General features: G+C 41.8%; 57 protein-coding genes, 4 tRNA genes and 1 other annotated feature (1 of these 62 running past the window's edge). Of the genes, 45 read left to right on the top strand and 16 right to left on the bottom strand.

The genetic code is table 11. The features are described 5' to 3' along the window. From mnmG to MKY11_RS19695, 6 genes are all read left to right on the top strand, one after another. Positions 1-1,833 carry the 3' portion of a tRNA uridine-5-carboxymethylaminomethyl(34) synthesis enzyme MnmG gene (gene mnmG / locus MKY11_RS19720; protein WP_039169033.1) on the top strand. Its footprint begins 54 nt before the window's first position, so the window shows 1,833 of its 1,887 coding nt (coding positions 55-1,887); its start codon lies off the left edge, out of view; its stop codon occupies positions 1,831-1,833. Between the two features lie 13 nt (positions 1,834-1,846). Beyond that, positions 1,847-2,566, top strand: coding sequence for a 16S rRNA (guanine(527)-N(7))-methyltransferase RsmG (gene rsmG, locus MKY11_RS19715; RefSeq protein ID WP_007497477.1), 720 nt, complete (start codon positions 1,847-1,849; stop codon positions 2,564-2,566). Positions 2,567-2,671: 105 nt separating this feature from the next. Next, a complete protein-coding gene (gene noc, locus MKY11_RS19710; RefSeq protein ID WP_024718432.1) occupies positions 2,672-3,547 on the top strand; it encodes a nucleoid occlusion protein in 876 nt (291 codons plus the stop codon). A 128-nt stretch (positions 3,548-3,675) separates the two neighbouring features. After that, on the top strand, positions 3,676-4,509 hold the full coding sequence (locus tag MKY11_RS19705) for a YiiX/YebB-like N1pC/P60 family cysteine hydrolase (protein ID WP_061420824.1): 834 nt from the start codon (positions 3,676-3,678) through the stop codon (positions 4,507-4,509). 235 nt (positions 4,510-4,744) lie between these two features. Further along, on the top strand, positions 4,745-5,506 hold the full coding sequence (gene soj, locus MKY11_RS19700) for a sporulation initiation inhibitor protein Soj (protein WP_008360890.1): 762 nt from the start codon (positions 4,745-4,747) through the stop codon (positions 5,504-5,506). Continuing rightward, positions 5,499-6,353, top strand: a complete 855-nt coding sequence (locus tag MKY11_RS19695; protein ID WP_017359871.1) for a ParB/RepB/Spo0J family partition protein — start codon at positions 5,499-5,501, stop codon at positions 6,351-6,353. Before soj ends, MKY11_RS19695 begins: the two co-directional genes overlap by 8 nt. Positions 6,354-6,378: 25 nt before the next feature. On the opposite strand, the gene yyaC is transcribed toward MKY11_RS19695, so the two are convergent. Beyond that, a complete protein-coding gene (gene yyaC, locus MKY11_RS19690; RefSeq protein WP_135009457.1) occupies positions 6,379-7,005 on the bottom strand; it encodes a spore protease YyaC in 627 nt (208 codons plus the stop codon). A 72-nt stretch (positions 7,006-7,077) separates the two neighbouring features. Here yyaC and MKY11_RS19685 point away from each other — a divergent pair, with 72 nt between their 5' ends. Continuing rightward, complete coding sequence (locus tag MKY11_RS19685; RefSeq protein WP_342501729.1) at positions 7,078-8,133, top strand: hypothetical protein; 1,056 nt, start codon at positions 7,078-7,080, stop codon at positions 8,131-8,133. Positions 8,134-8,158: 25 nt separating this feature from the next. Here MKY11_RS19685 and MKY11_RS19680 read toward each other — a convergent pair whose 3' ends face one another. Both MKY11_RS19680 and MKY11_RS19675 read right to left on the bottom strand, forming a co-directional pair. Next, a complete protein-coding gene (locus tag MKY11_RS19680) occupies positions 8,159-8,569 on the bottom strand; it encodes a hypothetical protein (RefSeq protein ID WP_007497462.1) in 411 nt (136 codons plus the stop codon). A 15-nt stretch (positions 8,570-8,584) separates the two neighbouring features. Continuing rightward, the gene (locus MKY11_RS19675) at positions 8,585-9,904 is read right to left on the bottom strand and encodes a hydrolase (protein WP_342501728.1); all 1,320 of its coding nucleotides are present in this window, start codon (positions 9,902-9,904) and stop codon (positions 8,585-8,587) included. A 294-nt stretch (positions 9,905-10,198) separates the two neighbouring features. On the opposite strand from MKY11_RS19675, the gene MKY11_RS19670 reads away from it, so the two are divergent. The 10 genes from MKY11_RS19670 to wrbA all read left to right on the top strand — a co-directional run bounded on the left by MKY11_RS19670 (position 10,199) and on the right by wrbA (position 18,105). Next, positions 10,199-10,405, top strand: coding sequence for a DUF951 domain-containing protein (locus MKY11_RS19670; protein ID WP_008347561.1), 207 nt, complete (start codon positions 10,199-10,201; stop codon positions 10,403-10,405). 215 nt (positions 10,406-10,620) lie between these two features. Then, complete coding sequence (ychF, locus tag MKY11_RS19665; protein WP_007497458.1) at positions 10,621-11,721, top strand: redox-regulated ATPase YchF; 1,101 nt, start codon at positions 10,621-10,623, stop codon at positions 11,719-11,721. Positions 11,722-11,829: 108 nt separating this feature from the next. Further along, on the top strand, positions 11,830-12,117 hold the full coding sequence (rpsF, locus tag MKY11_RS19660; protein ID WP_008347557.1) for a 30S ribosomal protein S6: 288 nt from the start codon (positions 11,830-11,832) through the stop codon (positions 12,115-12,117). Between the two features lie 36 nt (positions 12,118-12,153). Then, positions 12,154-12,696: a single-stranded DNA-binding protein SsbA gene (gene ssbA / locus MKY11_RS19655; RefSeq protein WP_007497456.1), complete on the top strand. Its 543-nt coding sequence runs from the start codon at positions 12,154-12,156 to the stop codon at positions 12,694-12,696. Between the two features lie 41 nt (positions 12,697-12,737). Further along, positions 12,738-12,977 carry a 30S ribosomal protein S18 gene (gene rpsR / locus MKY11_RS19650; protein ID WP_008347556.1) on the top strand — a complete coding sequence of 80 codons (240 nt, stop codon included), beginning with the start codon at positions 12,738-12,740 and terminating at the stop codon, positions 12,975-12,977. Positions 12,978-13,176: 199 nt separating this feature from the next. Beyond that, positions 13,177-14,142 (top strand): ABC transporter ATP-binding protein, encoded by a 966-nt coding sequence (locus MKY11_RS19645; RefSeq protein WP_342501727.1) that lies wholly within the window; start codon positions 13,177-13,179, stop codon positions 14,140-14,142. Beyond that, complete coding sequence (locus tag MKY11_RS19640) at positions 14,135-15,652, top strand: ABC transporter permease/substrate-binding protein (protein ID WP_144668235.1); 1,518 nt, start codon at positions 14,135-14,137, stop codon at positions 15,650-15,652. Before MKY11_RS19645 ends, MKY11_RS19640 begins: the two co-directional genes overlap by 8 nt. Positions 15,653-15,842: 190 nt before the next feature. Then, positions 15,843-16,814, top strand: coding sequence for a ring-cleaving dioxygenase (locus tag MKY11_RS19635; protein ID WP_172793269.1), 972 nt, complete (start codon positions 15,843-15,845; stop codon positions 16,812-16,814). Continuing rightward, the gene (locus MKY11_RS19630; protein ID WP_024718443.1) at positions 16,811-17,422 is read left to right on the top strand and encodes an alpha/beta hydrolase; all 612 of its coding nucleotides are present in this window, start codon (positions 16,811-16,813) and stop codon (positions 17,420-17,422) included. The genes MKY11_RS19635 and MKY11_RS19630 overlap by 4 nt, the downstream gene beginning before the upstream one ends. Before the next feature lie 59 nt (positions 17,423-17,481). After that, positions 17,482-18,105, top strand: a complete 624-nt coding sequence (gene wrbA, locus MKY11_RS19625; RefSeq protein WP_045034926.1) for an NAD(P)H:quinone oxidoreductase — start codon at positions 17,482-17,484, stop codon at positions 18,103-18,105. A gap of 48 nt (positions 18,106-18,153) precedes the next feature. On the opposite strand, the gene katX is transcribed toward wrbA, so the two are convergent. Further along, on the bottom strand, positions 18,154-19,743 hold the full coding sequence (gene katX, locus MKY11_RS19620) for a catalase KatX (protein WP_342501726.1): 1,590 nt from the start codon (positions 19,741-19,743) through the stop codon (positions 18,154-18,156). Between the two features lie 106 nt (positions 19,744-19,849). Between katX and MKY11_RS19615 the strand changes: the two genes are divergently transcribed. The 3 genes from MKY11_RS19615 (at position 19,850) to MKY11_RS19605 (ending at position 22,011) form a co-directional block, all read left to right on the top strand. Beyond that, positions 19,850-20,509, top strand: coding sequence for a hypothetical protein (locus MKY11_RS19615; protein WP_268382564.1), 660 nt, complete (start codon positions 19,850-19,852; stop codon positions 20,507-20,509). A gap of 149 nt (positions 20,510-20,658) precedes the next feature. Next, positions 20,659-21,153: an RNA polymerase sigma factor gene (locus MKY11_RS19610; protein ID WP_342501725.1), complete on the top strand. Its 495-nt coding sequence runs from the start codon at positions 20,659-20,661 to the stop codon at positions 21,151-21,153. After that, positions 21,154-22,011, top strand: coding sequence for a DUF3298 domain-containing protein (locus tag MKY11_RS19605; protein WP_342501724.1), 858 nt, complete (start codon positions 21,154-21,156; stop codon positions 22,009-22,011). 44 nt (positions 22,012-22,055) lie between these two features. Here MKY11_RS19605 and MKY11_RS19600 read toward each other — a convergent pair whose 3' ends face one another. Further along, positions 22,056-22,985, bottom strand: coding sequence for a manganese-dependent inorganic pyrophosphatase (locus MKY11_RS19600; RefSeq protein ID WP_342501723.1), 930 nt, complete (start codon positions 22,983-22,985; stop codon positions 22,056-22,058). Between the two features lie 303 nt (positions 22,986-23,288). Here MKY11_RS19600 and MKY11_RS19595 point away from each other — a divergent pair, with 303 nt between their 5' ends. Genes MKY11_RS19595 through rplI form a run of 3 tightly spaced genes read left to right on the top strand, consistent with a single transcriptional unit; the run spans position 23,289 to position 26,682 of the window. Beyond that, positions 23,289-24,236 carry a YybS family protein gene (locus MKY11_RS19595; RefSeq protein ID WP_342501722.1) on the top strand — a complete coding sequence of 316 codons (948 nt, stop codon included), beginning with the start codon at positions 23,289-23,291 and terminating at the stop codon, positions 24,234-24,236. Between the two features lie 20 nt (positions 24,237-24,256). Beyond that, positions 24,257-26,236 (top strand): DHH family phosphoesterase, encoded by a 1,980-nt coding sequence (locus tag MKY11_RS19590; protein ID WP_017359884.1) that lies wholly within the window; start codon positions 24,257-24,259, stop codon positions 26,234-26,236. Continuing rightward, the gene (rplI, locus tag MKY11_RS19585; protein ID WP_008359128.1) at positions 26,233-26,682 is read left to right on the top strand and encodes a 50S ribosomal protein L9; all 450 of its coding nucleotides are present in this window, start codon (positions 26,233-26,235) and stop codon (positions 26,680-26,682) included. The genes MKY11_RS19590 and rplI overlap by 4 nt, the downstream gene beginning before the upstream one ends. A gap of 40 nt (positions 26,683-26,722) precedes the next feature. Here the strand turns inward: rplI and MKY11_RS19580 are convergent, their stop codons facing one another. From MKY11_RS19580 to MKY11_RS19550, 7 genes are all read right to left on the bottom strand, one after another. Beyond that, entirely contained in the window at positions 26,723-27,937 is a 1,215-nt protein-coding gene (locus MKY11_RS19580; RefSeq protein WP_045034911.1) for an MFS transporter, read from the bottom strand. Between the two features lie 22 nt (positions 27,938-27,959). After that, positions 27,960-28,103: a YycC family protein gene (locus MKY11_RS19575; RefSeq protein ID WP_008347524.1), complete on the bottom strand. Its 144-nt coding sequence runs from the start codon at positions 28,101-28,103 to the stop codon at positions 27,960-27,962. Positions 28,104-28,175: 72 nt separating this feature from the next. Then, positions 28,176-28,910 carry an alpha/beta hydrolase-fold protein gene (locus MKY11_RS19570; protein ID WP_268430243.1) on the bottom strand — a complete coding sequence of 245 codons (735 nt, stop codon included), beginning with the start codon at positions 28,908-28,910 and terminating at the stop codon, positions 28,176-28,178. An 89-nt stretch (positions 28,911-28,999) separates the two neighbouring features. Then, complete coding sequence (locus tag MKY11_RS19565) at positions 29,000-29,965, bottom strand: iron-hydroxamate ABC transporter substrate-binding protein (RefSeq protein ID WP_035704087.1); 966 nt, start codon at positions 29,963-29,965, stop codon at positions 29,000-29,002. Between the two features lie 98 nt (positions 29,966-30,063). Continuing rightward, on the bottom strand, positions 30,064-31,689 hold the full coding sequence (locus tag MKY11_RS19560) for a helix-turn-helix domain-containing protein (RefSeq protein WP_274660415.1): 1,626 nt from the start codon (positions 31,687-31,689) through the stop codon (positions 30,064-30,066). Between the two features lie 209 nt (positions 31,690-31,898). Beyond that, a complete protein-coding gene (locus MKY11_RS19555) occupies positions 31,899-32,780 on the bottom strand; it encodes an alpha/beta hydrolase-fold protein (protein WP_274660416.1) in 882 nt (293 codons plus the stop codon). A gap of 498 nt (positions 32,781-33,278) precedes the next feature. Further along, positions 33,279-34,136 carry a hypothetical protein gene (locus tag MKY11_RS19550; RefSeq protein ID WP_160758309.1) on the bottom strand — a complete coding sequence of 286 codons (858 nt, stop codon included), beginning with the start codon at positions 34,134-34,136 and terminating at the stop codon, positions 33,279-33,281. 109 nt (positions 34,137-34,245) lie between these two features. On the opposite strand from MKY11_RS19550, the gene MKY11_RS19545 reads away from it, so the two are divergent. From MKY11_RS19545 to MKY11_RS19535, 3 genes are all read left to right on the top strand, one after another. Further along, positions 34,246-35,202, top strand: a complete 957-nt coding sequence (locus tag MKY11_RS19545; RefSeq protein WP_138279238.1) for a DUF4885 family protein — start codon at positions 34,246-34,248, stop codon at positions 35,200-35,202. Between the two features lie 285 nt (positions 35,203-35,487). Beyond that, entirely contained in the window at positions 35,488-36,852 is a 1,365-nt protein-coding gene (gene dnaB, locus MKY11_RS19540; RefSeq protein WP_003214779.1) for a replicative DNA helicase, read from the top strand. 131 nt (positions 36,853-36,983) lie between these two features. Further along, a complete protein-coding gene (locus MKY11_RS19535; RefSeq protein ID WP_024718459.1) occupies positions 36,984-37,397 on the top strand; it encodes a VOC family protein in 414 nt (137 codons plus the stop codon). 33 nt (positions 37,398-37,430) lie between these two features. Here MKY11_RS19535 and MKY11_RS19530 read toward each other — a convergent pair whose 3' ends face one another. After that, entirely contained in the window at positions 37,431-38,636 is a 1,206-nt protein-coding gene (locus MKY11_RS19530; protein WP_342501721.1) for a cytochrome P450, read from the bottom strand. A gap of 137 nt (positions 38,637-38,773) precedes the next feature. Here MKY11_RS19530 and MKY11_RS19525 point away from each other — a divergent pair, with 137 nt between their 5' ends. The 4 genes from MKY11_RS19525 to MKY11_RS19510 all read left to right on the top strand — a co-directional run bounded on the left by MKY11_RS19525 (position 38,774) and on the right by MKY11_RS19510 (position 42,358). After that, on the top strand, positions 38,774-39,355 hold the full coding sequence (locus MKY11_RS19525; RefSeq protein WP_285891435.1) for a TetR/AcrR family transcriptional regulator: 582 nt from the start codon (positions 38,774-38,776) through the stop codon (positions 39,353-39,355). Positions 39,356-39,570: 215 nt separating this feature from the next. Next, positions 39,571-40,866, top strand: a complete 1,296-nt coding sequence (locus tag MKY11_RS19520) for an adenylosuccinate synthase (RefSeq protein ID WP_007497400.1) — start codon at positions 39,571-39,573, stop codon at positions 40,864-40,866. A 133-nt stretch (positions 40,867-40,999) separates the two neighbouring features. Next, complete coding sequence (locus tag MKY11_RS19515) at positions 41,000-42,133, top strand: DUF418 domain-containing protein (RefSeq protein WP_342501720.1); 1,134 nt, start codon at positions 41,000-41,002, stop codon at positions 42,131-42,133. A gap of 15 nt (positions 42,134-42,148) precedes the next feature. Further along, positions 42,149-42,358 (top strand): hypothetical protein, encoded by a 210-nt coding sequence (locus tag MKY11_RS19510; protein ID WP_024718463.1) that lies wholly within the window; start codon positions 42,149-42,151, stop codon positions 42,356-42,358. 30 nt (positions 42,359-42,388) lie between these two features. Here MKY11_RS19510 and MKY11_RS19505 read toward each other — a convergent pair whose 3' ends face one another. After that, on the bottom strand, positions 42,389-42,913 hold the full coding sequence (locus MKY11_RS19505; protein ID WP_039170410.1) for a peroxiredoxin family protein: 525 nt from the start codon (positions 42,911-42,913) through the stop codon (positions 42,389-42,391). A 332-nt stretch (positions 42,914-43,245) separates the two neighbouring features. Between MKY11_RS19505 and MKY11_RS19500 the strand changes: the two genes are divergently transcribed. The 11 genes from MKY11_RS19500 to MKY11_RS19450 all read left to right on the top strand — a co-directional run bounded on the left by MKY11_RS19500 (position 43,246) and on the right by MKY11_RS19450 (position 51,379). Continuing rightward, positions 43,246-43,321, top strand: a tRNA-Lys gene (locus MKY11_RS19500). A gap of 6 nt (positions 43,322-43,327) precedes the next feature. Continuing rightward, positions 43,328-43,399: transfer RNA gene (locus tag MKY11_RS19495), tRNA-Glu, on the top strand. Positions 43,400-43,480: 81 nt separating this feature from the next. Continuing rightward, a tRNA-Asp gene (locus MKY11_RS19490) sits at positions 43,481-43,557 on the top strand. Between the two features lie 26 nt (positions 43,558-43,583). Further along, a tRNA-Phe gene (locus tag MKY11_RS19485) sits at positions 43,584-43,656 on the top strand. Positions 43,657-44,003: 347 nt separating this feature from the next. Further along, positions 44,004-44,711 (top strand): response regulator YycF, encoded by a 708-nt coding sequence (yycF, locus tag MKY11_RS19480; protein WP_017359978.1) that lies wholly within the window; start codon positions 44,004-44,006, stop codon positions 44,709-44,711. Between the two features lie 7 nt (positions 44,712-44,718). After that, on the top strand, positions 44,719-46,557 hold the full coding sequence (gene walK / locus MKY11_RS19475) for a cell wall metabolism sensor histidine kinase WalK (RefSeq protein WP_007497390.1): 1,839 nt from the start codon (positions 44,719-44,721) through the stop codon (positions 46,555-46,557). Continuing rightward, on the top strand, positions 46,547-47,926 hold the full coding sequence (gene yycH / locus MKY11_RS19470; RefSeq protein WP_024718466.1) for a two-component system activity regulator YycH: 1,380 nt from the start codon (positions 46,547-46,549) through the stop codon (positions 47,924-47,926). The genes walK and yycH overlap by 11 nt, the downstream gene beginning before the upstream one ends. Beyond that, the gene (yycI, locus tag MKY11_RS19465) at positions 47,913-48,776 is read left to right on the top strand and encodes a two-component system regulatory protein YycI (RefSeq protein WP_024718467.1); all 864 of its coding nucleotides are present in this window, start codon (positions 47,913-47,915) and stop codon (positions 48,774-48,776) included. The genes yycH and yycI overlap by 14 nt, the downstream gene beginning before the upstream one ends. Positions 48,777-48,782: 6 nt before the next feature. Next, on the top strand, positions 48,783-49,577 hold the full coding sequence (locus tag MKY11_RS19460; protein ID WP_007497388.1) for an MBL fold metallo-hydrolase: 795 nt from the start codon (positions 48,783-48,785) through the stop codon (positions 49,575-49,577). Positions 49,578-49,658: 81 nt separating this feature from the next. Next, positions 49,659-50,846, top strand: a complete 1,188-nt coding sequence (locus MKY11_RS19455) for a S1C family serine protease (RefSeq protein ID WP_342501719.1) — start codon at positions 49,659-49,661, stop codon at positions 50,844-50,846. A 68-nt stretch (positions 50,847-50,914) separates the two neighbouring features. After that, positions 50,915-51,379 carry a GNAT family N-acetyltransferase gene (locus MKY11_RS19450; RefSeq protein WP_017368440.1) on the top strand — a complete coding sequence of 155 codons (465 nt, stop codon included), beginning with the start codon at positions 50,915-50,917 and terminating at the stop codon, positions 51,377-51,379. Positions 51,380-51,418: 39 nt separating this feature from the next. Here MKY11_RS19450 and MKY11_RS19445 read toward each other — a convergent pair whose 3' ends face one another. Continuing rightward, on the bottom strand, positions 51,419-52,300 hold the full coding sequence (locus MKY11_RS19445) for an ABC transporter ATP-binding protein (protein WP_017359972.1): 882 nt from the start codon (positions 52,298-52,300) through the stop codon (positions 51,419-51,421). Next, complete coding sequence (locus MKY11_RS19440; protein ID WP_008347476.1) at positions 52,301-52,990, bottom strand: ABC transporter permease subunit; 690 nt, start codon at positions 52,988-52,990, stop codon at positions 52,301-52,303. It lies immediately after the preceding gene. A gap of 192 nt (positions 52,991-53,182) precedes the next feature. Then, positions 53,183-53,453, top strand: a binding site (T-box leader). Positions 53,454-53,565: 112 nt separating this feature from the next. On the opposite strand from MKY11_RS19440, the gene MKY11_RS19435 reads away from it, so the two are divergent. The 4 genes from MKY11_RS19435 to MKY11_RS19420 are packed head-to-tail and all read left to right on the top strand — an operon-like array spanning position 53,566 to position 57,551. Further along, entirely contained in the window at positions 53,566-54,426 is an 861-nt protein-coding gene (locus MKY11_RS19435) for an S-adenosyl-l-methionine hydroxide adenosyltransferase family protein (RefSeq protein ID WP_342501718.1), read from the top strand. A 14-nt stretch (positions 54,427-54,440) separates the two neighbouring features. After that, positions 54,441-54,998, top strand: a complete 558-nt coding sequence (locus MKY11_RS19430) for an ECF-type riboflavin transporter substrate-binding protein (RefSeq protein ID WP_342501717.1) — start codon at positions 54,441-54,443, stop codon at positions 54,996-54,998. A gap of 19 nt (positions 54,999-55,017) precedes the next feature. Continuing rightward, positions 55,018-56,733: an ABC transporter ATP-binding protein gene (locus MKY11_RS19425; RefSeq protein WP_342501716.1), complete on the top strand. Its 1,716-nt coding sequence runs from the start codon at positions 55,018-55,020 to the stop codon at positions 56,731-56,733. Next, complete coding sequence (locus MKY11_RS19420; protein ID WP_024718473.1) at positions 56,724-57,551, top strand: energy-coupling factor transporter transmembrane component T; 828 nt, start codon at positions 56,724-56,726, stop codon at positions 57,549-57,551. The genes MKY11_RS19425 and MKY11_RS19420 overlap by 10 nt, the downstream gene beginning before the upstream one ends. Positions 57,552-57,671: the final 120 nt, after the last annotated feature.

Below are 57,671 nucleotides of genomic sequence, written 5' to 3'. Positions count from 1 at the left end.
GGTGTTGAGGCTGCTCTTGCTTCTGCAAGACAGGGCGCCAAAACACTTGTATTGACCATCAATCTCGATATGGTTGCTTTTATGCCATGTAATCCGTCCGTAGGAGGTCCCGCTAAAGGGATTGTCGTCAGAGAAATTGATGCGCTAGGCGGAGAAATGGCACGAAATATAGATAAGACACATATTCAAATGCGTATGCTGAATACTGGGAAAGGACCTGCTGTCCGTGCGTTAAGAGCGCAAGCAGATAAGTTTCAATATCAGCACGAAATGAAAAAAACAATGGAAAATGAACCAAACCTAACAATGCTGCAAGGGATGGTAGACCATTTAATTGTAGAAGATGATGAATGTAAAGGTGTTGTGACTCAAACAGGTGCAAATTATCGCGCGAAGTCTGTTGTTCTAACGACTGGTACTTTCTTAAAAGGCCGCATTATTTTAGGGGATCTTTCTTATTCAAGCGGTCCTAATAATCAGCAGCCTTCCATTAAATTATCGGATCATCTAGCAGAATTAGGATTCGATTTGGTTCGCTTTAAAACTGGGACACCACCTCGAGTAAACAGCCACTCGATTGATTATAGTAAGACAGAAATTCAACCAGGTGACGATGTACCACGTGCGTTTTCTTATGAAACTGTGGAATATATTACAGATCAATTACCATGCTGGTTAACATACACGAGTTTAGAGACTCATCAAATTATTGATGAGAATCTTCACCGTTCTCCTATGTATTCAGGTATGATTAAAGGAACAGGTCCTAGATACTGCCCGTCTATTGAAGATAAGGTGGTTCGTTTTAATGATAAACCGAGACATCAAATTTTCTTAGAGCCAGAAGGTCGTAATACGCAAGAAGTGTATGTTCAAGGTTTATCTACAAGTCTGCCAGAGGATGTACAGCAGCGAATGCTGTCAACCATTCCAGGGCTTGAAAATGTACAAATGATGCGAGCGGGTTATGCCATTGAGTATGATGCGATTGTGCCTACACAATTGTGGCCGACACTTGAGACGAAGAAAATTTCTGGATTATATACAGCTGGCCAAATTAATGGTACCTCTGGTTATGAGGAAGCAGCAGGTCAAGGAATTATGGCAGGTATCAATGCAGGAAGAAAAGCATTGGGTAAAGAAGAAGTCATTTTAAGCCGATCTGATGCATATATCGGTGTTCTCATTGATGATCTTGTCACGAAGGGTACAAATGAACCTTACCGTCTTTTAACTTCTCGTGCAGAGTACCGCTTACTTCTGCGTCATGACAATGCTGATTTAAGATTAACGGAACTTGGATATAACATTGGTTTAATTTCTGAAGAGAGATTCCAAGCATTCACACAGAAAAAAGAGGCTATTGAAGCAGAGAAAAAACGTTTATATTCTGTCATTATTAAACCTACAGCAGAGACACAGGAATATATCCGTTCTCTTGGTGGAAGTGAATTGAAGGACGGTATTCGAGCAAGTGATCTGATGAAGCGTCCAGAGATGAACTACGAATCTGTTGTGAAACTAGCTCCTGCTGACACACCGCTTCCTGCTGATGTGTGTGAACAGGTAGAGATTCAAATTAAATATGAAGGTTATATTGAAAAGTCGCTCCAACAAGTTGAAAAGCTGAAAAAGATGGAAAACAAAAAGATTCCGGATCGAATCGATTATGATGCCATCAAAGGGATTGCAACTGAAGCGAAGCAAAAGCTAAAAGAAGTCCGACCGCTTTCTGTTGCACAGGCTTCTCGTATTTCAGGCGTTAACCCTGCTGATATTTCTATCCTTTTAGTGTATTTGGAGCAGGGACGTATTGCGAAGATAGCAGAGTAGAAAGGATGTCGGCATGAACATTGAACAATTTACAGCAGCACTAGAGGAGAAAGGGATCACTCTTTCTCCAGTGCAGCTTGAACAATTTGAAACTTACTTCCATATGCTTGTAGAATGGAACGAGAAGATGAATTTAACGTCCATTACAGAAAAGGAAGAAGTATATTTAAAGCATTTTTATGACTCGATATCAGCAGCATTTTTTATTGATTTTCACAATGTGACAACAATTTGTGATATTGGAGCTGGTGCTGGTTTTCCAAGCATTCCTCTTAAAATTTGTTTCCCTCATCTACATGTGACCATTGTTGATTCTCTCCAGAAACGCATTACGTTTCTCAATGAGTTAGCAAAAGGGTTAAACTTACAAGATACTACTTTTTATCATGATCGTGCGGAGACCTTTGGGCAACGTAAAGATCAACGTGAAAGCTATGACCTTGTCACCGCTAGAGCAGTTGCGCGCTTATCTGTCTTGAGCGAACTATGCCTGCCTCTTGTGAAAAAGGAAGGATTGTTTGTTGCATTAAAAGCATCTGCTGCAGATGAAGAGATGCAAGCAGGAAAAAAAGCCGTCACTGTCCTCGGAGGAGAGGTTGTTGAAAAGCATTCCTTTGTTCTTCCTTTAGAAGAAAGCGAACGGAACATCATTGTCATTGAAAAGAAAAAACAAACACCAAAAAAATATCCTAGAAAACCAGGAACACCTAATAAATCACCAATAGAGGGTTGATCATGTAAAAGGTCGGTTTTTCTTCAATATTTATGATTTTACAGAAGGAAAAAACATGAGAAAATAGAATTATAAAAAGGTAGTTTTTAAAGGTGGTGTAGGTTCATGAAGCATTCACTCTCACGCTTCTTCGGGCTTGGTGACAAAGAACATCCTGAGCGTGATACCGAAATAGAGGCAGAGATTGCTGAGCATGAAACATTAAAGGAAGAGATACAGGAGCTCCCGGTCGACACAATTATGCCTAACCGTTTTCAGCCACGCACCATTTTTTCAGAAGAAAAGATACAAGAGCTGGCCACAACCATTCATACCCATGGCATTATTCAACCGATTGTTGTTAGACCAACAGAAGAAGAAGGAAAATATGAACTGATCGCCGGCGAAAGACGTTGGAGAGCGGTACAAACTCTTCAATGGGAGAAGATCCCCGCTATTATAAAAGATTTTACTGATACGGAAACGGCATCTGTGGCATTGATTGAAAATTTGCAAAGAGAAGAGCTGTCTGCAATTGAAGAGGCTCATGCTTATGCCCGTCTTTTAGAGCTTCATGATTTAACGCAAGAAGCGCTTGCTCAGCGTTTAGGTAAGGGACAATCGACTGTTGCAAACAAACTAAGACTTTTAAAGTTGCCTGAAGAGGTACAGCAAGCCATTTTGGAGAAAAAAATCTCAGAGAGACATGCCCGTTCACTTGTACCTCTAAAGCTGCCAGAATTACAGATCACGCTGTTGCAGGAAATCATCGAAAAGCAGCTGAATGTGAAACAGACTGAAGAGCGTGTAGTGAAGATGCTTGAACAAAAAACAGATCGCAAACCGAAGCCGAAACGTAAGGCGTTTAGCCGAGATACGCGAATTGCGATGAATACCATTCGTCAGTCTCTACACATGGTAGAAGACAGCGGACTTAAAATAAATACCGAGGAAGAAGAATTTGAGGAATATATCCAATTAACGATTCGAATTCCTAAATAGAAAGAAGCTGATGAGCATTACTCGTCAGCTTTTTTGTCTTTCTCTCCCTTCAATTCATGATATTTACTTATTATTGATTAATTGGTAAAATATGATTTTCATAGTAGAAGGGAGGTGACATGTAACCGATGAAAATGAAAAAGACTATTTTTGCTATTATCTGTTATTTACTAATCTCTTTTTCTCTTTTTTCAAATGAAACGACTGTGTTTGCTGTGAGCACGTCAACGAATCATGAGACCCATTCAGCGGAAGAAACGATTACGAAAGAAGAACTGAGTACTCTGAAGAAACAAGGTGTGGTTTCGAAAGATGTAACGGTTCAACAATTAAATCAAGAGCAAGCGTCTCAGGACGATGCGATCGATGTGATCACAGCTGATGATGATTTGGAGAACTATGGTTTAAGGCAAAACAAACAGGATGAAATGGTAACAGATGAAAGGCCGAATACCATTCGCCATCTTTTTGGTAAACCGTATCCTGGAACCGATATTATGCCTCAAAAAGGGGATATATTGGTGACGAGCACTGGTGCTTTGAATGGTTTAATTGGTCATGCAGGCATCGTCATTAATGAGAAAAGCTATGCATCCATTCCTGGGTTCCGGCAGCATCCCAATATTGATTCCATTCAAAGCTGGTTTCGCTATAGTGCCAATACAAAGGTGATTCGAATTAATCATCAGGAAAAGGCAGATTTAGCTGGGGATTGGGCGCACGATTACGTGAAAGACCATCCGAAGGCTCGATATTCGATCACTATGTCTATTCAATCCTTGGACCCTACTTATTGTTCAAAGATTGTATGGCAGGCTTACGCGAAAACCGGGGACGCTGTTGGACATGCCACATTTACCATTAAAGCACCCTATGGGTTTTTGAAAAAGAAGAACTATAAAACAGTGACACCTAAAGTCATTGTAAGCGAAGGCCGAAAAATTGGCGGGCTAAACTTTTGATTGTATCTCCCTCACTTTTATGAAAGTGGGGTTTTTTGTCTCGTTATTTTCTTTAAAAAGATATATTAATATATCTTTCAAGCGTATTTTTACGCATCTATTCATGTACGGAAACACAGATTCATTCACGAATTTATAATGGGGGAACAAAAAAAGCAAACGTTTCATACTTTTTTTGATAGAATAGGAAGTATGAATGAATGAGAAACTTGTTAAGTTGAAAGTGGGTGACATCGTGGGGAAAATCATAGCGATTACCAACCAGAAGGGCGGCGTTGGGAAGACGACAACTTCTGTTAATTTGGGTGCGTGTTTAGCATACATAGGAAAACGAGTGTTGTTAGTTGATATTGATCCGCAGGGAAATGCCACGAGTGGTATTGGGATTGAGAAGGCAGACGTAGAGAAGTGCGTGTACGATATTTTAGTAGACGATGCAGATGTACTTGATGTGATTAAGACGACAGAGGTCGAAAATCTTGATGTCATTCCTGCGACGATACAGCTTGCAGGGGCAGAAATTGAGCTTGTGCCTACGATCTCACGTGAAGTGAGGTTGAAAAGAGCACTTGAATCTGTGAAGCAAAATTATGATTATATGATTATTGACTGCCCGCCATCGCTCGGATTACTGACGATTAATGCGTTAACTGCATCCGATTCTGTTTTAATACCGGTTCAGTGTGAATATTATGCGCTTGAAGGATTGAGTCAATTGTTGAATACGGTTCGTCTTGTGCAGAAACATCTAAATACCGACCTTGCCATTGAAGGTGTCTTACTGACAATGCTGGATGCAAGAACAAACCTTGGAATCCAAGTCATCGAAGAAGTAAAAAAATACTTTAGAGATAAAGTCTATCAGACCGTGATTCCGAGAAATGTGAGACTAAGTGAAGCGCCTAGTCATGGGAAACCTATTATCTTGTATGATCCACGTTCAAGAGGTGCAGATGTCTATTTAGACTTAGCAAAGGAAGTGGATGCGAATGGCTAAAGGTCTTGGAAAGGGTATTAATGCGCTATTTAACAATGTGGATTCCAATGAAGAAACTGTCGAAGAAATTAAGTTGAAGGATTTGCGGCCGAACCCTTATCAGCCAAGGAAAACGTTTGATGATGATGCATTGTCTGATCTCAAAGAATCGATTCAGCAGCATGGTGTTTTACAGCCGATTATTGTTCGTAAATCGATTAAAGGATATGACATTGTCGCAGGAGAACGCCGGTTCCGTGCAGCACAACAAGCTGGTTTGACAACGATTCCTGCGATCGTCAGGGAATTTTCAGAAACACTGATGAGGGAGATCGCTCTTTTAGAAAACTTACAGCGCGAGGATTTATCTCCATTAGAGGAAGCCGAAGCCTATGCCTCCTTACTAGATCACTTAAGTGTGACTCAAGAGGAATTAGCCAAGCGGTTAGGAAAAAGTAGACCGCATATTGCGAACCACCTTCGTCTATTAACATTACCGGATGAAGTACAAAAGCTGATTGCGGATGGAACATTATCCATGGGACATGGACGCACGCTGCTTAGTTTGAAAAACAAAAAGAAGCTGGCGCCATTGGTAAAGAAGGTCGTGGACGAAGGATTGAATGTCCGTCAGGTTGAGAAACTTGTTCAGCAATTAAATGAAAATGTTCCACGTGAAACAAAGAAAAAAGAAGCACCAAAGGATCGCATGTTGAAAGAAAGAGAATCTTTCTTACAAAATTACTTTGGTACTTCAGTGACGATCAAGAAACAGAAGAAAAAAGGGAAAATTGAGATTGAATTTCTCTCAAATGAAGATTTAGAAAGAATCCTTGAATTGCTTTCTACGAGAGAATCATCGGAATGACCATCTTGATATGAGATGGTCTTTTTTATATTCTTCCCGTGATATTTTGAATAGGGGTAAAGAGAGAACGGCTTTTTTCTCTCGTCCAATCCATTTGATCAATGTGGGATAGACTTTCAGAAAGTGTATTGGCCATAGACATTACAAGATGAAGACGTGTGTTTTGGAGAACGAAGTATTCCATAAAACCGCTCACGTTGACGATTCCATTAATATGAATATTTCCTACTTCTGGTAGATCTTTTTGCACACCTGCACCGGGCTTTAACGGTCCTTCTCCAATTTGAAACGATCCTACACTTTTCACTCTCCCTAAACAGGCATCAACGGCTACGATAAATGGGTGTTTATGAGCTTGTTCAATTTCAGCGAGCTTTTCCTTTAAATTGACCGCATGCACTGGGTCAGAGAGAGTGCCGTATACATGCAGCTTTTTTAAATCAAGACTTGAAAGCTTTGTTCCTACAAGTGGACCTAGAGAGTCACCGGTTGAGCGGTCTGTTCCTATGCAGACGATGGCAACGGGTCTTTTTCCTGCTTTCTGGAGATGCGAGAATAAAATACTTTTAAGCTGCTGAATGGCATTTGTATCCGTATGGGACACGTATTCTTTCACCCTATTTCTTAAAAAAAGACCGTTCTTGCTATTCATAGGTCTCACTTCCTTGTCATAGTAGTTAGTATCAGTATACGGAAACAAGCTTAATTCTATACCTATGAGGTGATGATTGTGTGGAAGGCTGGTTCAAGGTGGACGCTTTTAATTTTAGGAAGCTTGATAGGAGCGGGATATGCCTCCGGTCAAGAAATTTGGCAGTTTTTTGGCCTTGATAGCGGACTAGCCATTCTACTGTTTACGCTCATGTTTATGCTGTCTACCTATGTGGTGTTAAAAATCAGTTATGAGGTGCGTGCCGATCATTTTGTGCCGGTGTTAGAGCGTCTTGTAGGTCCTTGGCTGGCCAAGGTGTATGATATTTTAATTGTTCTTTATCTATTCACGACAACAACAGTCATGATTGCCGGTGGCGGGGTGACACTTGAGATGTATCATGTGCCATTTTGGGTTGGAATCGGTGCATTTTGTTTATTCTTATTTATGATTTTTTTCTGGGATGTGAAAGGTCTCTTATCTGTGAATGCCTTCATTATACCAATTTTGGTGGCGGGGCTCATCTATGCGTTTGTTTTTTATTATATGAATCATGATCATATGTGGAGAATTGATTTTGGCCAGCAATACAATTGGCCTGCCAGTATCGTCTTTGCTTCTTTGAATATATTATCTGTTGTGGCGGTGCTGTCTTCAGTGGGGAAAGAAATGAAGGGGCTTGGAGAGGCCAAGGTTGCGAGTATATTAAGCGGTTTGATTTTTGGTGTCATTTCTTATGTGTATAACGAAATACTAGTTGATATTTCTGGGAGTCTTTCAGCAGAGGGGATTCCTTTGTTTACAGTATTAGAGGGGGCACCAACATCATTGTTTGTGTTTATGACCATTGTTCTTTGTTTAGCGATTTATACAACAACCGCTGCGGGATTATTTGGTTTATCCAGCCGCATGCTCTCTTTTGTACGAATGCCCCGCTGGTTCATTGTATTCATCATGCTTCTTTTGATGGCACCTTTAACCTCTCTTGGATTTGCTGATTTGATTGCTTTCTTGTATCCGATTTACAGCTTGCTCAATCTTTATTTGCTTGTCTGTTTAATGCTGTATCCGATTTTAAGTAAAAAGATATTTTTCCGTTCTAAAAATTATACTGATAAAATAAAATAAACACCTCTCTTTCAAAGAGAAGTGCTTATTTTATCCGAATGGAATCAATCGCTTCCTTGATATCGTCATATACAGGCATGTGCTGGAGACGCTGCATGCGTTCCTCTATTTCTGAGATGGCTTGTCCCTTTAAATGCTGGGATACATGCTGTTTGACAATGGTTGTCTGGTTCATCATGTCTTCTGTTTTGGACAATTGGTACTCCAAGTGCATGCGTGTGTTTGCCAATTCATCGTGAAGCCGCATTTTCAGCAATCGCTTTAAATCTTTTCGTTGTCCTTCTCTGCGCATGGCCTGAATAGCGGCAATTTCTTCAGGTGATTGCGATTGTGTTTGTGGTGCAGATTGACTTTCGAATACAGACATGGAGCGGCGGGCACTCACATTTTGCAAGAAACGCTGGGCGTCACTAGGAGGTTTATTTTGATTGATCATATGGCGGCTCCTTTCTTAACGAATACCCATTTGCATCGCAAGGCGTCTATCTGCCTTGGCATAGTCATCACCCATTGTGTACATATGTCTTGAAAGGGTGGAAAGTTCTTGTTCGTAGTCTCTCAAGGTGTACAAGGCATTCAGTTGTTTTTCATGAGAATAAAAGGATGATTGCGGCTGCTCCATCCTTACTTCCTCTAACAGTGCTTCTACATCGCTATGGGTTAATAAATCATAGTGACCAAAGCCGACAAGTCCTTTCAGTTCTTGTTTTACATGATGGACGGCATCTTTTACACTATCATCAATTCCATCTATTTTCTCAAATACAGTGTGTACTTCATGTTCAATAATACTTTGTAGATCATAAGATGAATTTTTTAGTAAATGGGATTTTATGATAATTTCAAGCCCGCTTTGTGCATATGCACGGCCTGAATGGATTTCTTGTAAAAGCATCGCTGTAAAACTTGTATTGTGATCAAGCTGTTCATCTAAAATACGAGCGGTTCCATTCGAATGGAATGAATACCCATTTACTTTAAATTCTCCTGAAACGAGAGCTAAAAATGCATTTGTATCAAATGATTCGTTCCATTCTATATTCATCGATGCAAAAGCTGATCTTAAAAAGGTGTCAATTTCTCTTGGTTTATATTTTATGGATTCTTGGACCGATCCCTGCTCCCGGGGCGGTACGGTGTACTTGACTTGTCCAACTCCATGATCATGGCGATTGAGTAAACCTACATAATGATTGGGTTGAATATATTCTGTGAGAACATGGGTGTATTTTCCTTCTACTGCTTTTTGCTGAATGGAAGGTGCCAGGCTGCTCCATATATTTGGGCTATCGAATGTGATGGCTTTTTTGACAGCTGGCTGTTCTGTCGCAATGTAAGCACAAACAGCACCGGCAAGCGCTTGTCCAGTGAGATAGATGGTTGCATTCGGGTGCTTCTGACAGACGTCCACGATGTATTCCTTCCCTTTAAAAAAGGCATGATCTTGTTTTCCGGCTAAGGATTTTCTTTCAATGGGGTAGGCATAATCCGTTTTTAACAATGATTGGGTAGCCGTTTGAACATCTTGTGTCGATGTCACCGTCATTTGTTTTGGCTGAGGACAGTGAAATGCGACAATGAACTCATCTGACTGTTCCTGCTGCATCGTTAAACCATATAATTGATGATCTATTTTTAGAAAATCGTTGACAGTGAGCGTATGCTGACCTACTTCTATCGTATGGTTCTGCTGGTAATTCTCTGCGTTTCCAGCGTGATCGGATATGATTTTATAATCTTTGTCGGTTAATCTATCCTTTCGATTGACCATCGTACCTGCTCCCTCACATAACATTTATGCAGATATCATAAATCAAAAAATATGGAAAAACCACAGCGTTCTACCAATAAAAACCTTTTGACCTACAGTGTTTGTGACAATATTGAAAAAAAGCGGAGTTTAAGTAACTATTGGTCACAAATAAAATGATCTAAAAGAAGGGTTTTTTCTATAAAAAAGAACGGGATTGATACATGACAACGCCTCTTTATTTTGTGCATTGCTCTCCATCGGCGTTTTTTTGTACAATAGATTTAATGAAGTGAGCAAGAGAGGTGAATGCTGATGGCAGACAAAGCATTTGGGTTACATGACGTTGTTGAAATGAAAAAACCCCATCCATGTGGTGCCAATCGGTGGAAAGTCATTCGTTTGGGCATGGATATTCGTATTAAGTGCGAAGGGTGTGGGCACAGCGTGATGATCCCAAGAAGAGATTTTGAACGAAAAATGAAGAAAATTCTCGTCAAGCATGAGGAGCCAACTGCTTAAGTAGGCCTCATGCTTTTTTGATGAAATTTGTCTTTTGCTCAGAGAAACAGATGCAATTTCTTATTTTAAAGCTCCGATTTAGTCTTTTTGGTAATGTTTCTTCTATTGAAAATGCATGATGGTTAGCTTGTCTTTTCATGTAAACCTACTTATAATTGCTCTAGGTTCATATTACGCAGTATAACGAGCACGTTTCATATAGAGGAGATGAAAGAATGGCTTTAACAGCTGGTATTGTTGGCTTACCTAACGTCGGGAAGTCAACGCTATTTAATGCAATTACACAGGCTGGAGCGGAGTCTGCTAACTATCCGTTCTGTACCATTGATCCAAACGTCGGAATTGTAGAAGTTCCAGACGAGCGTTTGCAAAAACTAACAGAATTAGTGCAGCCAAAAAAGACAGTTCCGACTGCTTTCGAATTCACTGATATTGCTGGTATTGTGAAAGGTGCATCTAAAGGAGAAGGTTTAGGAAATAAATTCCTTTCTCATATTCGTCAAGTAGATGCGATCTGTCACGTGGTGAGAGCTTTTGCTGATGATAACATTACACATGTGTCAGGTAAGGTTGACCCAGTGTCAGATATTGAAACGATTAATTTAGAATTGATTTTGGCTGATCTAGAAACGGTTGAAAAGCGTTTAACTCGTGTGAGTAAGCTTGCGAAACAAAAAGATAAGGAAGCGGTAGCTGAATTTGATATTTTGGAAAAGCTGAAGGACGCATTTGAAGCTGGAAAATCTGCAAGATCGGTTGAATTTACAGATGAGCAGCAGAAGCTTGTGAAGCAGCTTCATTTACTCACGTCAAAACCTATTCTGTATGTAGCAAATGTGAGTGAGGACGAAGTAGCAGATCAGGACGGAAACGAATATGTACAGCAAATTCGTGAGTTTGCATCTGGCGAAAACGCTGAAGTCATCGTCGTTTGTGCGAAGATTGAGTCTGAAATTGCAGAGCTTGAAGGAGAAGAGAAGCAAATGTTCCTTGAAGAGCTAGGCATCAAAGAATCAGGTTTAGATCAGTTGATCAAAGCGTCTTATTCACTTCTTGGCTTAGCTACGTATTTCACAGCAGGTGAGCAAGAAGTACGTGCTTGGACATTTAAAAAAGGAATGAAGGCGCCGGAATGTGCTGGAATCATTCATACGGACTTCGAGCGTGGATTTATTCGTGCTGAAACGGTTGCTTATGAAGATTTACTAGCTGGCGGAAGTATGTCTGCTGCAAAAGAAGCAGGAAAAGTTCGTTTAGAAGGTAAAGAATATATAGTGAAAGATGGAGACGTCATTCATTTCCGTTTTAACGTATAGGTTCTTGTCATAGGCCAAGTAATTTGTTATAATATACAATTGTGAGTAATATAATTTATTGCTCCTTGCCCGTATAGGGCCGCTTAGACCAAAAGGAGGTGCAATCAGATGAGAAAGTACGAAGTTATGTACATCATCCGCCCAACAGTTGACGATGAGGCTAAAAAAGCAGTTATCGACCGTTTTAATAACGTGTTAACTTCTAACGGTGCGGAGATCACTGGAACAAAGGATTGGGGTAAACGTCGTCTTGCATACGAAATCAACGATTTCCGTGAAGGCTTCTACCAAATCGTAAACGTTCAATCTGACGCTGCAGCAGTTCAAGAATTTGACCGCTTAGCTAAGATCAGTGACGATATCATTCGCCACATTGTTGTTAAAGAAGAAGAATAAATCATTGAAATATATATTTAAAGGTGGTCTTTCAATATGCTAAACCGTGTTGTATTGGTCGGAAGACTAACAAAAGACCCTGAGCTTCGCTACACGCCTAATGGTGCGGCTGTAGCCACGTTTACTCTAGCTGTGAATCGTACGTTTACGAATCAATCTGGAGAGCGTGAAGCCGATTTCATTAACTGTGTTACTTGGAGAAGACAAGCCGAGAACGTGGCTAATTTCTTGAAAAAAGGAAGTCTTGCCGGTGTAGACGGTCGCTTGCAGACAAGAAACTATGAAAACCAGCAAGGACAGCGTGTCTTCGTGACAGAAGTTCAAGCTGAAAGTGTTCAATTTCTTGAGCCTAAAAGCGGCGGTGCTGGTTCAGGTGGATACAGCGGCGGTGGCAATAGCGGAGGCCAGTATTATGGCGGCAGCCAAAATGATCAGAATCCATTTGGAAATGAACCAAGTCAAAATCCATATGGCAATCAAAACAACCAAAATCGTAATCAGGGAAATAGCTTCAATGATGACCCATTTGCGAATGATGGTAAACCGATTGACATCTCCGATGATGATTTGCCATTCTAATTGATCTGAAAAAAATGACCAAAGGAAAGGTGTGAAAACAAATGGCAGGTGGACGCAGAGGCGGTCGTGCGAAACGTCGTAAAGTATGTTTCTTTACTTCTAACGGAATCACGCACATCGATTACAAAGATGTTGATCTTCTTAGAAAGTTTGTTTCTGAGCGTGGTAAAATTTTACCTCGTCGTGTAACAGGAACTAGCGCTAAGTATCAACGTAAATTGACATTAGCGATTAAAAAATCACGTCAAATGGCATTACTTCCATACGTTACTGGTGAGTAAGTCGTTGACTTAAAAGCGAAGGGCCTTGAGCTCTTCGCTTTTTTTATTTGTCTCACTTTTATGAGAAAGTCGTTTCTGGCAGTCTAACTAGGGGAAGTATGTAAAAAGAGAGTTAACGTGACAGTTTGTTCTATACAAATACTAGGTTAATCTGTCATATTGGTATTTTAAAATATACTTGCAGTCAGGGCGTGGGAAGATGATTGAATTTAAGAATGTATCGATGCAATTTTCTGATGACCGCTATGCCGTTCAATCTGTTGATTTGGAGATTCAGAAAGGTGAATTTTTTGTATTGATTGGACCTAGTGGAAGCGGGAAAACGACGACTTTGAAAATGATCAATCGTCTCATCTCTTCTACAGAAGGTGAGATTTACATAAAGGGTCGAACCATCAGCGATTATGATATTTATGAGCTGCGCTGGGATATTGGTTATGTGCTTCAGCAAATAGCGTTGTTCCCTCATATGACCATAGAAGAGAATATTGCTGTAGTGCCAGAGCTGAAACAATGGAAGCGGACTGAGACGAATCAGCGTGTTGATGAGTTGATGTTCATGGTGGGGCTTGAGCCTTCTACCTATCGACATCGAAAGCCAGCAGAGCTTTCAGGTGGACAGCAGCAGCGAGTCGGCGTAGCACGGGCACTTGCTGCTGATCCTGAGATTGTCCTAATGGATGAACCTTTTAGTGCGTTAGATCCACTGACGAGAGAGAAATTACAAGATGATCTGCTTGAGTTACAGCGCCGTATTCAAAAGACCATCGTTTTTGTGACACATGATATGCAGGAAGCCATGAAGCTTGGGGATCGGATATGTGTGATGAATGAAGGAAAAGTAGTGCAGGTTGGACGCCCAGAGGAATTGATTCAGCATCCAGTGAATCCATTTGTGCGGGAGTTTGTTTCAGGAGCTGCCCGTCATATAGACCATCAAGCATTTGAGCTGACAACTATTTCTCAGCCCATGCCTCAAGATGATCTGTTAGGCGATGAAGCGGTCTCCATCCATGCGACGCTGGAAGAGGTTCTATCTCGACTGGCAGAGCATGAAGAGCTTGTTGTTGAGAAGGATGGGGAACGGATCGGACTCATCACTCGTCAAGCAGTGATTCAGTATTTAGCCGGTACTTCTGCTGAGAGGGGCGAGACACATGAATGAATGGACCAGTGTGCTATGGGCTCGAAAAGATCAGCTCGGACACGCCTTACTTGAGCATATTCAAATTTCCTTCATTGCGTTATTTCTAGCGATTTTGATTGCCATTCCATTAGGGATTTATTTAACGAGAGTCCCTAAGATAGCAGAGTGGATCATTGGGGTGACGGCTGTCTTGCAGACAATTCCGTCTTTGGCGCTGCTTGGACTGCTGATTCCTCTCGTTGGGATTGGTCAAGTGCCCGCAATTATCGCTCTTGTCGTCTATGCTCTTCTTCCTATTTTAAGGAACACATATACAGGCATTCGTGAGGTCGATCCGTCGCTGCGAGAAGCGGCGCTCGCTATGGGAATGAATCACCGCAAACGCTTATTAAAAGTAGAACTCCCTCTTGCTATGCCTGTGATCATGGCAGGTATCCGAACGGGGATGGTCCTCATTGTAGGGACAGCCACTCTTGCAGCTCTTATTGGGGCAGGTGGATTAGGGAGTCTGATTCTGCTTGGAATTGATCGAAATGATATGTCGTTGATCATCATTGGTGCTATTCCAGCTGCATTACTTGCGCTCTTATTTGATGTGGTCTTGCGGACACTTGAGAAAATCTCCTTTAAAAAAACCGTGATCTCTGTGACGGTCTTTGCTGTAATAGCAGGAGCAGTTGTCGCTGCCCCATCGCTGTTTCAACAAGAAAAGAAAGAGATCACCATTGGAGGGAAGCTGGGGTCAGAGCCTGAAATTTTGATCTCCATGTATAAGCTTTTAATTGAGCAGGATACAGATATCCAAGTCAATCTTAAGCCTGGTCTTGGTAAGACGTCCTTTGTTTTTCAAGCACTGCGGTCTGGTGATATTGACATCTATCCTGAATTTACAGGGACAGCGATTTCTGAATTTCTGAAAGAAACAGCGAAAAGCACGGATAAGGAAAAAGTGTATGAGCAAGCGCGTCAAGGTTTGGCGTCATCCTTTCAGCTTCAGCTTCTCCAGCCAATGGCTTATAACAATACATATGCTTTAGCCGTGCCTCAATCACTAGCGGATCAATATGATTTATCAAAAATTTCAGATCTTGGTCAAATCAAGAATCGTATACGTGCTGGCTTTACTTTAGAGTTTTCTGATCGTCAGGATGGATATTTAGGCATTCAAAAAGCTTATCAGTTTTCTTTTGGCGACGTGGTCACGATGGAACCGAAACTTCGATATCGAGCCCTTCAAAAAGGGAATATTCAGTTGGTCGATGCGTATTCAACAGACAGTGAATTGAGACAATACAAGTTGAAGGTGCTTGATGATGACAAGCATGTTTTCCCGCCCTATCAAGGAGCGCCCTTGCTAAGACAGGAGACATTAAAAGAGTATCCTGAGATTGAGGCCTCTCTCAACAAGCTCGCTGGTCAAATCACAGATGATGAGATGAGAGAAATGAATTACGAAGTCAATGTGAAGGGGAAAGATGCATTTCAAGTAGCCGAAGTCTATTTAAAAAAGAAAAAATTGCTTCAATAATCAAGGGGAAGCAGGTCTGCTATATATAAAGCGGCCTGCTTTTGAAAACAAAAAAACAAAAATCATTGACATCTATTTCAAAAAAGAATATCCTTAATTCGAGATAAATATATTTTTTGGTCATATATCTCGAATTCGAGATAATATAAAAGCGTCAGTCAAGACATAATGAGTAGAGACATGTTACGTCATGAAGAGGAGGTCATTAGAAGTGAAGAAAACAGAAGGAATTCACCATATCACAGCAATTGTTGGTCATCCTCAGGAGAACGTTGATTTTTATGCAGGTGTTTTAGGTCTGCGTCTCGTGAAAAAGACCGTCAATTTTGATGATCCAGGCACATACCATTTATATTTTGGAAATGAAGGAGGTTCTCCAGGTACCATTATTACGTTTTTCCCTTGGCCAGGTGCACAAAAGGGACAAATTGGAGCAGGTCAAGTAGGTGTGACAACATATGTCGTACCGACCGGTGCCTTCTCTTTTTGGAAGGAACGCCTTGAGCAGTTTGACGTTTCTTATGAAATGATTGAACGCTTTGGTGAGGCCTTTCTCTCATTTGAAGATCCGCACGGTTTATTGATAGAACTTGTCGAGCGTGAAGAAGGAAAACAGAATGACTGGACATTTAATGGGGTGACACCAGAAGTAGCGATTAAAGGGTTTGGCGGAGCTGTTTTATTAACTTCACAGCCTGAGCAAACGATGCAGCTACTAGAGCAAACGATGGGACTTGAAAAAGTCGGCACAGAAGGAGATTATGTGAGATTCCGTTCGTTTGGAGAAATCGGCAATGTCATTGATGTGAACAAGACACCTGTTGCACGAGGACGTATGGGCGTTGGTGTTGTACATCATATTGCGTGGAGAGCAACAGATGATCAGGATCAATTAGATTGGCAAAGCCATATTGCGCAAAGCGGATATCAAGTGACGCCTGTGCAAGATCGAAATTATTTCAATGCGATTTATTTTAGAGAGCTTGGCGGCATATTATTTGAGATTGCGACCGATCCTCCAGGGTTTGCACACGATGAATCTGTGGAAACGATGGGTGAAGCGTTGAAACTGCCACCGCAATATGAGGCGCAGCGTAGTCAAATTGAACAAATCGTGCTGCCGATTGAGGTAAGAGAAATCAAAGGGAAAGGAGATTCATGATGAAGCATCTTTTTCAAAAAGGAAAGAATGAACAAAAACCTGTCCTTCTCATGCTGCATGGAACTGGCGGGACAGAGCAAGACTTATTGCCGCTTGCAGAAGTGGTAGACCCTGAAGCATCTGTTCTTAGTGTGAGAGGAAATGTATCAGAAAACGGCATGCCGCGTTTTTTCAGGCGTTTGGCAGAGGGTGTTTTTGATGAGCAAGATTTAATTGAGCGTACAGAGGAATTATATACATTTATCGGGGAAGCAGCAGATAAGTATGGATTTGATCGTCACAATGTGGTAGCCATCGGCTATTCAAACGGGGCGAACATTGCTGGAAGTCTGTTATTCCATTACGGAGATGCGCTGAAAGGAGCGATCCTGCATCATCCAATGGTCCCAAGACGAGGGGTTTCATTACCTTCATTAGCGGGGAAACAAGTCTTTATAGCAGCTGGTGAAAATGACCCAATGTGTCGTCCTGAGGAATCTCAGGAACTGGAGCAACTGCTTCAGGAGGCGGGGGCATCCGTAACGCTTCATTGGGAAAATCGTGGACATCAGCTAACGAGAGAAGAAGTCGATGCTGCGGCATTGTGGTATCGTCGTCAATTTAAATAAGGTGGGGAATACAGGTGGGATTTTTACAGAAGCTATTTGGACAAACCAAACAAAAGGAGATGGAACAAGTGGAAAACGTAAAACTAGCGATTATTTATTATAGTTCAACAGGTACAAACTATCAGATGGCAAAATGGGCTGAGGCTGGAGCGAAAGAAGCTGGTGCTGAAGTCAAAATTTTAAAGGTTCCTGAATTGGCACCAGAAGCCGTTGTTGCATCAAATCCAGCATGGAAAGCACATTTAGATGAAACAAAAGATGTCCCTGAAGTTCAGTTAAGTGACTTAGAGTGGGCAGATGCCATTATTTTCAGCATGCCTACACGTTTCGGTAACTTACCGGCTCAAATGAAGCAATTCTTAGACACAACAGGTGGTTTATGGTTCCAAGGGAAACTAGCAAACAAAGCAGTGAGTGCGATGACATCTGCACAAAACCCAAATGGCGGACAGGAGCAGACAGTTCTGAGCCTTTATACAACGATGTTCCACTGGGGAGCCATTATTGCCGCTCCTGGATACACGGATGATTCCTTATACGGCGCAGGGGGTAACCCTTACGGTGTGAGTGTGACTGTTGACCAAAATGGAAAGATCCAAGAGGATGCAGAAGCAGCCGCAAAACATCAGGCGAAACGTACAGTGAATGTAGCGGAATGGATCAAAAAAGGTCAAAACGCTTAATAGATGTATACAAAAAGAATGCAGCCACTCCGCTGCATTCTTTTTTCATTAATAAGGATCTGAAGGTGTGCTGTTGTTGATCGCATCGTTGACAGCCTGTGCCGCGCCTGTTGATCCAATGGGACCGCTTGGCTCCTCTTGTTTGAAGGCTTTTAAGCCATCGGCCACACGTTTTCCGTAGTCAGGATCAGCTTTTGTGAAGTTTTCGATCATTTGGTCTTGGATGTCTTTTTGACAGGTAGCTAAGGTGTTGACTAAGTTTTTAATCAGTTCCTCACGTTCCCAATCATTGAAGCGACGATAGGTTTCTCCGGCTTGTCCGAAATTGTTCGGGCGGTCAATGGCTTCTCGTTTGACTTCACCCTCTACAAAAGGCGTATGATCCTTTCCATCTTGCTGTGCTTCTTTTAATCCTCCGAGAATGGACGGTTCATAATTCACATGGGGGTTTTGTCCTTTTCCTTGATCCACATGATATTCCATTTGCCCATCTCGCTGATTGGTGGCAACATGCTTTTTCGGTGCATTGATCGGCAGCTGTAAATAATTTGGCCCGACTCGATATCGCTGCGTATCAGAGTAAGAGAAGGTACGTCCTTGCAGCAATTTATCATCTGAGAAATCTAATCCGTCTACAAGAACCCCCGTCCCAAAGGCAACCTGTTCCACTTCTGCAAAATAATTTTCTGGATTTTTGTTTAGCACCATTCGTCCGATCGGTTTCCATGGATAGTCATCCTTGTACCAGAGCTTTGTCGGATCGAGTGGATCAAAGTCTAGATGGGGGTGGGTGTCATCTTCCATGATTTGCGCGTATACTTCCCATTCAGGATGATCCCCTTGTTCAATGGCTTCATATAAATCCTGTGTGGCATGATTAAAGTTTTCCCCTTGAATGGCTTGGGCTTGTTCTTGTGTCAGGTTGCGAATTCCTTGCTTTGGTTCAAAGTGATATTTGACCAACACTGCTTTTCCTTCATGATTCACCCATTTATAGGCATGGACGCCAGAGCCTTGCATGTGCCGGTATGTGGCAGGAATACCCCATGGCGAGAAGAGAAATGTCACCATATGTGTTGCTTCAGGTGATTGTGAAACGAAATCAAAAATGCGCTCACCATCCTGACGATTGGTGACAGGGTCAGGCTTAAAGGCATGAACCAAATCAGGGAATTTCAAAGCATCTCGAATAAAGAAAATTTTGAGGTTGTTCCCAACGAGATCCCAGTTGCCGTCTTCTGTATAAAATTTGATCGCAAATCCCCGCGGATCGCGTAAAGTTTCTGGTGAATGTCCGCCGTGAATAACAGAAGAGAATCGAACGAAGACAGGGGTCTTTTTTCCTTTCTCTTGAAATAATTTGGCTCTTGTATAAGTGGAAATGGGTTCGTCACCGAATGTACCGTAGGCTTCAAAGTATCCGTGTGCGCCAGCACCTCGTGCGTGAACGACACGTTCAGGGACGCGTTCACGATCAAAATGACTGATTTTCTCTAGGAAATCGTAGTTTTCAAGCGTAGTCGGTCCTCTATTCCCAACGGTTCTCATGTTTTGATTATCTGTTACCGGGTGACCTTGGCGATTCGTCAAGGTTTCTTCTGACTCTGAAGATGATGTAGGCTGTTGATCTTCTTTCAAGGTAGAATCCCTCCTTCAATATCTCCTTAACAATATGGTCATGTTGCTCCCTATTTCATACAAGGATTGATATAATGAGTGAAAACTTTTATGAGGAGCGGACCTAATGATTCGATTACACTGCCTTCACGCACATCCATCTAATATTTCTTACATTGACGACGCTTTCTATGACACAGGATTTGATCTGCATCACATCGTCGATTCATCATTTATGGAACGAGCCAAACAAGATCCCGCATTTGATCTTGAGCAGCAGCAAACCTATGCTATCAACAGACTCATGCAAGAAGAAGAGGCTGATCTTGTTTTATTAACGTGTACACAATACATTGCGGCTTTGGGGGAGCAGCAGCACCTGTTCAAACAACCAATTGTTCCGATAGATGAGCCGTTATTTGAGCAGATTTGTGAGCGAGAGGGTCCGCTTCAGCTAGTGTTTTCAAACCCAGATACAGTAGAAGGAACGATGAAGCGACTGTCTTCATATGTAAAAGAGCGGGGAAAGCAGTTGAAGGCAGAAGTGGTTGTGCTAGAGGATGTCTTTCATCTTTGCTTGAACGGTGATATACAAGCCTACCATGAGCGAATTATGGAACAGTTAAGGCAATCTGTGAAGCAGCAGCATGGAGATATTTGTGTAATGCAGCTCTCGATGGTTCACGCTGCAAAGCAGGTGGAGCAGGAAACAGGAGTGTCCATCATTCATCCGCTTTCACCACTTAAACCATTTGTTTATCAAAAAATAACGGCTTTAAAAGAGTGAACCCGTCAGGTTCGCTCTTTTTGTATAGAAACGTAAATGGGATGACATGTTAAAAAAATAATGGAGCGCAAACTATTTTTAACAGGTGCGCGTCTATCCAATGTAAGAAATAACAGATGCGCATTTAAGATAAAGGAGCTCTTTGTAAAATGAAGAAACGAAAGATTGATGATCAATTTGCGGATTACGTAATGGAGCATAAACACAGTTTTTATCGATTGTCCTATAGCTATGTCAAAAACTCAGAAGATGCGATGGATGTCGTTCAAGAGGCGATTCATAAAGCACTCAAATCTGTTCACCGATTAGAGGATGCGACCAAGATGCATAGCTGGTTTTATAAAATCGTCGTAAACGCTGCCCTCGACTTTTTACGAAAGAAGAAGCGTGTGCAAGTGACAGACGATGATACGCTGGAATTTTTATCACAGGGTGAATCGGATGTCTATGAGGATCAAGATGTCAGACGGGCAATAGAAGATTTGCCGGAGATGTATCGGGTTATCATTATATTAAGATTCTTTGAGGATTTAAAGCTAGAGGACATTGCTCATATTCTTGGAGAAAATGAAAACACCATTAAAACAAGATTATATAAGGCGTTGCGGCTTTTAAAAGTAGAATTATCGCAGGAGGAAATATAAATGGATAAGCATTTGGAACAGTTAAAAGAGGAATATCTAGAAATCCCTATTCCCCCGGAATACGATGCTATGGTTGAACGGACATTAAAACGAAAAAACAAGCAACCTCATTTTCAGAAATGGACGATCGGACTTGTTGCTGCAGCTGTTTTATTTGTCACCACTGTAAATGTCAGTCCGCAGGCAGCAAGAGCGATTTCAGAAGTACCCGTCATTGGAGAGCTTGTGAAAGTCGTGACGTTCACAGAATTTAAAAAGAGCGATCAGGGAACAAATATTGATCTCAAAACACCACACGTTTCAGGGCTTGGGGACGGAAAATTACAAGACAGCCTGAATCAAAAATATTTAGCTGAAAATAAAAAGCTGTATCAAGATTTTGAAAAGGAAACAAAGGGTTATAAAAATGGTCATTTGAGTGTAGAGAGCGGATATGAAGTAAGAACAAATAATGATCAAATTCTTTCACTAGGTCGATACAAGGTGACGACTCAGGCTTCTGCGGCAGAGGAAATGACATATGATACGGTGGATAAGAAAAACCATGTACTCATTACATTACCAAGTCTATTTAAAGATGACCGTTATATTGATGTGATTAGTGAAAATATTAAAGAACAAATGAAGAAACAGATGAAAGAGGATTCAAATAAGATTTACTGGATGACGAAGCAAGATACGGTTGATCCGTTTAAGAAGATTCAGCCAGATCAAAGTTTCTATATCAATTCAAAAGGCAAACTGGTGATTTCCTTCAACGAATATGATGTGGCGCCTGGTTACATGGGTGTAGTTGAATTCACGATTCCAACAAGCGTGCTAAAGGATATTCTCGTCAGCGATATGTACATTCATTAAAAGAAGAAAAAAGACTGCTGAAGATGTCAGCAGTCTTTTTATGTTTATGAAGAAAGTGCGTCTGTTAGTGCAGGCACGACTTGTTTCTTTCTTGATACAACACCTTTTAGTAAAGCAGTGTTGTTTTCAAGTGTGACATTAAATGCTTTTTCTACTTTTGCTGATTCAGCACCAAGGGCAAGCGCAAGAGAGTCATTTTCTAGAATGTCTGTGATCACTAAAACAAATAGATCAAGACCTTTCGCTGCGATGACTTCATTGATTTTTGCTTCGATGTCAGCTTGTCTGGCTGTTACTTCAGCGATATCAACTGTATTAACTTGTGCAATTTCGACTTTGCTGTTACCTAGTGCAAATTCTTTTGCATCCAGTGTGATTAATTCTTGAACTGTTTTTTGGCTTAGGTCAGCTCCTGCTTTCAGCATATCTAAACCATATACTTCAGGGTCTACTCCTGCGATTTTTGCCAGCTCATGCGCAGCATCAACATCCTGCTGTGTGCATGTTGGGGATTTGAATAGCAAGGAATCAGAAATGATCGCAGACAAAAGCAAACCAGCGATTTCTTTTTCAATTGTGACTTGGTGCTCTTTGTACATTTTGTTTAAGATCGTTGCTGTGCAGCCAACTGGCTCAGCACGATAGTAAAGAGGTTCACTTGTTTCAAAGTTGGCAATACGGTGATGGTCAATGACCTCTGTCACTTGTACTTGATCAATATCGCTTACACTTTGTTGGAATTCGTTATGATCGACAAGAATGACTTGTTTTGTTTCGTTTGCAGCCGTTTCAATGAAACGAGGTGCTTCTTGTTTAAAGAAATCTAATGCGTATTGTGTTTCTCCATTGATTTCTCCAAGTCTGACAGCTTCTGCTTGAACGCCAATTTTGTTTTTCAGATCAGCGTAAGCGATAGCAGAGCAAATCGTGTCTGTGTCAGGGTTTTTGTGTCCGAATACGAGTGTTTTTCCCATGTGAATTCTCCTTCTTACTTTTATTGATGATGTTTCTATTCTAACAGCTTTTGACCTTGAATTCAGGGTTTATAGCTAAGAATAATCTAAAAAATTGTAACATGCTGTCTGAAAAGTTGCATGTACAAGACGATCTAAGTTGTTCCACGTGAAACGTTCTTGGAATAGCCTGCATTTTACTTGCGATTTACGGCTATGGTAAAATAAAGGTTGGGTCAAGATATGACGGAGCGTACATCGTACGTATACATAGAAGTACACATTGAGCAAGATATAGAAAAATGATTGGATTGAGGTGAAGGTGTGAAACAAACAAAAGCGTTAGTAGAAGGCGCTATCATGATCAGTATTTTTGCGGTCATGACGCTGTTTTATTTGTATGTGCCACTTTTAGCCATTATTTTCTTCATGGCTGCTCCGATTCCGATCATTCTCTATACAATCAGGCATGGCTTGAAAAAAGGAATTGCGGCTGGCGCTATTGGCATAGTGATCAGCTTTTTAATTGGGTCTATTAATGGGCTGTTAAGTGCGCCAATGCTGATTGCTGTTGGAGTAGGTATGGGTGTTTTCTACAGAAGGAGGCAGCCAGGTCAGGCTATTATTACGGGTGCGCTGATCTACTTATTCAGTTTTCTCATTTACTTTGTTGTCAGTGTCCAGCTGTTTCAAGTAGATATACTGGGTGTCGCAAAGGAATCAATTGACCAAATCATGCCGATGGTAGAGAGTACCTTAAAACAATCTGGCGCTTCTGATCAGGACATAGCAAAACAACTCAAGCAGTTTAGAGAGATGCAGGATACGGCATTAAATTCTTTACCTGTAGCGCTTTTGATTTTTGTCACGCTGATGTCTTTCGTCAATCATTGGTTTGTGCGGCCGTTGATCAAACGGTTTGTTCCAGACATGCCAGCTCTTAAGAAATTTAAGGATATGCGGCTGCCAAAAAGCATGGTATGGTATTATTTACTCACACTGCTTTTGATGCTGATTCAGCCGGAGAAAGGCAGCTTTTTATCGCTCGTGCAAACGAGTGCTTTTCAAATTTTATTTATACTGGTGCTTATTCAGGGCTTTTCTTTTATCTTCTATTATTGCCACGAAAAAAACATCTCAAAAGTGGTACCCATTTTTGCCGTCGTATTGACGATTCTCTTTCCGCCAATCGGTGTGATTGTGCGTATTATAGGGATTGCTGACATAGGCTTTGATTTAAGAGAAAAAGTAAAAACAAATAATTCACTCTGAATGTTGAGGAGTTGATATCAGTGCCAAGCTTCTATCGAAAACCTGTCATCAAGTATCCGATCTTCGCATTAATTGTCCTTGCGGTGATCACAGTCCTCCTCAACCTTTATTTTAATTGGATCATAGGAGCGGTTGGTCTTTTAGTCCTTGCGGGTGTGCTCTACTTTTTAAAGTGGGCAGATACGCAGGTGCAAAAAGAGATTGATTCATATATTTCAACATTATCCTATCGAGTCAAAAAGGTTGGAGAAGAAGCATTAATGGAGATGCCAATTGGTATTATGCTGTTTAATGACCAGTATTATATCGAATGGACCAATCCATTTCTCGCTTCGTGCTTCCATGAAAGCACACTTGTCGGCAGATCCTTGTATGATACATTTGAATCCATTGTGCCTCTTATTAAACAAGAGGTTGAGACAGAAAATGTGACGCTGAATGACCGGAAATTCAAAGTCATTATTAAACGGTCAGAGCGCCTTTTATATTTCTTTGATGTCACGGAACAAGTGCAGATTGAAAGACAGTATGAAAATGAACGAACGGTGTTATCTTATATCTTTTTAGACAATTATGATGATGTCACGCAGGGTCTTGATGATCAGGTGCGTAGCGCGATAAATAGTGAAGTCACATCGCTGTTAAACAATTGGGCACAAGAATATGGCATTTTCCTAAAAAGAATTTCATCTGAACGATTTATGGCGGTATTAAACGAGAGCATCTTAGCGGAGCTTGAAGCGTCGAAGTTTTCCATTTTAGACGAGGTTCGTGAGAAAACAGGGGCACATAGCGCCACACTTACCCTTAGTATTGGAATCGGTGCGTCTGTTCCTTCTTTAAAAGAACTTGGCGCACTTGCGCAGTCAAGTCTTGACCTTGCCCTCGGAAGAGGCGGGGATCAGGTAGCGATTAAACAGCCGAATGGGAAAGTGAAATTCTACGGTGGAAAAACCAATCCAATGGAAAAACGGACACGAGTACGCGCACGGGTCATTTCACATGCTTTAAAAGAAATTGTATCTGAAAGCGGTAATGTCATGATCATGGGGCATAAGTTCCCCGACATGGACTCTATCGGTGCCTCGATCGGGATTTTAAAGGTTGCTCAAGCGAATGGAAAAGAAGGTTACATCGTCATTGATGCCAACCAGATTGGGGATAGCGTTCAACGCTTAATTAGTGAAATTAAGAATTATGAAGAACTTTGGTCCCGTTTTATCACGCCTGAGGAAGCGATGGAGCTTGCAAAGGATGACACATTGCTTGTGGTCGTAGATACACATAAACCGTCCCTTGTGATGGAAGAACGACTGCTAAATAAGATCGAAAACGTCGTTGTCATTGACCACCATAGACGTGGTGAGGAATTTATCCGTGATCCTTTACTTGTCTATATGGAGCCGTATGCTTCATCTACAGCAGAACTTGTGACAGAGCTGTTAGAGTATCAGCCGAAGAAATTGCGGATTAACATGATTGAGGCCACAGCACTTCTTGCTGGGATTATCGTGGATACGAAGAGTTTCTCCCTCAGAACGGGGTCAAGAACGTTCGATGCAGCATCCTACCTTCGTGCAAAAGGGGCAGATCCTGTCCTTGTGCAAAAGTTTTTGAAAGAGACAGTCGATCATTACATCAAACGGGCAAAGCTCATTCAGCATACAGAGCTGTATCAAAATCAGGTAGCGATTGCTTCCTTGCCGTCTGACAGATCTGAGTATTATGATCAAATTACGATCGCACAGACGGCTGATTCTCTCTTGTCGATGAGTGAGGTTGAAGCATCATTTGCTGTCGCAAGGCGAGATGACGATACGGTCTGTATTAGTGCAAGATCGTTAGGGGATATCAACGTTCAAATTATTATGGAAGCATTAGATGGCGGTGGTCATTTGACTAACGCTGCGACCCAGATTTATGGTATAACCATTGAAGAAGCGGTAGAGAAGTTAAAAGCTGCCATAGACGAATATTTCGAAGGAGGGGTTCAAAGATGAAAGTCATCTTTCTAAAAGACGTAAAAGGCAAAGGGAAAAAAGGCGAAGTCAAAAATGTAGCTGACGGATACGCTCACAACTTTCTCATCAAACAAGGGTTAGCTGTTGAAGCAACTCCAACGAACCTAAGTGCATTGGAAGGGCAGAAAAACAAAGAGAAAAAGAATGCCATCCAAGAGCTTGAGCAAGCGAAACAATTAAAAGAAACACTTGAGGCGCTGACAGTGGAACTCACTGCTAAATCAGGTGAAGGCGGTCGTCTATTTGGATCGATTACAAGCAAACAGATCGCTGATAAATTGCAAAAAGATCATCAAATCAAACTCGATAAGCGTAAAATCGAGTTGAATGATGCCATCCGTGCGCTAGGATACACAAATGTACCGGTGAAGCTTCACCCAGAAGTACAAGCAACATTAAAAGTGCACGTCACAGAACAAGCATAAACAGAAAAGAACCCGTCTCCTCGTGAGACGGGTTCTTTTTTTATGATGGATCTGAAATATAGATGCTTCGTCCAGCACGCATACCGGATAAAAACATGAAAAATAGAACGATGATAAAGATGATAATAGATGGCGTCCATGTATGTGTCACATCAAAAAGGATACCGATCATGAATGGACCAACAGCGGCTAATAAATAACCGAGTGACTGCGCCATTCCAGAAAGGGCAGCTGCTTGTTCCATATTGGTTGTTCTTAATCCAATAAATGTGAGGGCAAGACTGATACTGGCCCCTTGTCCGACGCCGATTAATAGCACAGAGATGACAAGAATAGGCGTCGACCCTCCGAGAAGGAGACCAATCATGCCGAGTAAATACACAAGGACAAGGCCGACAACAAGCGGTCTTTGTGTTTTTAATTTTTCTGCAAAAACGGGCGTTAAGAAGGTGGATGGCAGACCAGTGAACTGCATAATGGACAGCATCCATCCCGCTGTCGCTAGGTTCATGCCATGTGATGTCAAAATATCAGGAAACCATGCGATACTGCTGTAGAAAAGGAATGATTGCAAGCCCATAAAAAAGGTCACCTGCCATGCGACACGTGAACGCCATATTGGCTGTTCTTTGAGTGAAATGCTTTTGACAGCCGCTGTGTTCTGATGAAGAAGCTGCGGCGCCCACACCATCATCGCAAGAAGGGCAAGTCCGGCCCAGACAAGGAATGATGTATTCCAGCCGCCAGGCATTGCATGACTGAGCGGAACGCTGACACCAGATGCAAGTGCAGCAAAAACGGACATCGATGTCGTATACACGCTTGTCATTAATCCAGCATGTGCAGGGAATTTATGCTTCACAAGTCCAGGTAAAAGCACATTACAAATCGCAATCCCGACGCCAACTAGCGCTGTTCCCATCATTAAAAAGGTGATGCTGCCCAATGAACGAATGACAATCCCAAAGAGCAGGACAGCAAGCCCAAGCCAAAGTGTTCGTTCATTCCCAAGACGTTTTCCGATTTTAGGTGCAATGGGAGATAGCAATGCGAATGAGAGCAGTGGTAATGTCGTGAGGAAACCAGCCAGTCCATTTGAAAGCTGTAAATCAGAACGAATGGCACCGATCACAGGACCAACAGACGTAATGGCTGGCCTCAGGTTAAAGGCAATGAGTAAAATCCCAGCAATCAGCAAAATGGTTTGCCCTGTACTGCGAGGATGAAATGTTGATTTTTCTAGTTGTTGTTCCATGAATGTAAACTCCTTTATTTCTTTAAGAACGATCTTTCTTCTGTTCAAGCTCCGCTAATTTAGCTAATAAGATGTGCTGCGGCATATGCATGATTTGCTCTAACGGTACATTAAGTGATGCAGCAAGCTTTTGTGCGGTATCGGCTGAGATTTGTAAAGGTCTCATGCGCAAATCCCTCCTCTTTCAATCTATACGTTCCAATATACCATATCGACTTTGTGACTTGCTGATAAAAAATTAAGGTTTTCTTTTATAAAACCACTTGATAGCCGATAAGAAATTTTTTTGAAATTGTTTCAGATGGTGGCCCTCTCCTTGTTCAATATGAAAGTGAAGCTTTCGTTCCTGCATCCCTTTCTGTAATAAAAGATCATGGAGTTGTTTGTTGAATAAAGGCATGTGCTGTTGGACAGATGTTTTGCCTTTCCCTTCTTCACTGCCTACAGACAAATAGACAAGGTGGTCCACAGACTGAATGCTTTGTTGTTTAGCAAATGGTAGAAAATCTTGATACCAAAATGATCCAGAGATAGATGCGATTTTTTTAAAAAGAGCAGGGTACATCAATAAAGTATAAATTGCAAATAGCCCACCTAATGAAGCACCTATGTGACTATGTTCATGACCGGTCTGTTTGACTGAGTATTCTCTTTTGATATATGGAAGCAAGTCATTTGCTAAAAATGACACATATGACTGTGCCTCACCTTTAAAGTCAGGGAATCCAGAACGCAGTGATGATGCTTTCCATGGTGTATATTCGTCAAGTCGATTGAATGGGTGTATACCGACGATGATGATTGGCGAGATGGTTTTGGCTTCAATCATGCTTTCGATCTCTAGCAGGTGGGTTCTAAACAAAGAAGAGCCATCTTGTACAAAGACAGCTGGAACATCAATAGAGGTGTCCGGTGGAAGGTAAATATCAAGCTGCCGCCCGTTCAATTCGTCATATAGAAACGTTCCGTTCATGTGTATTCTCTCCTTCAAGTTTTCAAGCTCTGCTGAAAAGAAGAACAAAGGGCTAAAATGTTTAGCCCTTTGTCAAGATGCGCATCTTTTTAGTTGGTTTGATCTAGCCATTTGACAGCCTGATCAAGGAAAGTTGTTTTGCTTAGTGCTGTTCCTCCCTGAAGCATAGGATCAACGACATTTTCATTGATGTGCCCATTTTTCACAGCTTTTAGGCTGTTCCAAATTTTATTTCCCTCTAAGTCCTTCAATGCATTTGGATTCGATGAGTTTTCCTCTTGGGAGAACTGAACAAAGATATAGTCAGGATTGAGTTCACCTAGGCGTTCCAATGAAATCATTGCTTGTGCTTTGGCTTTTTTGATATCACTTGGTGCTGTAAACCCTAAGTCCCCATATAAAGTAGAGTTGAAGTATACGTCTTCAGGGTACACGTACAGGTCGCCCTGTCTAATGCGTAAAATGACAGCTGTTTTGTTGTTGCTTTTGTCTTTCAGGGTTTCTTTCGCTTGTTTGAGATCTTTCTGATAATCAGAAATGATGCTTTTCGCTTCTTCACTTTTTCCAGTCAGTTCACCGAGTAATAAAAGGTTACTTTCCCAGTCGGAAGAGACATGTGATACTGGGATCGTCGTTTGGACTTTATCTAGTTTTTTAATTGTTGCAGGCGGGAACTTGGTTGATCCGAGTATCACGTCTGGTTTTAGTTTTAAGATTTTTTCTAGGTTTGGTTCAGTTTTTTCCCCAATGCCTTCTGTTTTTGCTGTAATGTCTTTAAATAATTCAGGGAAAGTGCCGCCGACAGTAGAAGCCCCAATAGGGTCGATACCAAGTAGTTTTGCATCTTCCATCGATTCTAGGCTTCCAGCAATGACGATTCGTTTCACTGGTGTTTTCAGTTTGTACGTTTGATCTAAGTATTTGATATTTGTTTCTGCTGCTTCAGCTGACTTGCTTTTGGTTGTGTTGGAAGCCGGTTTATTTTCTGCAGCACCACAGGCTGCTGCGATGATCGTCATGATACAAAGGATAAGCAATGCGAACCATTTTTTCATTTGTTTTCTCCTTTAACTGATAATTGTTCTCAATTAAAGATTGTAGTAGTCATTCGTCCTTTTATCCATAGACAATGATCTGTCTAGTGATGGACTTTTTACGGAAAAAAAGATAAAAGGTCCTGAATGACTCGTTGATGACTGGCTGCTGTGTATTCACGCCAAGGGTCAGAAGCGAGTGGATAGACGGCTTGTTGCGTCACAGCCTTGAGATTTTGCCAAGCCTCCTGTTGCTTTAACTTTTGATAAAAAGCAAGGGTTTTTGGTTCTTTATGCAACAAAAGGAAGATGGCATCTGGGTCTAACTGCTGTATAGAGTGAATGCTGATTTTTTTTTCGATGAGCTGGCCATCATTCTGAAAAGCTGGCAGAAGGCCAATGTCATGAAAAATTACTTCTGACAAGGTGCGATTGACAGATAAGTAGAGCTGATCTTGAAAGATACGAAGAGGCAGGACGGTTCTTGGTGGATGATCAATAACGCATTCCTTTTTCGCTTGATTAACGAGTTCTTCGTAATGAAGCAGCCATTCTTCTGCTTCCCTCGTTTCGTTTAAGAACAGAGCTGTTTGTCTGAATTGAGTGCGCCAATCCAATTGTGTGAATGGAACAAAGTGAACAGGACAGATGGTTTTCAACGCTTGTTTTTCTGCCTCTGTCACATGATCATTGGCAATGATCAGCTCAGGTTGTGCTTCCTTCAATTGCTGTAAATTGGCTTCAGCGTGCTCGTTGATACGATGTGCACTCAGATGGATCGGAATTTCTTCTGCATAATGCTCAAAGTCATGTGCTGTCCATTTAGGGTGAAGAGGGGCAGCATATGGGAGGATATGAATAGGTGTGAGCTGCCCGAGTATGGAATGGCCATAGGCAGCCATTTTCCGTTGACGGCTTTTCATATAAGCAGAAGGAGTGATACCCGTTTTTTTCTTAAAGATGCGGCTAAAGTAATAGGGGTCTTGATAGCCGATGTCCTGTGCAATGTCTTTGAGCTTTGCATGACCTTTCGCCATTAACTGTTTGGCTCTAGCCAGTCTTTTCTTGGTGATATAATCAGTGACACTCACATCAAAATGCTTTTTAAATAGCTCGCTGTAATGATTGGCGCTGATACCAGCCATATGAGATAGACTTGTAAGGCTGAGAGGTTCTTCGGAATGTTGATCGATATATTGTTTTGTTTTGAAAAGGGCGTGTGTTGTGTCACAAATGTCTTCTTTATGCAGTGTGAAAAGCTGCAGGATGAGCTGTTGAAAAAGGGTTTGGCTTCTAAAAAAGCTAATGGATTCAGGTTTTTGCCATTCTGCTGTCATGTCGGACAGTAAAGAATGAATTTGTTCAATCGAGCTAATATCGATAAATTGCCATACATTCAGTAAAGATCGGGCTTGTTCAGTTGATACTTCTTCTATGCTTTGACCTTGTGACGCGTACATTTGAAAGCGAAACAGATAGAGCTCGTGTTTTTGATAAGGCTCTGTTTTCAACATAAATGTTTCCCCAGGCATCATCGTATAGAGTGTCAGATTTTTCAATCGCCATCTTTGATCATTCAATGTAAGTAAACCATTGCCGCTTATGCTAAAGAGGAGGCAGAATGTATCTGACAACTGCTGCTCCGTATGTGGAAGATCTGCATTATTTATTTTTTCAGTATATGTTAATCGATAAATGCATTGTTCAGCATTTACCTTTGTACATAATTGATGATTGTTTCCCATAAAACCACCTGATCTCTTATTAATTGATAAATATTCTCAATTGAATTGTATCAGAAAGAGCTGGAAAATGGTGTGTTTATTCTGTCAAAAAAGCACCCTGATGGAGATCAGGGTGCGTAGGGTATAGAGAAACACTTGTATTCGTTGTCCGTCCTGCGCCTGTGATAAGGGCAATCTTTTGAGATAGGTCACTATGTTTCGTGTGTTCACTAGCTTTTTTTCATATCTGTGGTTGTTAAAGGATCATCATGATAGAGTGCAAAACGAAAAGCATAATTCATCAGCACTGGCAAAACGGACGTATGTCCTTCTTCAGGGAACTCGTGATAGGCCGTATGCAAGCCGTATGGCGATAAAGGCAACATTCGATTTGCTAGTGAATGGGCATGATCATTCATTTGACATGGATGATGTTTTTCTAACTCACCTACACCTACAAGCAGCCTGACATCCATAGGCACCTGACGTATATAGTTGGTGAATTGGTGTTCTTTTTCTAGAAATAATTTTTTGTTCCAGTGGATAGAAGGGCTCCCTGCAATATATGTCTGATAAGCATCAGGGTGCTCAAATAGTGTGTGTAATACAAAAAGACCGCCAAGAGAATGCCCAAACAGTGTTTGACGACTTTGGTTGATTGGAAAGCGTTGTTCGATATAGGGCTTTACCGTCTTTTCTAAAAAAGAAAAGAAAGTAGAAGCGCCGCCATATGTATGGTTGGAGAAGTCCTTTCTTTTCCTCCCAATGGAAGCATCAGGGGCGGTAAGAGTGAGATCATAATGCCTAAGCGGATGATAGGGTTCTTCTGTTTGATAGCCAATTCCAACAATGATAGCAGGTGCGACACCTGTTTTTTCAGGTCTTCTTGACTGTAAACGGATGGCTTCGACCATTGTGCCAAAAAGTGAATTCCCATCAAGCACGTACATGACTGGAAAACCAGTTGCGGGAGGAGTGGTAGTCGGTTTAAATATAAAAAGTCTGTATGGGTGTGCTGTGATATCTAGTTGCTCCGTCCCAGGTATAAAAAAGGGACGGCTTTCTCCGAAAAGTGAATTCTCAGTACCCATTCCTTCAGGGCGTTTCAACATATATAAAAATTCCCTTCCTCAAAATGATCCTCATATGGTGATAAAAGCAGACTTGTGAATATTGGTTGGATGAGAGTATTACCTGAAAACTTCAAATGAAAATGATTCTCAATTATCATGTGAGCAAACCAAATAATAATAGTTATTAATTATAAAGTCAAATGTTCATAAAGTTGTATAAATGTTAATTTTGTCCAATTAATTGATACGGCCTGCTCTGCTTCTATATTTTGCGTCGGCAGCCGGTCATCGAGAAGTTCCGCCATACCAAGCACCGTCCTTTCATACAAAAATACACTACTCTTCTTTTTAACATTTTCATTCATAACAAAATGAAATGGTCAGTCAAGGTTCTGCTAGAGAGCGTGTTGAAAGAGGAGGGGCTGTTTTAAAAGTGGCGAAATAACATATAGCATCAAAAATGAGGCAATAAAAAAAGTAAGGGATGTGCCCTTACTTGTTGATCAATTGGTGTATATATCTGTTAACATCATTCACTTAAAATCCATCTGTGACATCATATTCGTAACGGATATCGGCTTTGACATTGCTCATAGTAGATCTCGCCGTAGCTTTTGCGTTGTACTTAAAGCTCCATTTTTGAGCGACTCTTAATTGATCATCCAGAGATATACGATAAGAACCACTTGTTGCAGAGGAGAAAAGTGATTGATACCAAATGTTACTATCACTAGCCATCAGTTTGTGTGTGACATTCCCTTGGTTGGGTGTTTGAGTGCTAGTTGTCGTAATTGATTTAACTACAGCGCGTTTAGGAACTGTGGAATTATTCGTTAAATCCATTGTAATGACTGAAGAGTCAACTCCTAAAAAATTTAAAGAAGAATTCCCCAAGTTCGTAGCAGTCCCTGTAAAATTGAATGTCCCATTTCCAGATTTAATACGATCTTCAATGGAAACAGTAAAATACATGTTACCGGTATATGTACCACGGGTTACTTTCACAAAATACGTTTCTGAAGTTGAAGTCACGTCACCAGTATTTGCAAAAATAAAAGGCGTTACTGAATCAGGATTTATAACTTCGGATCCTGTCCTAGAATATTTCGAATTATACACCTCGATGTTCATCCCTGTATATTGCTTATTATATGAACTTCTGACATAAACTCTTTCACCTTTATTGATCGTAAACTGATAATACGCTTCATTTTCACCTTCAGGTAAGATTGTCGTGTCTGAACGACTATTTTTCCAATATCCCATTGAACTTGCAGTGTTAGGGCTGTTATTCCCCGTAATTGCTGCTTCCGCTGAAGTAGGTGCAAAAAAACTAGTAACAAGCGCCAATAATAATGCTGGTAATAATAAACGTTTAAAGATAGTATTTGTCATATATTAACCCTCCTTGTAATAATTACTATATCGACATTGAACTAACAAATTTTAACTGAAATGCCGATATATTTAATAATCACTATTTTCTTAAAAAAGGAGAATCAAAATGAATATTAATACTTCATATACAGCCCGTGCTTCGAACAATTTGAACCAAATAGACGCTAAAGGTCAATCAGCTATTAAAAGTACAAACGAAGTGATGACCGAATCTGATAGACGAATGAAAATATTAGATGAAAAATACGAAAAAATAAATGAACAAAATAAACGATTCAAAGATCCTCAGAGTCATATATATGATAAGTATCGAAATCCATACTCTTCTTATTTCAGAAGTGATCTAACTAAAGTGGAGAGAGAAGCTGCTTATACGATGGAAATGAGTTGGGCAAGGAATAATAAAGGTGGACAATATGACTTCAATGATGCTATTTTCCGTAATGAAAAACGGTACGATCCTACCCAAGAAAGTGTAGAAAAGAAACTATTAAATCGTCAGAAGGTGAACGAACAACTGCAAGCTTTGTTTTCTACCAATGGTTTGAACATTCCTAAAAATGCTAATTTAACTTTTACCATTGATCCGAATCATTTTAAATTAGTGGTGAGTGGATCAACTGACGAGTCGCTGGTCAAACAAATAGAAGACATATTGAATACAAGCAACAATACCAGAGAACTATTTTTTCATATTATGAAAAGTAGAAATGATGATTCGACTCAATTCACGCCGGATACACTTGCAAAGTTTCACCTTGTCAATCAAATCAAAACGGTAACAGGCTACAATTTAAAAGATTTAAGCATTGTAAACGGTCAATTTGTAACGGATACCGGAGCGAATATTTTCGATATCTACAAAGAAGAACTTCTGAAAAACCCATACACAGCAGAAAATGCCCGTATTGCTGCATCACATTATGGTGCACAGCTCTTTGATCTAGCGAAGAACGGGTATGATTCTATTCCTGATTTGGTGCTATCTATTGGGTATGAAAACGGGTCTTTATATGACATTGGACAAAAGGTGAATTACGGAGTTAAGAAAACGATAGATTAAAAAACGCACCTGATATTTTCAATATTTGATCATGTGCGTGTTCATGCCATGTTGGAGTATCGATCACATGTGTGAACAACATCAGCTACAAATCCCATTAGCGATACAAAGGACTCTATAACAATTTATGTTACAGAGTCTTTTCTATTTGAAGTGTGTTGTTTCGCTGTTCAATGAAACAACCACATGGTAATTTTGACTATAGTTGATGTTTTTCACTTTTTTATTGATGAAAATGTTAAAATGATGAGTAGCGTATTTTTTTATGAAAGGACGGTGCTTGGCATGACGGAACTTCTCGATGACCGGCTGCCGCCGCAAAATATAGAAGCCGAGCAGGCCGTATTAGGTGCTGTTTTTTTAGAACCATCTGCGCTAACGCTCGCTTCTGAAGTATTAATTCCAGAGGATTTCTATAGAATGTCGCATCAAAAGATTTACAATGCGATGCTTGTACTTGGTGATAGAGGGGAACCGGTTGACCTTGTCACGGTGACATCAGAACTTGCCAATACAGACTTACTAGAAGAGGTAGGCGGGATTTCGTATTTAACAGATATTGCGAACTCTGTCCCAACTGCCGCAAACATTGAATATTATGCAAAAATTGTAGAAGAAAAATCCATTTTAAGACGTCTGATCCGTACAGCGACAACCATTGCACAGGATGGATATACGCGTGAGGATGAAGTAGAAGATCTATTGAGTGATGCTGAAAAAACCATTATGGAAGTGGCTCAGCGTAAAAACTCAGGAGCTTTCCAAAACATTAAGGACGTTCTTGTTCAGACATATGATAATATTGAACAGCTTCATAATCGAAAAGGTGATATCACTGGGATTCCAACGGGTTTCTCAGAGCTTGACCGGATGACAGCTGGCTTCCAGCGAAATGACCTGATTATTGTAGCGGCTCGTCCGTCCGTAGGGAAAACAGCCTTCGCGTTAAATATTGCACAAAACGTTGCGACCAAGACAGATGAAAGTGTCGCCATCTTTAGTTTAGAGATGGGCGCTGAGCAGCTGGTCATGCGTATGCTTTGTGCCGAGGGAAATATCAATGCACAAAACCTAAGAACCGGTAACCTCACAGAAGAGGACTGGGGTAAGCTGACAATGGCGATGGGTTCGCTATCAAACAGTGGGATTTTCATTGATGATACACCTGGCATTAGAGTCAGTGAAATTCGCTCGAAATGCCGCCGTTTGAAGCAAGAAAACGGGCTTGGCATGATCCTGATTGACTACTTACAGCTCATCCAAGGGAGTGGACGATCAAGCGATAACCGTCAGCAAGAGGTATCTGAAATTTCTAGGGCTTTAAAGTCACTAGCAAGAGAACTTGAAGTGCCAGTCATTGCCTTATCACAGCTTTCTCGTGGGGTAGAGCAGCGTCAGGACAAACGTCCGATGATGTCTGATATTCGTGAATCAGGAAGTATTGAGCAGGATGCCGATATTGTGGCGTTCCTTTATCGTGATGATTACTATGACAAAGAATCAGAGAATAAGAACATTATTGAAATTATTATTGCGAAACAGCGTAACGGTCCAGTTGGAACGGTATCACTGGCGTTCGTGAAAGAATATAACAAATTCGTCAACTTAGAAAGAAGATTTGACGATGCGGGTGTTCCGCCCGGTGCTTAAAGCCCAGCTCAAGAAGCTGGGCTTTTTTTGATCCATCTACATCGAAAGAATGACTGGAAAACAGTCGAAATGAGGAGGAGTGGGAGAAAAAGAGAGCGTATACTAAAGGGAGAGAAAAGGAGTGATGACTGATGAAGTTTCAACAATTCGAAGCCGCTCAATTACGCATCGCACGTCCGACCGTCAACATGAAAGAGGTTGTTTCTTTTTATGAAGAAGGTTTAGGGCTGAAACGAATAGGCTCATTTGATCAGCATGAAGGGTATGATGGGGTCATGCTTGGGCTTCCTCACCAGCATGTTCATCTGGAAATCACCAAACATGAAGAAGACGAAAGCTTGCCTGTTCCCCACCCAGAGCAACTGCTTGTATTCTATATTCCGGATGAAGAAGAATTTCAGCAGATGAAAAAGAGACTGATCGCATCTGGCGGACGGCATGTCACCTCTACAAACCCGTACTGGGATCGAGGAGGCGTGACGATTGAAGATCCAGATGGATATCGAGTGGTGCTCATGAATACAGAAGGAATTACACCTGATTAAGAAAGACTCCCATCTTGTGAGAGTCTCAGATTGTTAGGAACGAGGCGTGACACGGAGCTTCAGTGCTTTTAGTCCATACATACCGCTGCTTGTCATTGGGACGTAAGAGAGAAGCTCTAGTGATTCATATCGTGACTGTATGGCTTTGATGGCAGTGCAGGCTTCCAGGCGAGCAAGTGGTGCGCCTAGGCAGAAATGAATGCCGTGGCCGAAGCCAATATGAGGATTAGGGTGCCGGTGTATATCGTACTCATGTGCGTTTGGAAATTGACGCTCATCCCGGTTCGCAGACGCAAGAAAGACAATCACACTGTCTCCCTTTTTCAAGACTTTCCCTCCAAGTTCGGTGTCTTCTGTGACATACCGGACGATGGTAGGCGCAGGGGCACGAAAACGGACAGCCTCCTCCACAGCACGAGGAATGAGGTCAGGTGATTGAGCGAGCGCTTCATACGACCCCGGATTTTCTAACAAACTAAAGATCATATTGGAGATCAGGTTGGTGGTCGTTTCGTTGCCTGCTAACAGGAGCAGATTGCAGAAAGGAATTAATTCGTCTGCGGACAGCTTGTCTCCATTTTCCTCCGCTTGAATTAAAAGCGAAATCAAATCATCACTAAGGTTCTGCCGCTTCTCTTCAATGATGTCAGCAAAAAACGCCATCATGTCCGCTTCGCTTTGATCCCGTGTTTTCTGCCATTCAACGACATCTCTTTCTTCTTCACTTTTAGGCATGCTGACGAGAATATCGGACCATTCTTTAAAGGATTGTTTATGTTCTGTTGGCACACCTAAAAGCTCTGCAATGACAATCACAGGAAGCGGATAGGAGATGTCTTGAACAAGATCAATCTCTTCCTTACCTTCTATTTGTGCAATGAGATCATCCATTAACTCTTTAATGCGTGGTTCCCACAATTTCATCACCCGGGGTGTAAAAGCTTTGCTTACAATGGAGCGGATTCGTGTATGTTTTGGCGGGTCCATCATGACCATTGTTTTCATCAGTGAATGTTTCCGGTGGTCTTGAGGAGGTTGACTAGAAAAGGTATCTTTATCGATGGTGACGCGCTTTGCTTCTTCATAGGTGAAGACACTCCATGTTTGGCTGTGTTCATCAAAATGAACAGGAGATTCTTGACGCATTTTGGCGTACCAATCAAATGGGTGATACGGGTCCTGCTTATTTTTCCCTCTTAATAACGCTTTTTGAACGGCACTAGGTGTTGTTGTTTCCATGATCATCACTCCTTATGGGTTGTCAGATGATTCCTTTTTTTCACTGTGTTAGATTTAAAGGTAATTCATCAGGAGAAAGGATTCAACCAACAGAAAAGCGAAATCTGTTGAAGAAAATGGGAAGGGGAGAGCGGCTTGTGGCGGACTGCTACAGAGGGGATAAGCGCGCAACTGAATCAAAGCAACAATTAAGAAAAGCATTATTTCAGTTATTAAAGGAGAAGGAATGGGGGAAGATTTCTGTACAAGATTTGACGAACAAGGCAGGAATCCACCGCACCACCTTCTATCAGCATTATGAGGATAAGTTTGACTTAGCTCAGCAGGTCATGGATGAGATGTTTGATGTCATGAAAACCGCTATTTTTGCTCCTGTACATGAAAATGAGTGGAAGAGCGATCATGCAGCATATGTGTATATTTACCGCTTTTATCAGCATTTGCAGGAACATGAAGAGGAGTATCAGATTCTCTTGAAAAGGGGAAGAGAGCTTAATATTCATCAGACGGCCAGTGCTTTTTTTGAAGAAAGCTTTACTTTAGGGCTAGAAGAAGTCACAGGTTCACCACCTGATCCACAACACGTTCCTCTCGAGATGCAGAAGCAATTTGTCATTTCTGCTTATGTTGGAACAGCTGAGTGGTGGCTGAGAAAAGGCAGACCATATTCACCCGACTTTATGGCAAGTTCGATGATTCAATTGATTGAAAATCACTGAACAAACGGAAATGAGAAAAACAGTAATTTTGATCGAAATCTTCTTGTTAAGCGTAGAATGAGCAATTAAAGCGCTTTTCCTCACATGTAAAACGAACAAAATTTGATTTCGAGATATTAATGTTCGGATTTCACGTTGACTTTTTCAGTGTGCATTGATAAAATAAATGTGTTTGAAAGAGATAACGTTTTGAAAGGTTAACGGAGGTGCACGATATGTCTTCAGTAGTCGTAGTAGGTACGCAGTGGGGTGACGAAGGGAAAGGGAAAATTACCGATTTCCTTTCAGAAAATGCAGAGGTGATTGCCCGTTATCAAGGGGGAAACAATGCAGGTCACACAATCAAATTTGATGGAGTGACTTACAAGCTACACCTCATTCCGTCCGGTATTTTTTACAAAGAGAAAACTTGTGTCATCGGTAATGGAATGGTGGTTGATCCTAAAGCGTTGGTCACTGAGCTTGCGTATCTTCACGAACGGAATGTGAGTACAGATAACCTCAGAATCAGCAATAGAGCCCATGTCATTCTGCCTTATCACTTAAAATTGGACGAGGTAGAAGAAGAGCGGAAAGGGGCTAACAAGATCGGTACGACGAAAAAAGGAATCGGACCAGCTTATATGGACAAAGCTGCCCGCGTCGGAATCCGTATCGCAGATTTATTAGATCGTGAAGTATTTGAAGAGAAGCTTGCCCGTAATCTAGAAGAGAAAAATCGTCTTTTAGAGAAAATGTACGACACAGAAGGCTTCAAAATTGAAGATATTTTAGATGAGTATTATGAATATGGTCAGCAAGTGAAAAAATATGTCGTGGACACATCTGTTGTATTGAACGATGCTCTAGATGAAGGCCGCCGTGTTCTTTTTGAAGGGGCACAAGGCGTTATGCTTGATATCGATCAAGGGACATATCCGTTCGTGACGTCATCTAACCCAGTGGCTGGAGGCGTGACGATTGGTTCTGGTGTAGGTCCTACGAAAATTCAACATGTGGTCGGCGTATCAAAAGCTTACACAACTCGTGTAGGTGATGGCCCATTCCCGACAGAACTCCATGATGAAATTGGCGATCAAATCCGTGAAGTTGGCCGTGAATACGGTACGACAACTGGCCGCCCGCGTCGTGTTGGCTGGTTTGACAGTGTTGTTGTCCGTCATGCGCGCCGTGTGAGCGGAATTACAGATTTATCTCTTAACTCCATCGATGTACTGACAGGGATTGAGAAATTGAAAATCTGTGTTGCTTATAAATTGAACGGAGAAATCACTGAAGAATTCCCAGCAAGCCTTAATGAATTAGCGAAATGTGAACCTGTCTACGAAGAAATGCCAGGTTGGACAGAGGATATTACAGGCGTGAAGAATTTAAGTGAACTGCCTGCAAATGCCCGTCATTACTTAGAGCGCATTTCACAATTAACAGGTATTCCACTTTCTATTTTCTCAGTCGGACCAGACCGTTCCCAAACGAACGTTGTCCGCAGCGTGTACCGTCCATCATTATAGACTGATCAGACACCAGTAAAATCACACATTTTACTGGTGTCTTTTTTTGTTTAAATATTCCTTAATTTCTACGGAACGCTCTTCCTGTCATTACCAAAATATGATAACTGTATAAAAGGGAAGGAGCGTTCTAGTGAAAGAAAGAATACGATTATTAGATATTTTACGAGGTTTTGCGATATTAGGTACATTGGGTACAAACGTCTGGTTTTTTGCATACGCAGGGGATACCTTTGCGACAGATCAGATTGCGGATGAATATGAAAATGGTAGTTTTCTTGAAAGTCTTGTCTCTATGTTCGTTTATGGCAAAATGCTATCGTTGCTTACGATCATGTTTGGTGTAGGGCTAGAGCTGAAATACCAGCAGGCGAAAAGAAAAAATATGACTTGGCCGGGTACATATTTATGGATTCTTTTATTCTTATTGATTGAAGGCTTTGTCCATTTTGCGCTAGTGATGGAATATGATGTGCTCATGAGTTACGCCGTCACGGGTTTGCTTGTGGCGTTTATTGTCCGTGGAGGAAGTCGGCGCATCAAAAAAGGCATGATTGTCTCGGGTGTCATTCATTTGTTGGTGACGGCTTTTCTCGTTGTATTTTCTTTCTCTGAATTGGAAAATGAACCCTATGACGAGAGCAGTGAACCAGCGTACGAAGAACAACTGCCGGAGACATGGATATCTCAAGTTCAAGACCGATTACAGCACTTTTTGATGTATCGAGAAGAAGCGATCTTTATTATCCCAATGAATACCTTTTTGTTTTTATTAGGTGTGCGGATGATGAGAGCCGGTGTATTTTATGCAAATGAGCGTGGGCAATCTCTGCGGAAAATATTGTTCCGAATGGGTTTGTGGATTGGACTGCCGCTGAATGCGCTCGTCTTCGTACCAAATGACATAGTAGAATTTGTGGTGCGCTATGTGTTTTCGCCATTCCTCTCTATTTTCTATATTGCTGTCGTGGCGAAGCTTCTAGCACGCACGGAGTCATGGTTCATGTGGACTTGGTTTGAATATGTAGGGAAAATGGCGCTTAGCTGCTATATCCTGCAAAATGTCATCTGCTCGCTTCTTTTTTACAGCTGGGGATTGGGTCTTGGCGGTCAAATCAATGCGCCCCTTATCGTCTTGTCATGGTTGTTGATCTCCCTGCTGCAAATCGCGATTTCAGCCCTTTGCTTACACGTCTGGCGAATTGGGCCAATGGAGTATATCCGATCACGGGCACTTCGCCGTGTGACAATGAAGAAAGCATCTTAAAGGGGAATAGATACAATGTTTTTCAAAAAAACGACGAAAAGAGAACAAGCCAATGCACAAAAAGCAGCAGGATCGGCGTTTGTTTTTTATCTTCTAGCATTAGGAGGACATGCGTCTTACGCTTTTTTTCAAGGTGAGAGTACACCTGTGACTTTTGTGATTTTAATGACAGGTCTTCTTGTGTTTTTCACCGCAGATTGGCTATACAATAAAAAACATTCATAAAAAAGAAGCCCTCTGATGAGAGCTTCTTTTTTATTTTAGGCTTTTATATTGGCCTTTTAAATTTTTACGAATGTATTGAATGATTTTGCGCAGTTCGTTGGCATGCGGTCTGCCAAATGGACTTGTTTGTCTTTGCTGATAGAGGACTTGGCCTTTTTCATTTAATAAGAAATAGGCAGGTTCTCCGTGCACCCCGTGATCTTCATATGGGGCATCTTCCCCGTGATAGAAGACTTCATAGGCTTTCAATGATGTGAGGTCTTGGTCAGACATGATGGGGAAAGAAAGTCCCTCTTTGTCTGCAAATTCTTTTAAGTCTTCAGGATTATCCGTTGAAATCGTCATTAAGTGAATATCCTTTTCTTGAAAATAGGATTGCTGTTTTTCCAGCTCTTTTAATTCCTCGACACATACTGGGCACCATGATCCTCTAAAGAAAACGATAAGGTGCCAGCTTTGATGCTCCTCTAAATGTTTGTAAAACTCAATGTGATCGCCCTGCACTGTTGGCAGTGAAAAATCGGGCATTTTATCTCCTAATTTAAATGAACTCATCCTATGCTTCCTCCTTTTTCAATCACCATGCTGTTTGTTTCTTGTATAACCAATATTGGTCGGAATCAAACGTTTCTGTGTGCTGGATTGGGCAGTAGCCATTGATTGAATGAAGGCGCTTGCAGAATTAGGCGATTTAGCAGAAGATATCAAATCCGACACTTTTTTTAAAAAAATGTCGAAAAACGTATTGCCATATGTAATTACTCTATGATATTATAAATCTCGTTGTTGCAAAGGTCTCTGAAACTTGTTAAGATGCGATTTTCCAGCTTTTAAAGCGATTGGTTTGACGCAATACAGCTTCTTCAGATTCACTTTTCACAAACCGAGAGCCATTAGCTCAGTTGGTAGAGCATCTGACTTTTAATCAGAGGGTCGAAGGTTCGAGTCCTTCATGGCTCACCATGTTTTGGCCCGTTGGTCAAGCGGTTAAGACACCGCCCTTTCACGGCGGTAACACGGGTTCGAATCCCGTACGGGTCATTGATTTACTTTAGCGTTAAGCTAATTTTTCCTCACTTGCTTGAAGGAGCACCACGATTGCTTTTTCGGGCAAGTTACTGAGGTCCGGTAGTTCAGTTGGTTAGAATGCCTGCCTGTCACGCAGGAGGTCGCGGGTTCGAGTCCCGTCCGGACCGCCATTTATACATATTCATCTTTTGATGATGGCTCGGTAGCTCAGTTGGTAGAGCAACGGACTGAAAATCCGTGTGTCGGCGGTTCGATTCCGTCCCGAGCCACTTCCAAACGCATCTGCAATCGCAGGTGCGTTTTTATTATGAAAAGAAGGCATAAAAAGGGAGAAGCCGGACCTAGGTAGGGCCCGGCTCCATAAGAAGAAGACGTTACATGTATATAGACGTTTGGTGACTGGAAAAGTTTCAATAAAAAAGGAAAAAGTCATCAAATCTTTTGGGTGAAGTTCTTCTATCCAACGTTTACTAGCAAAGAAAGCCGTTATTATTTTTATCTTTGCCTCGTAAAACGTTATAATAGACAGTGAGCCTTTTTTTCGTAAATGAAAAGGGCGTAATGAGACATGCAAAATGGAATGACATAGATGCTAAAAATGCAGGAGGAAATCACAATGGAAAAAAAGATTCTTGTCGTAGATGATGAAAAGCCGATTGCGGATATATTGGAATTTAACTTAAGAAAAGAGGGCTACGAGGTTCATTGTGCGTATGATGGAAATGAGGCCCTTGAAATGGTAGAAGAAATTAAGCCAGACATTATTTTGCTCGACATTATGCTGCCGAACAAAGATGGTGTTGAAGTATGCCGTGAAGTGAGAAAGAAATATGACATGCCGATTATCATGCTGACAGCAAAAGACTCTGAAATCGATAAAGTCATTGGTCTTGAGCTTGGCGCGGACGATTATGTCACAAAGCCATTCAGTACACGCGAGCTGCTTGCACGTGTAAAAGCAAATTTAAGAAGACAGACGGCTGCTCCGCAATCAGAGGAAGAATCTGAATCAAATGATATCGAGATTGGTTCACTTGTGATCTACCCAGATGCGTATGTCGTGTCTAAGCGTGACGAAACGATTGAGCTAACGCATCGTGAGTTCGAATTGCTTCATTACTTAGCGAAACATATTGGACAAGTCATGACACGTGAGCACTTACTGCAAACGGTTTGGGGCTACGATTACTTCGGAGATGTCCGTACAGTAGACGTGACAGTCCGCCGTCTTCGTGAAAAAATTGAAGACAACCCTAGCCACCCGAGCTGGATCGTGACAAGACGAGGCGTCGGCTACTATTTAAGAAACCCAGAGCAGGACTAAGATTCTTATGAGTAAAGTAGGTTTTTTTCGCTCGATTCACTTTAAATTGACCTTGATTTATGTGCTGCTGATCATTGTCGCCATGCAGATTATTGGCGTGTACTTTGTGAAGCAGCTAGAGCAGTCCTTAATTAATTCCTATGATAATTCCTTGAATCAGCGAATCTACTCGTTATCGTATTACCTAGAACAAGATTCATCGAAAAGCAAGGCAGAATTAAAAGAGGATGCTCAAAAGATACTAAACGATTTTAACAACAAAGATGAGTCTAATGAAATTTCTGAAGTCAGCTATATTGACGAAAGCAGAGAGGTCATTGCCTCTGTGAATAACGGCAGTCAAGAGATTGCCGGGAAGAAAATCACAGATCAAATCATTAGCCGTATTTTCGCGGTTGGCAAAGACTACGAGAAAAAATTCTATGACCCAGAATCGAATAAACGAGTCCGCATATCAGCGACAGCCGTGAAAAATGAGAACCAAGAAACTGTTGGTGTCATTTATGTGGTCTCATCCATGGAAAGTGTTTTTAACCAAATGCGAACGATCAACACCATTTTGGCGACGGGTACACTCATCGCACTTGGGACGACCGCTCTACTTGGTATATTCATATTCAGAACCATTACACACCCAATTTCGGATATGAGAAAGCAAGCGATCGAGCTCGCCAAAGGGAACTTTTCCAGAAAGGTCCGAAAGTATGGACATGATGAGATTGGTCAGCTAGCGACGACATTTAACCATCTGACGAGAGAGCTGGAGGAAGCGCAGCTGATGACAGAGGGTGAGAGGAAAAAGCTTTCTTCTGTTATCGCCTATATGACCGATGGCGTCATTGCCACGAATCAAAACGGGGCCATTATTCTATTAAACAGCCCGGCACTAGAGCTTTTGAATGTTTCACGTGAAACAGCTCTAGAGATGCCGATCACATCCTTGCTTGGCTTAGAAGAAACTCATACATTTGAAGATTTAGTCGAAAATCAAGACTCCATGCTGCTAGAAATTGAACGCGAAGATCAGTTGTCTGTTTTGCGTGTCAATTTCTCAGTGATTCAGAAAGAGCATGGGAAAATTGATGGTTTAATTGCAGTCATTTATGACGTAACCGAGCAGGAAAAAATTGATGCGGAACGTCGTGAATTCGTGGCGAACGTATCGCATGAGTTGCGCACACCGCTTACGACGATGCGAAGCTATCTTGAGGCACTCGCTGAAGGTGCGATTGGTGATAAAGAGCTTGCGCCAAGGTTCCTCAGTGTCACGCAAAATGAAACAGAGCGCATGATTAGACTTGTGAATGACCTGCTCCAGCTGTCTAAATTCGACAGCAAGGATTATCAATTCAATCGTGAGTGGACGAATTTTATCAGGTTTATCTCGCTCGTCATTGATCGTTTTGAAATGACGAAGGAGCAGCATGTCGATTTCATCCGCAACTTGCCGCAGCGTGAAATATATGTGGAAATTGATCAAGATAAAATCACTCAGGTGCTCGATAATATCATTTCCAATGCTATGAAATACTCGCCAGAGGGTGGACACATTACGTTCACTGTCGATTTGGATGAGGAGCAAGGTCTTGTGTTATTCAGTGTCAAAGATGAAGGAATCGGTATTCCGAAGAAGGATATGGATAAAATCTTTGAACGTTTTTATCGAGTGGATAAGGCAAGAACAAGAAAGCTTGGCGGAACCGGCCTAGGCCTTGCGATTGCAAAAGAAATGGTTCAGGCTCATGGCGGAGATATTTGGGCTGACAGCATTGAAGGAAAAGGAACAACGGTAACCTTTACCCTTCCGTACAATGAAGAACAAGAGGATGATTGGGATGAAGCGTGAGACCTTTAAAACCATTATATTGACAATCCTAATTGCGATCAGTCTTGTGTTTACGTGGAATATTTGGATGTTCCAGCCCGTCATGCAGGATCAGGCGGATGCCGGCACACAGGTCGTGGAAACGAAGAAGATTTCAAGCGACGAGCCTCGGAGTCTCATTGATGTCGTGAAGCCGCGTGAGATGTTCATCCATTCCAATGGAGAGCATTTCAAAGTAGATCAAAAGGAACTCTTCCAAAACTTTTGGAATGATGTGAGCCTGTGGGATGTCAAAGAGATTGCTGATGTGTCGGACCAATATTCCGAGCAGAAATTTAAGAATTTCTTCTATGGACGCGAGGGGCAAGGCAAAACATTGGATCTTGTGTTCAATGATCCGATTCCGATTGATATTTTCCAAGCGCTGTTTAAATGGCCGAATAAATCCATTGAATACAACTCGTTTGACCGGATGATTGTGCCGTTCGCTCAGCCGGATAAGGCCAATAAGAAAGTCTATTTGGTTTCATACAGCAAGGAATCGGTGCTTGAGCTAACGATTGAATCTGCCAACTATCGTAATCTGATGGATAGTATTGCAGCCGCTCAAAACGAGATGCCGCGCTATGATCTATATACTTTCTCTACAAATTCAAAACGAGATTTCCTGCTGCCGCAGAAGCAAAAGCAGCTTGAAGCGAAAATGTTCTTTATCGAAACGATTAAGACAAGCAAATTCAAGGACGCTTTGTTTACAGACCCAAGTCTAGTTGGGGAGGAGTCTAATTTAAACCGGACGGTGTATACAGATGGAACGAGTCGTCTTGAAGCAAATCAAAAAGACCACCGCATCCAATATCAGCATCGTAATATCAATTCTAGTACCGTATTCCAAACGGGGGATTTGATCAAGCGAAGCGTGAAATATTTCAATGATACTGGAAGTTTTACCGATAATTATCAATACTTCGGCATTAACAGCAACCAGCAGCTGTCCTTTAATATGTTTATGGATGGACTGCCGATCGTCAACAGCACAAAACATCCATTTGGTATGACATCACTTGAAGTACAATGGGCGAATGATGACATCTTAAGTTATAAGCGTCCAAACTACATTCTCGGCAACAAAGCGAGTCAGAGTGAACAGGTCAAACTGATGAATGGGACAGAGCTGAAAAACTTGATCATCAAGCAGACGAAGTATGATGACTTAGAGAAAATTGAACAGATTTTCCCTGCCTATCAAGCGACATCCACGGCATCAGATCAGGATCAAGCGATGTTTGTCTGGCTAGAGCCGGTATGGTGTATGAAATATAACGGAAAAACCGTCATTTTATCGAATGATTTGCTGACAGAGGGGAGCGAGAATCATGGAGTGGAATAAGACCAAAACGATCTTTATCCTAGCCTTTCTCGTTCTCGATATCTTTCTAGGTTTTCAATACTTTGAAAAGCGATCAACCGATCATTTTGCGATTATCGAAAAAACAGATACGCTGGAAGAAATGAAGGCAGACGGAATCAAATATGGCAATCTATCAGATGAAGCGAAGATTGGATACCGCATTACAGCTGAGAAAAAGCAATATACGAAAAAGGATGTCGACGGATTAGCTGATCAAAAGACGAAAAGCACATTCCCGAAAACCGAGAAAGATGATCCTGTCACCCTGCTTGAAATGACCTTCAATAAACCAGTTGCATTGCCGAAAAAAGATATGAAAACAGCAGCGACCAATCTTGTGAGCCAGCGTTTACTGGATGGTAAGAATTATAAGCTCTGGAGCATCGATGAAGAAACAGGTGAAATCGTCTTTTTCCAAACGTATAAAGGAAAATACATCTTCCAAGAAGGTCTTGATGACACCGAAACCATCGGGAAGATCACATTGGATGTGAACGATCAAAACGAGGTCGTATCGTATCGGCAGTCGATGGTGACATCGATTAATGAAGTGAGAAAAGAAACCCTTGTCCCGGCGCTTGAAACGGTGAAGGACCTATATACACAAAATATGCTGAGCCAAAACACGACAGTGAAAAAAGTGGAGCTAGGCTACTACACGCAATACCCAGGTGCAAGCACTCAAGTAATGGTTCCTGTATGGCGAGTAGAGATTGAAGGCGTGGCAACTGGTTCAAAGAAAAAGACAGAAGAAGAATATTTGATCAATGCCATTGATGGCTCAACACTTGATCATATAGAGAAAGAAGACAAATCTTCATTGGAGTGAGAGAACATGAGCTTGCAGTTCAGTGTACTAGCGAGCGGAAGTACGGGGAACGCTTTTTATTTAGAAACAGACGAGCATGCTTTTTTAGTAGATGCGGGCTTAAGCGGCAAACAGATGGTAGAGCTGCTTGGTCAAATCGATCGCAAGCCGGAAGACTTGGACGGAATTTTTGTCACACACGAGCACTCAGATCATATTAAAGGACTCGGTGTGATGGCAAGAAAGTACAAGCTTCCTGTTTATGCAAATGCAAAAACATGGAAGGCGATGGAGTCACATATTGGGAAAGTGGATACGGAGCAGAAATTCCACTTTGATATGGAGACGGTTCAATCATTTGGCGGACTCGATGTTGAATCATTTGGCGTATCACATGATGCGGCAGAGCCCATGTTTTACGTATTCCATTATGGCGGGCGTAAACTTGCCCTTATGACGGATACAGGCTATGTGAGTGACCGGATGAAAGGGATTATTAAATCAGCCAATACGTTCGTATTTGAGAGCAACCATGATGTCGGCATGCTGCAAATGGGGCGCTACCCATGGAGTATTAAACGCAGAATTTTGAGCGATGTCGGACACGTATCCAATGAAGATGCAGCTCTTGCTATGACAGACGTGATTGGAGACGCCACCTCACGCATTTATTTGGCCCACTTGAGTCAAGACAACAACATGAAGGACTTAGCCCGTATGGCGGTCCAGCAGACGCTTGAAATGAAGGGCTTTGTTGTAGGGGACGGCTTTGATTTATATGATACGGACCCGAAAAAAGCAACCCCGCTTTGCGCCGTATGATTTTTACAATCGTATGATTAAGATAAGAGCTTCTTACCAACACTATATACATCATCTATTCACTGAAAGGAAGGAAACATAGTGGATTATCGCGATGTAGAGTGGAAGCCGAGACGAAGCAGAAAAGGATATTTCCTATCTGGTCTGATCGGTGTATTGGTAGGAGCTTTTTTAATGGGATTCTTTTTCCCCTATGTGTCTGGCCAAAGCGGCAGCCCCTTTGGCTGGCAGTCAACTGGAGATCAGCAGGCATCAGATGGCCCTTTAAAGACCGTCAATGTGAACGTGAATGATGCGGTCACAAAAGTGGTATCGAGTATGTCGGATACGGTTGTCGGCGTCATTAACATTCAAAAGTCGAGCTTTTGGGAAGAAGGCGGTGAAGCAGGCAGCGGGTCAGGTGTGATTTATAAAAAAAAGGGTGACACCTTTTATATCGTGACCAACCATCATGTCATCAAAGGCGCAAACCAGCTTGAAGTGAGCCTTCAGGACGGGACAAGGATCGGGGCAAATCTTGTCGGCAGTGATCAGCTTATGGATTTAGCGGTACTCACGGTCAAAAGTGATAAGATCAAGAAAACCGCCACTTTCGGCAATTCAGACCATGTCAAACCAGGTGAGCCTGTCATCGCCATTGGAAATCCATTAGGCCTTGAATTTGCTGGCTCCGTCACACAAGGTGTGATTTCTGGAACGGAGCGTGCAATCCCTGTTGATTCTAATGGTGATGGACAGACGGATTGGAATGCGGAAGTTTTGCAAACGGATGCCGCCATTAATCCTGGGAACAGCGGCGGAGCCTTGATCAATATGGATGGCAAAGTGATCGGTATCAATTCAATGAAGATTGCTGAGTCAGAGGTGGAAGGGATTGGGCTGTCTATTCCTGCGAATCTGGTGATCCCTGTCATAGAGGATTTAGAGCGCTATGGAGAGGTGAAGCGTCCGTACCTTGGTGTTGGGATGAAATCACTAGCAGATATTGCGAGCTATCATTGGCAGGAAACGTTAAAACTGCCATCAAAGGTCACAACCGGAGTCGTCGTGATGAGTGTCGAGCCTTTGTCTCCAGCAGGAAAAGCGGGGTTAAAAGAGCTGGATGTCGTGACGTCGTTTGACGGCAAGGAAGTACAAAACATCGTCGATCTGCGTAAATATCTTTATCAAAAGAAAGTAGGCGACAAGGTAAAGGTGCAATTTTACCGAAGCGGAAAGAAAAAATCAGTCGAGATCAAACTTTCCCAAACCGATCAGTTCGGTGGCTAGCCAGTTCCTATAAGGGACTGGCTTTTTTTACATGCCCGGCATATGATAAAGAAAAGGGGGAGATACGATTGGTCACATTACTACCAATGTCGCAAACAGATTATGACGTCTTGATAGAGAAGGCCATTAAGCGGTACGCAGAAGAAAAGGTACACGCAGGGACATGGAATCAGGAAGAAGCGCAAAAGAACGCAGAGGAACAATTTGACCGGCTGCTTCCTGAAGGACTTCAGACAGAAGATCATGAGTTGTGGAACATCTTACATGGAGAAGAAGCCATTGGATGGGTATGGCTTTGCTATGATCCAGATCATCCCCAGCATGAAGGATTTATTTATAATTTTATTTTGTTTGAAGCGTATCGAGGAAAAGGATTGGCAAAACAGGCCATGACGGCATTAGAAGAGCAGGCAAAGTCATTAGGTGTGAAGAAACTATCGCTGCATGTCTTTGCCCATAATCAAATCGCCCGCTCACTTTATGAGAAAACGGGATTTGCTGAGACTGGGATTTACATGAGCAAACCTTTATAAAAAAAGAGAAGTACCGTGCAGTGAGCGTACGGTACTTTTTTATGTTGACATCATGGCATCTTGCGCCGTGACTCGGTATAGGTCGACTTTGCATTTCACAAACGCACGGATGATGGCTGGGACTTGAGCTTCTGAACGAATCAACAATGAGGTCTCGTCATCTCTGATCACAAGGTCTGTTCCCACACTTTGTAAGTACTGCGTGAGAACAGGCTTCACCTCATCATCAATCCATGCATGCTTGAAGGTGGCACGAATGGTTGAGGACGTGATGGTTTTCTCTTGAGGATGAGTACTTGAGGACACGATTTTTCCTTCAGATATGAAAGCTGTTTTGGTACAAATAGGCTGGGTGAACCTTGGCTCGTCTGCTGTTAAGAAGACGGTTTTTCCTTCAAATTTTAACGATTCAATCACCCGCTGGATATGTAAGATAGAATCTGCATCAATATCCGCAAAAGGCTCATCAAGTAAAATAAAGTCAGGCCGATGAGCGATGGCCTGAGCCATTCCGAGCCGCTTCTTCATCCCAGGTGTAAAGGCACCGACTTTCTCTTGATGATAACGATGTAAGCCAACAAATTCGAGTAATTCTTCATAATAGCTCGTTTTCTGGCGAGTACCCGTAATTTTCGATAAATAGGCAATATGCTCAATAGCAGTCAGCCCTTCATATAAATCTGTATATTCAGGCAGAACACCGATATGATGACGTACTTTTTTTAACGACGTCATGTTCATCATGATAAACGTGCCAGAGGTGGGGCGGGAGATCCCTGTAATGATATTAAAGAAGGTTGTCTTACCAGCACCCTTCGGTCCAATGAGGCCGAAGATATCCCCTTGATGGATATCAAGATCAATATGATCTATTGCGACTTTTGTCCGATATTTTTTTGTGAGCCCTTTTGTGTGAAGCACTTAGACATCCCTCCTCTGAAACAGTAGTGCAGTTCCAACGAGTAAGACAACAGTCAATGCGGCATTCATCAGCACATAGGTCAGCGGTTCACTCCAGCGCGCATAATAATAAGGCGTCACGTATTGGAACCAGTGAATCAACCGTTCTGAAGAAAGAACAGACATCATGCTCATGATTGGAAATAGAAAGGAAAACAACATGCCAACAAACATCGATTTCTGTGGTGTTGGAAAGAGCATGGACAAAAACAAAGCACAGGAGATGCCGACACTGATAAACGTTAATATTTTTAAGGCATCAGAGAACAGAAAACGATGTGAAATCACCATATTTAATATATATGTGGTCATAATGCAACTGAGCCAAAACAGCATCAGCCCAAGATATTTCCCGATGACAATGTTTAAACGGGTCGTTTTGCTGACGAGAAAACGAATGGTTTTCAAATGAATTTCGCGGCTCAAAATATCATGAGATAATAAAAAAATAAGGAAGAAACCAAATAACGAAATCACTAGTTCATTCCCAATGGAATAAGGGTCCTTTGCCTGTTCCCACTTTCCTTGATAAGCAGCTATAAATGGAAGACTTGATACAAAAGTAGATAAAATGAAAATAATAACAATTGTTAAGATGGATTTTGTGCTTTTGAAGAGCTGCTTAAATTCATTCATACAGATGGTCCACACACACTGTACCTCCCTTCATCTTTATTATACCGCTAGAAAAGAAAGACACCATATCTCGCTCTTTAACATTTGCTTAAATTTTATAAAAAAGAAGACTCTTCCAGAACAGTTAACTCATTTTTAAAAATGTTCAGAAAAATATCTTGATTTATCAAAAAACATCATGTATGATAGCTTTAATTCAAGATAGTTAAACAGGCAATGACGAGAGAAAGTACAATCATCAATTTTTCCACAGAGAGCTTCGGCAGCTGAAAAGAAGCAAAAATAATGATTCGAAAAATGGTCTCTGAGCCTCGTGCTGAACATATCCATGATATTAGTAGGTGACGACGAGAGTTGGTACTCGTTATCAAAACCACAGTATATGAGCCAAATTGGAGCTTTGTACTTGTAGAGGCTGTTTAGCGCGAGCAAACAGTAAATAAAGGTGGTACCACGAGACAAATACCTCGTCCTTATGATTCATAGATAAGGATGGGGTATTTTTTATTGTCCACTTTTTTTTCATACAAATGTTCAAATGTTCCACGTGAAACACCACAACCATTTTTTCAAATGAAAGGGAGATTAACATGAGTGAACATGCATTGGTTTTACAATCAGATTTCGGTATTGATGATGGAGCGGTCAGCGCAATGTACGGCGTAGCCAATACAGTGAGCAGCGGCATCCGCATTTTTGATTTAACTCACAACATTCCCCAATATGACATTTGGGAAGCGTCTTATCGCTTGCTTCAGACGGTTACATATTGGCCGGAAGAAACGGTATTTGTCTCCGTTGTTGATCCAGGCGTTGGATCAGAGCGAAAGAGCCTTGTCGTCAAAACAACAAGCTCACACTACATCATCACACCTGATAATGGGACACTTACGCATGTCGCACAGGATATTGGCATCGTGGAGGCTCGGTATTTAGATGAAACCATCAATCGTCTGCCGAAGTCAGGAAAATCACATACATTTCATGGTAGAGACATTTACGCCTATACAGGCGCGAGAATTGCTTCAGGTGTGATTTTTTTTGAAGAGGTCGGGCCAAAGGCGAATATAGAGGACATTATTCACCTTCCAGTCGTACAAGCTTATGCGGAAGAAGAAGTGATCACAGGGACGATTGATATTTTAGATGTGCGGTTCGGAAACCTATGGACAAACATTCATCATACGTTATTTGAACAGCTTTCAATCAATTATGGGGATGCAATAGAAGTTACCATTGCCAACGGGCCAAAAAATGTGTATAAAAATATCATGACCTATGGACGATCTTTTGCCGATTTAAAGGTAGGCGAACCACTCGTATATGTCAATTCACTCGATCATTTAGGCGTGGCGATCAATCAAGGGTCATTTGCAAAGGCTTATAACATCGGTACAGGCACAGGCTGGCGCCTTTCGATTCGCAAAGCTCCGCGCATTATATATGAATAAGAGGAGGAAACATCATGGCAGGTAAACAACTTTCAACGAAAACTGTCGTTGCCATCGGAATTGGCGCAGCCGTCTTTGTCATTTTAGGACGCTTCGTCTCCATTCCAACTGGGATTCCGAATACACAAATTGAAACATCGTACGCGTTCCTTGCGTTAATGGCCGTGCTATTTGGTCCTGTTGCAGGCGCATTGATTGGATTTATTGGTCATCTCATTAAAGATGCCACCACATTTGGACCTTGGTGGAGCTGGATTATCGTTTCGGGTGTTGTTGGTTTATTGATCGGCCTCATTTCGAACCGTTTAAAAGTAGAAGAGGGCGACTTTGGCTGGAAAAAAATCACGCTCTTCAACGCCGTCCAAGCCGGCGCACAAGCATTAGGCTGGTTTGTCATTGCGCCGGTACTCGACATTGTGATCTATGCAGAACCTGCAAATAAAGTGTTTGTTCAAGGTATCGTAGCAGGACTCTCAAACATCATCACAGTCGGTGTACTAGGCACCATCATCATTGCGGCTTATGCGAAAACAAGAAGCAAAAGCGGCAGTCTATCGAAAGAAACATCATGAAGCAAGGTGGAACACATAAATGAAGAAACCGATGATTCAATTCGAACATTTCGGATTCAAGTATCGCAGTCAGGCAGAACCAACATTGAAAGATATCAACCTGACCATCTATGAAGGAGAAAAAGTCCTCATCGCAGGCCCGTCTGGATCGGGAAAAAGCACACTAGCCCATTGTATCAATGGGCTAGTTCCTGCGTCTTATAAAGGTTCTATGGAAGGAAGTCTTCACATCGGCGGGAAAAATGCAGAGAAAGAGAACATTTTCTCTCTTTCACAGCTCGTCGGAACGGTGCTGCAAGATCCTGATGGACAATTTATCGGGCTGACTGTAGGAGAAGATATCGCGTTCACACTTGAAAATGATCAAGTCACACGCGAAGAAATGAAAACACGTGTCGAGAAAGCGGCAAAATTAACAGAGGTAGACGGCAAACTGGCATCATCCGTGCATGAGCTGTCAGGCGGTCAAAAACAACGTGTCGCCATCGCAGGCGTACTTGTCAACGATGTCGACATTTTGCTGTTTGATGAACCACTGGCAAGCCTTGATCCCGCAACAGGTAAAGAAGTGATCGATCTCATTGACCGTCTGCAAAAAGAAACGAAAAAAACGGTCGTGATGGTGGAACATCGATTGGAAGACGTCCTCTTCCGCCATGTCGACCGCATCATCGTTGTCAATGACGGCACGATTGCAGCGGATATGACACCAGATGAATTGCTCGCCTCAAATGTATTAGAAGCGGCGTATTTACGTGAGCCTTTATATGTGAGAGCGATGAAATATGCAGGTATTCCGATTGCAGCAGGAGATCAGATCGCTAATTTACAGCATCTCACCTTAAATGAAGAGGCAAAAGAGAAAATCGAGCAATGGATGGAAGCATCTGAGCCATCAGTCGAGCAGAATGAAGCGCCGGATTTACTAGAAGTACGTGAGCTGAGCTTTGATTATCCGACAAGACCAAACACGCTGAGCAACATCTCTTTTACCGTCAAAAAAGGAGAAATGATCAGCATCGCCGGTGCCAATGGCGCAGGCAAGACGACACTATCCAAGGTGCTCTGCGCATTTGAAAAGCCAACAAAAGGGACAATCCTTTTAAATGGCAATGACATCACAGGAGACACCATCAAACAGCGCTCCGAACGAATCGGTGTCGTCATGCAAAACCCAAATCAAATGATTTCGAAACAAATGATTTTTGATGAAGTCGCACTAGGTCTCGTTTTAAGAGGTGTACAGGAAGACGACATCAAGGATCGTGTAGAGCGGGTTTTAAAAGTGTGCGGGCTGTATCCATTTCGAAATTGGCCGATCTCAGCACTTAGTTTTGGACAGAAAAAACGCGTCACCATTGCATCCATTCTTGTGTTAGAGCCAGAAATCATCATTTTAGATGAGCCAACGGCCGGTCAAGATTTTAGACATTACACAGAGATGATGACGTTTTTAGAGCAATTAAATCAGCAGGGCGTCACGATTTTGATGATCACCCATGATATGCATTTGATGCTCGAATACACAACAAGAACCATTGTCATTTCAGATGGAGAAAAAATCGCAGACGATACACCAGCTAAAGTACTGACAGATCAGTTGCTAGTCCAAAAGGCGAGCTTAAAGGAAACGTCGCTGTATGAACTGGCGCTAAAAGCAGACTGGCCAAATCCAAATGAACTCGTGGATCGCTTCATTGAGGTTGACAGAAAGGAACGAATGACATGGCTGTAGACATGCTGTCCTATATCGACCGCCCGTCACCGATTCATCGGCTGACAGGGGCAACCAAACTCATTTGCTTTATCCTCTGGTCATCCGCAGCGATGCTCACATATGATACAGGCGTATTAGTGTTTATGCTAGTTGCCAGTATCGTGTTCTTTCAGCTATCAAACGTACGATTTCGTGATATCTCTTTCGTAGTGATTGTCTTGGCGATTTTTCTTGTCATCAATAACATCGCTATTTACGTCTTTGCGCCTCAGCAAGGTGTCGCCATCTATGGAGCGAAGCACGAGTTGTTTCATATTGCAGGCTGGTACAACGTCACACTTGAACAGCTTTTCTATCAATTGAACATTACACTGAAATACGTGACCGTGATGCCAGCGGCGCTTTTGTTTATCGTGACAACAAATCCAAGTGAATTCGCCTCATCGCTCAGCAGAATCGGGGTCAGCTACCGGATTTCGTATGCGGTAGCGATTGCGCTGCGCTACATCCCAGATATTCAGCGTGATTTTCGAACGATCGCGATTTCTCAGCAAGCAAGAGGTATTGATTTATCGAAGAATGAAAAACTGGGAAAACGGATTAAAAATGCGCTGTCGATTGTGATGCCGCTGATTTTCTCCAGCCTAGAGCGGATTGAAACGATCAGCAATGCGATGGAATTGCGCGGGTTTGGAAAGCATAAAAAGCGCACATGGTTTACGGCGAAAGACTTTCAAAAAGCAGATTATGCGGCGTTAATCTTTGTTGGAGCGGTACTGATTGTGTCGCTAGTAATTACATTTGTTAGAGGAACGAGATTTTACAATCCGTTTTGATAGAAGGAAGCCTTCACAGGAGTGGAGGCTTTTTTATTTGGTTTGTGGATAAAAGGTGTGGAAAATGGTAAAAGACTATTAACATGTGAATAAATCGGTTATATTGAACAATGAGCGAAA

Source organism: Bacillus sp. FSL W7-1085, assembly GCF_038595035.1.
GTDB classification, from domain to species: domain Bacteria; phylum Bacillota; class Bacilli; order Bacillales; family Bacillaceae; genus Bacillus; species Bacillus altitudinis.
The sequence above is the reverse complement of the archived record's forward strand: the minus strand, read 5'-3'. Positions and strand labels throughout refer to the sequence as shown.

What these genes read in the sequence shown, in the direction of transcription:
- rsmG (WP_007497477.1), top strand. Translation starts at nt 1,847, where the DNA reads ATGAACATTGAACAATTTACAGCAGCACTAGAGGAGAAAGGGATCACT.
- noc (WP_024718432.1), top strand. Translation starts at nt 2,672, where the DNA reads ATGAAGCATTCACTCTCACGCTTCTTCGGGCTTGGTGACAAAGAACAT.
- MKY11_RS19705 (WP_061420824.1), top strand. Translation starts at nt 3,676, where the DNA reads ATGAAAATGAAAAAGACTATTTTTGCTATTATCTGTTATTTACTAATC.
- MKY11_RS19695 (WP_017359871.1), top strand. Translation starts at nt 5,499, where the DNA reads ATGGCTAAAGGTCTTGGAAAGGGTATTAATGCGCTATTTAACAATGTG.
- yyaC (WP_135009457.1), bottom strand. Translation starts at nt 7,005, where the DNA reads ATGAATAGCAAGAACGGTCTTTTTTTAAGAAATAGGGTGAAAGAATAC.
- MKY11_RS19685 (WP_342501729.1), top strand. Translation starts at nt 7,078, where the DNA reads ATGATTGTGTGGAAGGCTGGTTCAAGGTGGACGCTTTTAATTTTAGGA.
- MKY11_RS19680 (WP_007497462.1), bottom strand. Translation starts at nt 8,569, where the DNA reads ATGATCAATCAAAATAAACCTCCTAGTGACGCCCAGCGTTTCTTGCAA.
- MKY11_RS19675 (WP_342501728.1), bottom strand. Translation starts at nt 9,904, where the DNA reads ATGGTCAATCGAAAGGATAGATTAACCGACAAAGATTATAAAATCATA.
- MKY11_RS19670 (WP_008347561.1), top strand. Translation starts at nt 10,199, where the DNA reads ATGGCAGACAAAGCATTTGGGTTACATGACGTTGTTGAAATGAAAAAA.
- ychF (WP_007497458.1), top strand. Translation starts at nt 10,621, where the DNA reads ATGGCTTTAACAGCTGGTATTGTTGGCTTACCTAACGTCGGGAAGTCA.
- rpsF (WP_008347557.1), top strand. Translation starts at nt 11,830, where the DNA reads ATGAGAAAGTACGAAGTTATGTACATCATCCGCCCAACAGTTGACGAT.
- ssbA (WP_007497456.1), top strand. Translation starts at nt 12,154, where the DNA reads ATGCTAAACCGTGTTGTATTGGTCGGAAGACTAACAAAAGACCCTGAG.
- rpsR (WP_008347556.1), top strand. Translation starts at nt 12,738, where the DNA reads ATGGCAGGTGGACGCAGAGGCGGTCGTGCGAAACGTCGTAAAGTATGT.
- MKY11_RS19645 (WP_342501727.1), top strand. Translation starts at nt 13,177, where the DNA reads ATGATTGAATTTAAGAATGTATCGATGCAATTTTCTGATGACCGCTAT.
- MKY11_RS19640 (WP_144668235.1), top strand. Translation starts at nt 14,135, where the DNA reads ATGAATGAATGGACCAGTGTGCTATGGGCTCGAAAAGATCAGCTCGGA.
- MKY11_RS19635 (WP_172793269.1), top strand. Translation starts at nt 15,843, where the DNA reads ATGAAGAGGAGGTCATTAGAAGTGAAGAAAACAGAAGGAATTCACCAT.
- MKY11_RS19630 (WP_024718443.1), top strand. Translation starts at nt 16,811, where the DNA reads ATGATGAAGCATCTTTTTCAAAAAGGAAAGAATGAACAAAAACCTGTC.
- wrbA (WP_045034926.1), top strand. Translation starts at nt 17,482, where the DNA reads ATGGAACAAGTGGAAAACGTAAAACTAGCGATTATTTATTATAGTTCA.
- MKY11_RS19615 (WP_268382564.1), top strand. Translation starts at nt 19,850, where the DNA reads ATGATTCGATTACACTGCCTTCACGCACATCCATCTAATATTTCTTAC.
- MKY11_RS19610 (WP_342501725.1), top strand. Translation starts at nt 20,659, where the DNA reads ATGAAGAAACGAAAGATTGATGATCAATTTGCGGATTACGTAATGGAG.
- MKY11_RS19605 (WP_342501724.1), top strand. Translation starts at nt 21,154, where the DNA reads ATGGATAAGCATTTGGAACAGTTAAAAGAGGAATATCTAGAAATCCCT.
- MKY11_RS19600 (WP_342501723.1), bottom strand. Translation starts at nt 22,985, where the DNA reads ATGGGAAAAACACTCGTATTCGGACACAAAAACCCTGACACAGACACG.
- rplI (WP_008359128.1), top strand. Translation starts at nt 26,233, where the DNA reads ATGAAAGTCATCTTTCTAAAAGACGTAAAAGGCAAAGGGAAAAAAGGC.
- MKY11_RS19580 (WP_045034911.1), bottom strand. Translation starts at nt 27,937, where the DNA reads ATGGAACAACAACTAGAAAAATCAACATTTCATCCTCGCAGTACAGGG.
- MKY11_RS19575 (WP_008347524.1), bottom strand. Translation starts at nt 28,103, where the DNA reads ATGAGACCTTTACAAATCTCAGCCGATACCGCACAAAAGCTTGCTGCA.
- MKY11_RS19570 (WP_268430243.1), bottom strand. Translation starts at nt 28,910, where the DNA reads ATGAACGGAACGTTTCTATATGACGAATTGAACGGGCGGCAGCTTGAT.
- MKY11_RS19565 (WP_035704087.1), bottom strand. Translation starts at nt 29,965, where the DNA reads ATGAAAAAATGGTTCGCATTGCTTATCCTTTGTATCATGACGATCATC.
- MKY11_RS19560 (WP_274660415.1), bottom strand. Translation starts at nt 31,689, where the DNA reads ATGGGAAACAATCATCAATTATGTACAAAGGTAAATGCTGAACAATGC.
- MKY11_RS19555 (WP_274660416.1), bottom strand. Translation starts at nt 32,780, where the DNA reads ATGTTGAAACGCCCTGAAGGAATGGGTACTGAGAATTCACTTTTCGGA.
- MKY11_RS19550 (WP_160758309.1), bottom strand. Translation starts at nt 34,136, where the DNA reads ATGACAAATACTATCTTTAAACGTTTATTATTACCAGCATTATTATTG.
- MKY11_RS19545 (WP_138279238.1), top strand. Translation starts at nt 34,246, where the DNA reads ATGAATATTAATACTTCATATACAGCCCGTGCTTCGAACAATTTGAAC.
- dnaB (WP_003214779.1), top strand. Translation starts at nt 35,488, where the DNA reads ATGACGGAACTTCTCGATGACCGGCTGCCGCCGCAAAATATAGAAGCC.
- MKY11_RS19535 (WP_024718459.1), top strand. Translation starts at nt 36,984, where the DNA reads ATGAAGTTTCAACAATTCGAAGCCGCTCAATTACGCATCGCACGTCCG.
- MKY11_RS19530 (WP_342501721.1), bottom strand. Translation starts at nt 38,636, where the DNA reads ATGGAAACAACAACACCTAGTGCCGTTCAAAAAGCGTTATTAAGAGGG.
- MKY11_RS19520 (WP_007497400.1), top strand. Translation starts at nt 39,571, where the DNA reads ATGTCTTCAGTAGTCGTAGTAGGTACGCAGTGGGGTGACGAAGGGAAA.
- MKY11_RS19510 (WP_024718463.1), top strand. Translation starts at nt 42,149, where the DNA reads ATGTTTTTCAAAAAAACGACGAAAAGAGAACAAGCCAATGCACAAAAA.
- MKY11_RS19505 (WP_039170410.1), bottom strand. Translation starts at nt 42,913, where the DNA reads ATGAGTTCATTTAAATTAGGAGATAAAATGCCCGATTTTTCACTGCCA.
- yycF (WP_017359978.1), top strand. Translation starts at nt 44,004, where the DNA reads ATGGAAAAAAAGATTCTTGTCGTAGATGATGAAAAGCCGATTGCGGAT.
- walK (WP_007497390.1), top strand. Translation starts at nt 44,719, where the DNA reads ATGAGTAAAGTAGGTTTTTTTCGCTCGATTCACTTTAAATTGACCTTG.
- yycH (WP_024718466.1), top strand. Translation starts at nt 46,547, where the DNA reads ATGAAGCGTGAGACCTTTAAAACCATTATATTGACAATCCTAATTGCG.
- yycI (WP_024718467.1), top strand. Translation starts at nt 47,913, where the DNA reads ATGGAGTGGAATAAGACCAAAACGATCTTTATCCTAGCCTTTCTCGTT.
- MKY11_RS19460 (WP_007497388.1), top strand. Translation starts at nt 48,783, where the DNA reads ATGAGCTTGCAGTTCAGTGTACTAGCGAGCGGAAGTACGGGGAACGCT.
- MKY11_RS19435 (WP_342501718.1), top strand. Translation starts at nt 53,566, where the DNA reads ATGAGTGAACATGCATTGGTTTTACAATCAGATTTCGGTATTGATGAT.
- MKY11_RS19430 (WP_342501717.1), top strand. Translation starts at nt 54,441, where the DNA reads ATGGCAGGTAAACAACTTTCAACGAAAACTGTCGTTGCCATCGGAATT.
- MKY11_RS19425 (WP_342501716.1), top strand. Translation starts at nt 55,018, where the DNA reads ATGAAGAAACCGATGATTCAATTCGAACATTTCGGATTCAAGTATCGC.
- MKY11_RS19420 (WP_024718473.1), top strand. Translation starts at nt 56,724, where the DNA reads ATGGCTGTAGACATGCTGTCCTATATCGACCGCCCGTCACCGATTCAT.